This is a genomic window from Pseudomonas sp. Irchel s3h17, from assembly GCF_900187505.1.
GTDB lineage: Bacteria > Pseudomonadota > Gammaproteobacteria > Pseudomonadales > Pseudomonadaceae > Aquipseudomonas.
In genome coordinates, this window is record NZ_FYDL01000006.1 from 227,160 (window position 1) to 284,830 (window position 57,671).

The window sequence follows — 57,671 nt, forward strand, 5'->3', positions numbered from 1 at the left end:
ACCCTAGCAGTTCTGCCAGTAGACAACCCTGGCGACGACGCCGAACCTGAAGGCCCGTGATCATGAGCATCGAGGATTTTGCGCCATGCATTCAGACCGTGCCTTCGTACTCTGCCACTACCGTTACGACCCGTTGGACCGGATTGTCGGCACCTCACCGTCCGGGCAGTCACCGTTACAACGTTTTTACTGCAAGGCCCGACTGGCCACGGAAATCCAAGGGCTGCTGCGGCACACGATTGTTCAGCACGACGACCAGTTGCTGGCGCAACAGCAGCGCAACGGGGAGCACGTGGAGGCCACATTACTGGCCACCGATCTGCAACGTTCGGTGCTGCATGCATCCAGCCCCGGTGGACGTCATCCCATCGCTTACTCACCCTATGGTCATCACCCCGCCGACAGCGGATTGCTGAGCGTGCTGGGGTTCCATGGTGAACGGCGGGATCCGGTAACCGGGCACTATGTGCTGGGCAATGGTTATCGGGCGTTTAATCCGGTGTTGATGCGATTTAATAGCCCAGACAGTTGGAGTCCGTTCGGGATGGGTGGGCTGAATGCGTATGCATACTGTATGGGAAACCCTCATAGACAGGATCCAACAGGGCACATGGCACTGCCCTTGCCCTTGTTCATGCGCAGGAACCCATCATCCGCAGCGGTACTACAAGTAGCCGGCGCCAGGAGTTCAGGCTCACTTGCAATTTCAAAAAAAATTATTGTCACAAAAAATATACCCGCCCCCTCCACCGAACCTAGAGCAATGACATCTTCCAACTATCAAACGCCAGTCTCGGGCCCCAATGAGTTTATACCACCGAACAGAATCCAACAGGCAGTAGTAGGCCATAGAGCTACAACCCAACAAGCAGTAGTAGGCTATAGAACTATAGCCCTATCGCCAGTAGTAGGCTATGACTCTATAACCCTATCGCCAGTAGTAAGCTATAGAGCTATAGACCTATCGCCAGTAGGCCATAGAGCTACAATAGTGCCTGCTCTTCAACCCCAATATGCGACGACTGCCTATGCATCTAAGTCTACGCCTACAGCGCTGAATGTCTCCGTACGCCATCAGTAATGGTCAGATCGCCTCTGCCTCCCAGCCCGCGCCCTAGCAGTTCTGCCAGTAGACAACCCTGGCGACGACGCCGAACCTGAAGGCCCGTGATCATGAGCATCGAGGATTTTGCGCCATGCATTCAGACCGTGCCTTCGTACTCTGCCACTACCGTTACGACCCGTTGGACCGGCTCGTCGGCACCTCACCGTCCGGGCAGTCTCCGTTACAACGTTTCTACTGCAAGACCCGACTGGCCACGGAAATCCAAGGGCTGCTGCGGCACACGATTGTTCAGCACGACGACCAGTTGCTGGCGCAACAGCAGCGCAACGGGGAGCACATGGAGGCCACATTACTGGCCACCGATCAGCAACGTTCGGTGCTGCATGCACTCAGTGCCGGTGCACGTCACCCCATCGCTTACTCACCCTATGGTCATCACCCCGCCGACAGCGGATTGCTGAGCGTGCTGGGGTTCCATGGTGAACGGCGGGATCCGGTAACCGGACACTATGTGCTGGGCAATGGTTATCGGGCGTTTAATCCGGTGTTGATGCGGTTTAACTGTCCAGACAGTTGGAGTCCGTTTGGCAAGGGAGGCTTGAACGCTTATGCCTACTGTTTTGCAGACCCCGTCAATCTTGATGATCGAGATGGGCACGGTCCCGGTTTTATTGCCAAATGGCTCGCGAAACTTGGTATTGAGCCAAGAGGCAGCCTGATGGCACGCTCTCAAAGTCAGATGCAGCTGCTTAATCGATCGGAAAGCACGCTATCCAGAACTTCGTCTGTGAGCCGTGATTCTATAGTCTCTATAGCAAAAGAAACTGCCGAAACCCGCCCCTCCACACCACCACCGACTTTACCCCCGAAACCGACGTCAAGCATGGGAAACAGCCAAACGACCCATCGTCACGTGACACTCTCGACATATCAAAAGAGCCTCGAACAAAACAAAGCAGCTTTCACCAGAGAAATGCACTTGAGCAATGGTAGAAAGAGCTATGCCGAGAAGAGCAAAACACTCATTGCGTCAGTTGATCGTGCAAAGGAACTCACCGCACGACCGGCACCGACCGGACAACTCAGCCTCTATTCCGATAAAACCATGCACAGCTTTGAGGAAGTGCTTTCAAACGTCGATGAGTTGACCGACGCGTGGCGCATAACAAATGACCATCAGTATTTACCTAGGAAGTTACGACGTGGGTCGTAATCATTCAGAACCTAGCTGTACGTGGTTGCTTATGTGCCATAACATTCCACGACGCAGGTCGAAGCGGCAGCAACCTAACCGCCTAACCATGTTGCAATACGTGACCTTAAAGATCCTGCGTTTTTCACCATCCACTGCCACCTGAATCGCAGCAACGCAGTCGACCAGACTCAAGCCAAACATCTCGTACCACAATCGAGAGCGGTCCCAGCGGTGTTCTTCAGGCTCTGAGGTCGATATCACCCAAAGGGGTGCTTCTCCCGGGCGCCCAAGTCCCCGCCCCAACCATTAAGACATTACCGCAACTTCAACACCTAACCCAATGATTCAAATAAATTTCGTTGGAAAAATTTAGGTGAACCGGTACACATATTGAAATATTCAATGACGACGAGCGGTCGTTACCGTGTTTAATGCTAACGTAACCCGTTGCGTCCTAAGGCTCTCCAGAATAAGTACTACAAAGCAATCGACCATCAAGCACTGAAGCGATGATCGAGCCACCAGGGATACGAGGGAACGATGTCAAAGGGAATGTCACGCAAGGTCCTGCTGCTGGCCACCACACTGCTGCCTGCCGCTGGCGCGTTGGCGGATAACGCCGAGACCGCGAACAAGAGTAACAACCCGTTGAGCCTGGCCCCCGGCCTCAACCTCCAGGATTACTACACTCCCAGCCTGTACGACACCAACGTCCATACCAATGACGCCTTGTTGCGGGGCGCCCTGCCGATGGCCGCCAACGACGTCATCCCTGTCCCCCAGTTGTTGCGCGTCACCCTGCCGATCAGCACCCGACCCGATCCGCACAACGACTACAGCACGGGCATGGGCGACCTGAACCTGTTCGATATCTTCCTGCTCAAGACCGAAGGCGTACAACTGGGTATCGGCCCGCAACTCACCGCGCCCACCGCGGAACAGGACGAGCTGGGGACCGGCAAATGGCAGGCCGGCCTGGCCGCCGTGGCCATCGACGCCTCGCCACGCGGCCTGCTCGGCGCGCTGGTGCAGTACCAGAGCTCGTTCGCCGGCGATCACGACCGGGAGCACGTTGAAACCGCGACCCTGCAGCCATTCTTCATGCATAACCTGCCCAAGGGCTGGTACTTGCGTTCGACCGGCATCTGGACCTTCGACTTGAAGAACGACACCCATTACATCCCCATCGGTTTCGGTGGGGGCAAGGCGTGGAAGTCCGGCAGCAATATCCTCAATGCCTTCCTCGAACCGCAGTGGACGGTCGCGCGCAAGGGCGACGGCCTGCCGCAGTTCACCCTGTTCGCCGGTATCAACGTCACGTTTGGCAAATAACATCCGCAACGTGCTTAGCCATAGGACTGTGCAATGACGCTTGTAAAACCGACCCGCCTTTTACTCGCGGGCCTGGCCCTGCTACTGAGCCCTGGCGCCTGGGCCGACTTCAGCGCCAGCCCGGAGCAAGCACGGGGCATTGCCAAGGAGGCCTATCTGTATGGCTTCCCGGTGGTGGAGATGTACAAAACGTTATACGCACAGGCCGTGGACAAGGGCGGGCCGAACTTCAAGGCACCGTTCAACCGCATCGGCAATACCGCCCGGGTGTTCACCCCCAAGGACACGGCGATCATCACGCCTAACTCGGATACCCCCTACTCGTTCGTGTGGATGGACCTGCGCGCCGAACCGCTGGTCCTGACCCTGCCAGAGATCGCCGAGGAGCGTTACTACTCGGTCCAGCTGATCGACCTCTACACCCAGAACTTCGCCTACCTGGGCACCCGCAGCACCGGCAACCGTGGCGGTCACTTCATGGTCGTCGGCCCGGACTGGAAAGGTCAGCAGCCAGTCGATATCGACCGCGTGGTACGCAGCGAGAGCAACATCGCCTATGCGCTGTACCGCACACAGCTGTTCGATGAAAAGGACCTGGAAAAGGTCAGGAAAATCCAGGGCAGCTACAAGGTCCAGACCCTGAGCCAGTACCTCAAGCAACCGGCACCGGCCACCCCGGCGAAGATCAGCTGGCCGAAACCGACCGCCAGCATGACCGACAGCCCGGAACTGTTCCGCTACCTGAACTTCATGCTCGCCTTTGCCCCGGCACAGGACTCCGAGAAAGACCTGCTGGCGCGTTTCGCCACCATCGGCATCGTTGCCGGCCAGCCGTTCGACCTCAAGGCCCTCACCGCCGAACAACGCAAGGCGCTGGAAGACGGCATCAGCGATGCCAAGGCCGAGTTCGCCGCCTTCAAGAAAGACCAGGTGGATACCCATCAGGTCACCAGTGGCGATTTTTTCGGCACCCGCGATCACCTGAACAACAACTACCTGTACCGCTACGCTGGCGCCAACATGGGGATCTTTGGCAACTCCGCCGATGAAGCCGCCTACATGGGGTACTTCGTCGATAACGCCGGCAAGCCGGTGAATGGCGCGAAGCACAGCTACACCCTGCATTTTGCCAAGGACCAGCTGCCACCGGCCGACGCCTTCTGGTCACTGACCCTGTACGACGCCAAGACCAAGCTGCTGGTGGCCAACCACTCCAAACGCTACCTGATCAACTCGCGCATGCTGCCCACGCTCAAGCGCGATGCCGATGGCGGCGTGACGCTCTATCTGCAGCATTCCGAGCCGCTCAAGGATCAACGCAGCAACTGGCTGCCGGCGCCCCACGGCCCGTTCTTCGCCATCTTGCGCCTGTACCTGCCCAAGCCTGAAGTCGCCAACGGCCAGTGGAAGCTGCCAGCGCTGACCCCTATCAACTGATCATCGCGGCCCAGCCGAACCATATAATGCAAGGAGCAACACCATGGGTTCATCGACAACACTGGGGCGCGTCGCCGCCGCCACACTGACGCTGACGCCACTGCTCGGTTTCGCCGACAACGCCCGGGACTGGCAGAACCTGCCAACCGACCTGAACATGGTATTTGGCTACTACAACCGGATCGATTCCAACACCCCGATCGACACCGCGCTGCCGATCGACGGCCTGTCGGTCAACGCGGACCTGTACATCGCCCGTTTCGCCCGCTCGTTCTCCGTGGACGGGCGCAACAGCGCGATCCAGATCCTGCAGCCCTACGCGGACATTTCGGCCTCCTTCGACAACGCCGAGTTCTTCAAGGGCACCAAGCACAACGGCGGCATGGCCGATACCCAGTTCGTCCTGGTACACAACCTGTTTGGCGGCCCGGCCCTGACCCAGGAAGAGTTCGCCAACTGGACCCCGGAAACCTTCGTCACCGGCGCCCTGTGGGTCACCGCGCCGACCGGCGACTACGACAAGGACCGGGTCATCAACATCGGTTCCAACCGCTGGGCCTTCAAGCCGGAAATCGCCTTCGGCACTCCCCTTGGCCCGACCTGGCTGGAGATCAACGGTTATGTGTCGATGTTCACTGACAACGACGACTACCAAGGCGACGGCACCCTTGAGCAAAAAGCCTTGTACGCCGTCGAAGGTCACTACAGCTACACCTTCAACCGCGCCCTCTGGGCTTCGCTGGACGCCACTTACAGCCGGGGCGGCGAAACCCGGATCAATGGCGACTGGCAGGACAACAAACAGGAAAACGGCCTGCTGGGCGCCAGCATGGGCTTCATGCTCTCGCCGCAGTTCGGTGGCCTGATCGCCTACACCGACACCGTTGCCGAACGCACCGGCTCGCCCGACGTGAACACCTGGACCCTGCGCTTGCAGTACGCCTGGTAATCCGCACATTCACGCGGATGATCTTGTTAGCAGGCGCCGGGACTTGCGCCTATGGTTGATCCCGGTGAATCCGACGTTCGTGTTTTAACCCGACCACGCAAAGGACCGCTCCAATGACCGCGCTCACTGACATCAACGCCCTGCAAGCCAGTATTGCCGAGGCGGTACTTGGCCAGGACCAGGTCATTCGCCAGATCATGATCGGCCTGCTGGCCAACGGGCACCTGCTGCTCGAAAGCCTGCCGGGTCTGGCCAAGACCCGCACCGTGAAAGCGCTGGCCAAGCACCTGGACGCGAAGATGAGCCGGATCCAGTTCACCCCGGACCTGCTGCCGTCGGACATCACCGGCGCCGAAGTGCTGCATCAGGTCGACGGACAGAATCAGATCCAGTTCCAGCCTGGCCCGTTGTTCGGCAACCTGATCCTCGCCGACGAAATCAACCGCGCCCCGGCCAAGGTCCAGGCCGCTTTGCTGGAAGCCATGGAAGAGCGGCAGATCACCGTCGCCGGCAACAGCCATGGGTTGCCGGAGCTGTTCATCGTGGTCGCGACCCAGAACCCCATCGAGCAGGAAGGCACCTACCCGTTGCCGGAAGCCCAGATGGACCGCTTCCTGATGAAGGTACTGCTCGATTACCCGAGCACAGACAACGAAAGCCAGGTGCTGCGCCTGTTGCGCGAAGAAGAACAGGCCCTGGGCGCCAGGACCGCTGCGGTGCAAGGCTTTGCCCTGAGCCAGGAGGTGATCTTTGCCGCACGCCGCGAAGTCAGCGCCGTCAGTGTGTCACCGGCCATCGACCGCTACCTGATCGACCTGATCAACGCCACCCGCCATCCCGCCGACTACGATGCCGACCTCGGCCGCTGGATTGCCATCGGCGCCAGCCCCCGGGGCGGAATCGGCCTGGACCGCTGTGCCCGGGCCGACGCCTGGCTGCAAGGGCAAGACTTCGTCACGCCGGACAACGTCCGGGCCGTGGTGCATCCGGTGTTGCGCCATCGCCTGCAATTGAGCTACGACGCGGTGGCCGACGGCGTCACCGCCGACCAGGTACTCGACCGCCTGCTCGACAACGTCGCAATCCCGGCCTGAGGGTTGAGCGATGGATACTCAGGAAATGGACGGCCTGGTGTATGTGTCGCTGGCGCAATTGATGGCGCTGGCGTTCAAGGCCCATGACCTGAGTTTTCTCGCCCGCCACCCACGGGGCAGCATCCTGGCCGGCAATCACGCTTCGCGGTTGCGCGGGCGCGGCTTGAATTTCGATGAGCTGCGCCGCTACCAGCCGGGCGATGATTTGCGTCACCTGGACTGGCGTGCGTCCCTGCGCACCGGCAAACCGGTGGTCCGCACCTATACCGAGGAACGGGACCGCCCGGCGTTGATTCTGGTGGACCAGCGCATGTCGATGTTCTTTGGCTCCCAGCGCAGCTTCAAGTCAGCACTTGCCGCCGAACTTGGCGCCCTGGCCGCCTGGATGGTGTTCAATGCCGGCGACCGGGTCAGTGGCCTGGTGTTCAACGACCAGCGTATCGACAGCGTCGCCCCGCTGCGCAGCCGCAAGCGCGTCGAGGCGCTGTGCAGCCGCATCGTCCTCACGTGTCGCCAGCAAGTCGTCGGCCATACCCGCCCCTCACGCCAGCGCCCCGGCGCTGCTGATCCCCGCCCTGCTGCTGTGTGTCTCCGGGGCCGCGGCGCTGGTGTATCAAGTGCTGTGGATCAAGCAGCTGTCGTTGGTGGTTGGCGTCGAGGTGTATGCCATCACCACTGGCATCAGCGCGTTTTTCGCCGGGTTGGCCCTGGGGGGCTGGCTGTTCGGGCGCCTGGCCGACCGCGTGCAGCGCCCGGTCCTGCTCTACGCCGGGCTGGAAGTGCTGGTGGCGCTGCTGGGTGTCGGGGCCACGCTGGGCATGAGCCTGGCGGCCAGCCCGTTTGCCTGGCTGGAGCAGCATATCGGTGTGGTGGCCTGGGTGTTGCCGTTTGCCCTGGTCGGCATTCCGGCGGTGTTGATGGGCGGGACCTTGCCGGTGCTGGTGCGCGCCCTGGCGGCCGATCCCCGGCACCTGGGCCAGGCTGGCGGCCATCTGTACGCGGCGAACACCGCAGGCGCCATCGCCGGGACCTTGCTCACCGGCTTCGTACTGATTGCCACCCTTGGCGTGCGTGGCAGTGCCATCGCCGCCGCCATGCTCAACCTGCTGGCCGCCGCCGGGGCCCTGTTGTGGTTCCAGCGCCAGCCACTGACGCCCGTCGAGACACCCGTTGACGTCACGCAACACGCCGCCCCCGCACGCCTGGCCTTGTGGCTGTACGCGATCGCCGGCGGTGTCGCGCTGGGCTATGAGGTGGTCTGGTCGCAATCGATCGTGCAGTTCATGAGTACGCGCACCTACGCGTTCACCGTTGTGCTGGCGACCTACTTGTGTGGCCTGTTTCTGGGCAGCGTATGGATGGCCCGGCGCGTTGACCGGGTCCGCGATCCATGGGGGCTGTTCGGCGGGTTGATTGCCGGTGCCGGCCTGCTGGCCTTTCTCGAAGTGGCGCTGCTCGGTCGCTGGTTGATCTACCTGCAAACCCAGGGTGAAGCCGCCGCGCTGGCCCTCGGCGCCAGTGAACTGGGCGCCATGAGCGTACGCTTTGCCGTCGCGGCCCTGAGCATTGTGTTTGTTCCAACCTTGCTGCTGGGGGCCGCCTTCCCCTTGGCATTGCGCCTGAGCGTGGGCCGTGATCGTGTCGGCCAGGACGTCGGTGCCGTCGTGGCCTTCAACACCCTGGGCGGCATTATCGGTGTGATGCTCTGCGGTTTCCTGTTGATTCCCTTGCTCGGCCTGGTACGCACCCTGGGGCTGTTGGCAATCGTCGCCGCCGCCGTCGGTTACGTCGCCGTCAGCCGGGGCCACGCCGTGAAGAAAGGCACGCGCCAGGGCGTGATCGCCCTGGGCCTGTTGTCCTTGGCCGTAGCGTGGCTGACCCCGGTCGACAAGCTCGCCAGCCTGCTGCCCGGCGCGCGCAATGGCGAGCTGGCGTTTTATCAAGAAGGTCGCGGCGGCACAGTGGCGGTGGTCACCCAGGGACAGCGTGAGCGCACATTCCAGCGCTTGTACATTCAGGGCGTGTCGAACACTGGCGATGCCATGCCCTCGCTGCGTTATATGCGTATCCAGGCCCTGCTGCCGCTGCTGATCCACAACGGCGAACCGCGTTCGGCCCTGGTGATTGGCTTCGGCACCGGCATCACCGCCGGCGCGCTGCTGCGTTATCCGGGGCTGGAGCATCGCGTGGTCGCCGAACTGCTGCCCTCGGTGATCCAGGCCGCGCCCTTGTTCAAAGGCAACTTCAATGCCGCCACCGACCCTGCACTGGAGGTACGCCTGCGCGATGGTCGCCAGGCATTGCTGCGCAGCGAACAACGATACGACCTGATCACCCTTGAACCACCGCCACCCTCGGCCGCTGGCGTGGTCAACCTGTATTCGCGCGACTTCTACGAACTGGCTGCCAGGCGCCTGGAAAAAAACGGCCTGGTCGCCCAATGGCTACCGCTGCCCACCCAGAATATCGACGACTCACGCGCGCTGGTGCGTAGCTTCCTCGACGTGTTTCCCCATGCCAACGTGTGGACCAGCGAGTTCCACGAAATGCTGCTGGTGGGTTCTCTGGAACCGATCGAACTGGACGCCGCGCGCATCAGTGAGCGTTTTGCCCAAGAGAGCGTGCGCAGCACTTTGCAGGATGTCGGCGTGAGTTCGGCGCCAGCGTTGTTGGCCACCTGGGTCACCGACCGTGAGGGCTTGGCGCAGTTTGCCGGCCAGGCCCTGCCTGTCACCGACGACCAGCCGCGTATCGAATACGCCCCGTGGGTCCGCGCCAGGGAAATCACCCGCGTGTTGCCGGCCCTGCTGGCGCTGCATCAGCCGCCGCCGCTGCTTCATGCCGATGCCGCGTTTACCGAGCGAATGAATACCCATCAACAACGCCTGATGCAGTTCTATCGCGCCAGCCTGCACGCCTACGACGGCGACCGCGAGGCCTGGGCCAGGGATATTCGTGAGGTGATGCGAGGGGATGGTGCCAACCCGTACTACCGGTGGTTTGTCGGGGAGTGAAGGGATGCCGGACACCTGCTCCGTGGCGAGCGAGCTTGCTCGCGCTGGGCTGTGCAGCAGCCCAAAAACCGGTCACCAAGGTCTTTCTGACAGACCGCAATCGCCTTCTCAGGGCCGCTGCGCAGCCCAGCGGGAGCAAGCTCCCTCGCCACAGAGGCCGCGTTCACGCTGAAGTGGAATGCGTACTGCGAAGCGAGGATGTCGACGGTCATCGCAAAACCCGGGATACCGGACCCGTGGCAAGCTCGCTCGCCACGAGGGCAGTATTCACCCTTGAATGAGCGGCTTTACTGCAGACGTGGACAATGTGGGAGCGGGCTTGCCCGCGAAGCGTTTACTGGACCTTGAGCTTCACGTAAGACTGGTTCAGGTCATGGGCCCAACCGTCCATGACGTTTTTCACATCGTTGGCCGTCATGACTTGCGAATCATTTTCCAGGGACTTGCCGGTGCCCTTGCGCACGACTTCGGCGATGACCTTGTTGCTGCCGCCATCGAGGAACACGGCTTCGGTGGCCAGGTCGGTTTCCTGATCGCGGATACCGGTCGCGGTGCTGACGGCGGCCGCCACCAGGGCAATCGGAATGATTTCGTAGGGCTTCAGGCCTTCGGTGCTGCTACTGACGCCGGTAATGGCCGCACGCACCACGACCACGCCCGGACCTGGCGCGTCGGCCAACGGCAGGGACTTGGCCAGTTCGCGCTTCAGCGCCTGGTCGTAGTAACCGGTGATACCCGACAGCGTGCTCTGCGGGATTTTTTCCGTCGGCTTCGGCTGCGGGTAGAACTGGGTGGGTTCAATGTAAATGCTGGAGTATTTAGTGATGTCGAGCTTAGGGTCGACCCAGCGCATCACGTCCACACCCGAAGGCGACTTGGCCTCCTTGAGCTGACTGTAGTCCTTGAGAAAGCCGGAATAATCCTCGGGCTTGGTAATGGTGCTCGAACACCCCACCATTCCCAGGGAGGCGATGCACAGTGTGCTCATCATGAGGGCAAGCTTCATACTGTAACTCCTGTTATAGGGACGACAACGGTAAAGCGAAATGGACTAACAGGTACAGGCAAAAGTTAAATCATTTGCAGAACCGGACTCAGAAAATTCACCCAAGGCTGCAAGCGCCATCACAACCGTCATTTGACAGACGAGCGCCGTGGGGCAAAGCTGCACCCAGCTAAAAAAGCGCGCCGGTATGGCCAACGCATCTGGACCACGGAAGTCGTAATGCCCACCCATAAAAATAAAGCGCTAAACCCAGCCCCTGATTCGCCCCCGACCCTGACTTCCCGTTACCTGTTCCCGGTGACCGCCGCCGCGCTGTTGCTGGTCATGGCCGGGCTCGGCTGGTTTCTGCTGGCCGGCCAGTCGACACCGACGCCCTATGTGGCGCCCAGCGTCGCCAGTGCCCCTGCAGTGAAGACGCCTCCCGCCCCTGCTCCGCCGGCCACCCTGGTCGACGAACAGCAATGCCAGGGTTGCCACAGTGAACAGGTCAAGGACTGGCAAGGCTCCCACCACCAACTGGCGATGCAGGTGGCCGATGCCGGGACCGTTCTGGCCAACTTCGACAACAGCACGTTCAAGGGTGAAAAAGAGACCACGCGGTTCTTTCGCAAGGACGACGGTTTCTGGGTCAACACCCCCGGGGCCGACGGCCGCAACGCCGACTTCAAGGTGGCCTACACCTTCGGCGTCGCGCCGCTGCAGCAGTACCTGATCGAGGTCGGCGAAGGTCGCCTGCAAGCCTTGGGCGTGGCCTGGGATACCGAGAAAAACCGCTGGTTTCACCTCTACCCGGGCCAGGGTGTGAACTTCAAGAACCCGCTGCACTGGAGCAAGCCGAACCAGAACGCCAACTTCATGTGCGTGGAATGCCACACCACCGGCTACAAGCGTAACTTCAATGCGGCCAGTAACACCTTCGCCAGCCAGTGGAACAGCCTGGGGGTGGGTTGCCAGGCGTGCCACGGCCCGGCGTCGAATCACCTTGAATGGGCCGGCAAGAAAGGTGACCTGATCCATGCAGGCTTTGCCGTGGACCTCAAGGACAAGAACGCCACCACCGAGATCGAAACCTGCGCCCGTTGCCATGCCCGTCGCGCCCCCTTGGGCGACGGCTACACCGTCGGCAAGCGCTTGATGGATGACTACCTGCCCAGCGTACTGACCCGCGAGCTGTACGCGCTGGACGGCAAGATCAAGGATGAAGTGTTCGAGCACGGCTCATTCCTGCAAAGCAAGATGGCCGACAAGGGCGTGCGTTGCAGCAATTGCCACAACCCCCATAGCACCGAACTCAAGGCCCAGGGCAACGGCGTCTGCCTGCAGTGCCACAACACCGCGGGCAAGACCACGGTCGCCGGGGTCGACGGCAAAGGCCTGCAAGCCAAAAACTACGACTCGCCTGAGCACCATCGGCATGTCGCCGGCCAACCGGGATCCCAGTGCGTGGATTGCCACATGCCTGGCAAGTTCTATATGGGCAATGACTTTCGGCATGACCACAGCTTCAGCCTGCCCAACCCTGTACGCGCCAAGCAGTTGGGCACGCCCGACGCCTGCCTGACGTGCCACCAGGGCAAGGCCGGCGACAAGGTTACCGAGCAGTTCAAGCTATGGAATGCCAACCCCGTGGCCCAGGCCCCACGCTATGACGAAAGCCTGTGGCAGGTGCGTACCGGCCAGCCCGGTGCCGCGCAAGCACTGTACGAGCAGTTGCAGCGCAGTAACCTGCCCGCCATTCAACGGGCAACCTTGCTGGCGGAACTGGCGCTGTATCCGAGCGAGCAGGCGTTGAAGCTGGCAAGCAAGGACCTGGGCAACCACGATCCGCAGGTTCGCGAGAGCGCCATTCACGCGGTCAGCGCCTTCCTTCCCCCCGCCGAACGCGTGACGTTGTTCACGCCGTTGCTGGGCGATCCGGTCAAGGCCATCCGCATTGCCGCCGCCCGGGATTTGCTGAGCGTGGCCAACACACTGGGTGTCGCTCAGGCGCAATGGAAGGCCGCCATCGATGAGTACGAGCAGGTGCAATCGAGCCTGGCCGAACGCGCCGAAGCCAACCTCAACCTGGCGATGCTCTACCAGGCCAGCGGACGCAGTGCCGAGGTCGAACCGCAGCTGCGGGCGGCCCTGCAGCGCGATCCGGACTTTTTCCCGGCCCTGGTGACACTGGTGCAATGGCTGGAATCACGCGGGCGCAAGGAGGAGGCGCAGACGTTGCTGGCCGCGAGCCTGAAGGAGCACCCGGATGCCGCACTGCTCCAGCACACGCAAGGCCTGGCACTGATTCGTGCGGGCAAGACTGCCCAGGCCATGCCGGCCCTGCGCAATGCCGCGCGCCTGGAGCCGCTGAATGCACAGTACGGCTATGTGCTGGCCGTGGCCCTGTACGAGGGTGGCAAGATCGATGAGGCGTGCGCCCTGCTGGAAAAGCTGGTCAAACAGCAACCGGCCAACCGCAATGCACGGTTGTCGCTGATCCAGTACTACCTGGACAACGGCCAGGAACCCAAGGCCCAGGTCTTGCTGCAAGGCTGGAAGCAGTTGAATCCGCAGGATCCGGCGCTCAAGTGAGCGCCAAACCCTGTCCCCGTGGCGAGCGAGCTTGCTCGCGCAGGGCTGTGCAACAGCCCCAAAATCGGCCACCGGGTTTTGTCTGAAAGCCTGCAGTCGTCTGGTTGGGGGCGCTTCGCACCCCAGCGGGAGCAAGCTCCCTCGCCACAGAGGCCGCATTTAATCAAGGACAGTCGCGTCGTACGCAGGCCCCGTGGCGAGCGAGCTTGCTCGCGCTGGGCTGTGCAACAGCCCCAAAATCGCTCACCGCGTTTTACCTGAAAGCCCGCAATCGTCTTGTTGGGGGCGCTTCGCGCACCAGCGGGAGCAAGCTCCCTCGCCACAGAAGCAGTGTTCAGTCAAGGAAAGTCGCGTCGTACGCAGGCCCCGTGGCGAGCACAAGCCATGTGATCAAGATGCTACCTCCCACAGGTGCTTCAGCGTCGGCGAAACAACGGCCGTGGCTCGATCACCGAGCGCCCGTACTGCACGCTCATGCCCGCCAGGCCTTTGAGTGCATCGTCGACACACTTGTCTTCGCGTATGGCGAACGCATCAAACCCGCATTGACGCATATGGCTGAGCTGGTCACGCAGCACATCGCCAACCGCCCGCAACTCCCCCGTCCAGCCCAGACGCGTGCGTAACAGGTACGCCTGGCTGTAGGCCCGGCCATCGCGAAAGCTGGGAAACTCCAGCGCGATCATGGGCAACCGGGTCAACCAGGGCTCGAGGCTTTCCACTTCGTCGTCCGGCCCCAACCACACCGCATCCGAGGCGCGACGGTGTTCATGCCATAGCGCCAGGGGCAGGATCAACGGCCCGACTGGCCGTTGCGCATCAATGTCCTTGATCAGGGTCCAGGGATCATCGTCGACCTTGCGGGCAACGCCATCCAACAAGTGCAGCAAGTTGTTCATGCCGCACCCTCCAGAGTCTTGGGGTAGATACGCTCCTTGAATGGCTCCAGCCCGATACGCTGCACAGTGTCGACAAACCGTTCCTCACTTTCCCGATAGCGAACAAAGGTCGCGATGATCTGCTCGATCACCCCGGGCACTTCAGCCGCGCTGAACGACGGGCCGATCACTTTGCCCAGCGCACTGTTTTTGCCCTGGGCGCCCCCCCAGGGTGATCTGGTACCACTCGCTGCCGTTCTTATCGACCCCGAGAATCCCGATGTTGCCGATGTGGTGGTGACCGCAGGCGTTCATGCAGCCGGAGATATTGAGGCTGATATCCCCCAGGTCATGCAGGTAGTCCAGGTCGTCGAAACGGGCCTGGATGCCTTGGGCGATCGGGATCGACTTGGCGTTGGCCAACGCACAGAAATCACCGCCGGGGCAGGCAATGATGTCGGTCAGCAAACCGATGTTCGCGCACCCCAGCCCGGCCTCGCAGGCCAGGCACCACAAGGCGTACAAGTGTGCCTTGGGCACGTCCGGCAGCACGATGTTCTGCTCGTGGGCAATGCGGATTTCACCGAAGCCGAACTGCTCGGACCAGTCGGCCACCGCGTCCATCTGCCGGTCAGTGACGTCACCCGGAGGCGCAGACACGCCGGGCTTGGTCGACAGCACCACACTGGCGTAACCCGGCACTTTATGTGGCTGCACGTTGCGCGCCACCCAACGCGCGAACGCGGGGTTTTCGGCCAGCCGTGTACCGAAATCCAGGTCGGTGTCCGCCAATCGCTCGTAGCTCGGCGGCACGAAGGCGCTCGCGACCCGCTGGTATTCGAGCTCGGTCAACTGCGCCGGACCGTCCTTGAGGTGTTGCCACTCCTGCTCCACTTCCCTGGCGAAGGCGTCGATCCCCAGGGCCTTCACCAGGATCTTGATCCGTGCCTTGTACTTGTTGTCGCGCCGGCCATGACGGTTGTACACCCGCAACACCGCCTCGACGTAGGACAGCAGGTGCTGCCAGGGCAGGCCTTCACGGATCTGCAGGCCGAGGATCGGCGTGCGCCCCAGGCCACCGCCGACGATGACCCGCAGCAGCATCTGCCCGGCGGCATCCGGGTAAAGGTACAGGCCGATGTCATGCATCATGATCGCCGCACGGTCCTGCTCGGCCGAGCAGATGGCAATCTTGAACTTGCGCGGCAGGTACAGGAACTCGGGGTTGATGGTCGACCACTGCCGCAGGATTTCCGCCAGGGGACGCGGGTCGATCAACTCATCCGCCGCCACCCCGGCAAATGCCTCGGTGGTGATGTTACGCACGCAATTGCCAGAGGTCTGGATCGCATGCATTTCGACTTCGGCCAGGCGCTGGAGAATGTCCGGCACCTGCGCCAGTTCGATCCAGTTGAACTGCAGGTTCTGTCGGGTGGTGAAGTGGCCATAGCCGCGATCGTAATCCCGGGCGATGCTGGCCAGCGTGCGCATCTGCCAGGCATTCAGGGTGCCATAGGGAATGGCCACCCGCAGCATGTACGCGTGCTTTTGCAGGTACAGGCCGTTCTGCAGGCGCAAGGGCAAAAACTCTTCCTCACTCAAGGCGCCGGCCATGAACCGTTCGACCTGATCGCGAAACTGCGCAACCCGCTCAAAGACCAGGGCCCGGTCGTAGTCATCGTACTGATACATGTCGCTACCTCATCAGGGTGGTCGGGCTCTACGGCTCGTTTCAGGGTGCATGACTATGGATCAGCAGTTCAGGACGTTACAGATTCAGCTAACCACTAAAAAACCAGATCAGCCCCCAGCCCATTGCCGTAGACAGGGGTAATTTCTGATCCGTATTAATGTGCTTTTTCTGAGCCTGTTTTGTTTCCCCGGGTGTTTCTACAGTTCACACCCTGCCAGACCGGGTGGCCTGGCATGACTTTGCAACCGTGGAAGCAATGACCATGAGTACAGCAACAATCGGACAGGCCTATAACTACAAGGTCGTCCGCCAATTCGTCGTGGCAACAGTGGTATGGGGTGTTATCGGGATGGCGATGGGCGTGTGGATCGCCTCGCAACTGGTGTGGCCGGAGGCGAACCTCGACCTGCCCTGGACCACCTTCGGCCGCTTGCGGCCGCTACACACCAGCCTGGTGATTTTCGGCTTTGCCGGCAGCGCACAGTTTGCCGCCAGCTACTACGCGGTACAACGGACCTGCCAGGTACGGCTGTATTCGGACAAACTGGCGGCGTTCACCTTCTGGGGCTGGCAATCGGTAATCGTCAGCATGTTGATCACCCTGCCGCTGGGCTACACCACCACCAAGGAATACGCCGAGATCGAGTTCACCGGCGCGGTGTGGATGACCGTGGTCTGGGTGGCCTATGCCATCGTGTTCTTCACCACTGTGGTGCAGCGCAAGACCAAACACATCTATGTCGGCAACTGGTTCTTTGGCGCGTTCATCGTGGTCATCGCCATGCTGCACGTGATCAACCACCTGTCGATCCCGGTGGACTGGTTCAAGTCCTACCCGGTGTATTCCGGGGCCACCGACGCCATGGTCCAGTGGTGGTACGGCCACAACGCGGTGGGCTTCTTCCTGACCACCGGCTTCCTGGGGATGATGTACTACTTCGTGCCGAAGCAAGTCGGCCGCCCGGTGTACTCGTATCGCCTGTCGATCGTGCACTTCTGGGCGCTGATCACCCTGTATATCTGGGCCGGCCCCCACCACCTGCACTACACCGCACTGCCGGACTGGGCCCAGTCGCTGGGCATGGCCATGTCGCTGATCCTGCTGGCGCCGAGTTGGGGCGGGATGATCAACGGCATGATGACCCTCTCGGGGGCCTGGCATAAGTTGCGCACCGATCCGATCCTGCGTTTCCTGGTGCTGTCCCTGGCGTTCTACGGCATGTCGACCTTCGAAGGCCCGATGATGGCGATCAAGACCGTCAACGCGTTGTCCCACTACACCGACTGGACCATCGGCCACGTCCATGCCGGCGCCCTGGGTTGGGTGGCGATGATCACGTTCGGCGCGACCTACCACATGATCCCGAAGATCTTCGGCCGCGAACAGATGCACAGCGTGCCACTGATCAACCTGCACTTCTGGCTGGCGACCATCGGCACCGTGCTCTACATCGCCTCGATGTGGGTCAACGGCATCACCCAGGGCCTGATGTGGCGCGCCATCAACGACGACGGCACCCTCACCTACTCCTTCGTCGAAGCGCTGCAGGCCAGCCACCCGGGCTTCATCGTACGGTTTGCCGGTGGTGTGTTCTTCCTCGGCGGCATGCTGCTGATGGCCTACAACACCTGGCGCACCGTGCGGGTTGCCGACGCCACGATGGCCGAGCGCGAAGCGCAGTTTCGCCTGATTGCCTGATTGCCCCACGACGCAAGCCGCACCGGCTTGCGTCACTCACCCAAGGGAACGTTGATCATGATGGAAGTGATGCTGAATCTGGCGGCGGTGGCGTGCCTGTATCTGTCGGTGGAGTACTGCTTGCGGCATCAATCGCCCGAGAGCCTGGACGATGCCAGCCTGATCCCCTTTGCCGACGACCCCGACGTAGCGCGGCGGGTGGAGCAGGCCACTGGCAAGACCATCACCGCGGTCGCGCCCGAGGTGGCGAAACCGGGTTGGGGCAATGTGCAGGTTTGATCCTGTCTAATGTGGGAAATACCGTCCTGATCACAGGGCAGCCCTCGTCAGGCGCGGGATGCTGAACACAGGCCCCGTGGCTTGCTCGCGCTGGGCTGTGCAACAGCCGCAAAATCGCTCACCGCGTTTTACCTGAAAGCCCGCAATCGTCTGGTTGGGGCGCTTCGCACCCAGCGGGAGCAAGCTCCCTCGCCACAGAGGCAGCGTTCAGCCTAGGAAAGTGGTGTCGTACGCAGGTCCCGTGGCGAGCGAGCTTGCTCGCGCTGGGCTGTGCAGCAGCCCCAAAATCGCTCACCGGGTTTTATCTGAAAGCCTGCAGTCGTCTGGTTGGGGGCGCTTCGCACCCAGCGGGAGCAAGCTCCCTCGCCACAGAGGCCGCGTTCAGTCAAGGACAGTGGCGTCGTACGCAGGTCCCGTGGCGAGCGAGCTTGCTCGCGCTGGGCTGTGCAACAGCCCAAAAATCGGTCACCGCGTTTTACCTGAAAGCCCGCAATCGTCTTTCGCAAGCAGGCTCGCTCCCACAGGGTCATGCGCTCATTACAAAGACAGGCCCGGCATCAACCCCCTCAACCCCGTTCACGCGGAATCAGGCTCTGCAACTGCTGGGCCAGGAAATTGGCATCAAAGGCAAAGGTGTCCGGGTCTTTCAAACCGTTGGTCTTGCGCCACTGCCACTCGGTCGATGGCGGCAGGCACACCAGTGACACACTGCCATAACGCGCGGCGGTCAGGCCCACCACCGCCAGTGTGATCAACCCGCCGGCACCCATCACCTCGGGCACGAACTCCACCGGTTTGCCGGCGATCAGAATGCTCAGTTTCTCGGACTTGAAGGCCGAGGTTTCCACCGGCACACTGGCCCCGAACGCGACATAGACCTCCCGGCTCACCTCAAGCAAATTCGGCGTCCTGACCGGTGCCAGCCATTGTTCGATCTGGTCGAACAATTCGCCGATCCGCATGGCCCACACCGCCGACTGGCTTTCAAACACCTGTTTCTTGTGCGCTTCGCTTTCTGCGTAGTGGCGAAGCATTTCACCCAGTTGCTGTACATCGTCCATTGCGCTGTTCCTCGGACAAAACCGTGTTACGAACACTGAGCATGACAGATGCTCGCGGGCGATGTACGACTAATACCTGCTCGACACTACCGAACTGCACGCCCATGCCCGCCGTGGCCTTTGCCTTGGACGACTGAGTCAGGATGCCTTGGGCGAAGGGCGCAAACGTGCCATGCCCAGGGCGTCTACCAGCTGACCGTCACGCACCGCATACTGGCGGAACAGGCCCTCGGTCTCGAAGCCGAACTTGCGATACAGGCCGATCGCCGCATCGTTGTCCGCATACACCGACAACTCCACCCGTTGCACGTTCATCCAGTTGTCCGCGAGGTCCAGCACCGTGGCCAACAACCGAGTACCCAAGCCTTTGCCCTGCCACGCCACCGCGACTCCCATGCCGATGTTGGCGCAATGACTGCGCCGAATGCGCGAGAACTGCTCCAGGCCGATGTTGCCGATCACCTGCCCCTGATGCAGCGCCACCAGTTGCACCACCCGCTCGTTCCTGGACGCCAGGCGTTCGCGCCAGACCTCGGTGGATTGGTAAGGCGTTTGCAACACCTGGCGAGCAACCGCGGGGTCGTTGTACAGCGCAGTAATGCCTTCGATGTGGGCTTCGCTGAAACGCTCGAGGGTAATGACGGGATCGCAGGTCGACATAGCGGGTTCTTCCTTGAAAGAGGTGCTGCGCGGTATCCGTTGCCCGCTGTGATCCAGTGGTCACATGCAGCCTGACCTTCGAGAGTAATCGCAAAATGCCTGCCCTGGCGAGCGTGGCCTGCTCCCGGGTATTGCGCTACCGGTCCTGGCACGTGGACGTTGATCAGGTGCAGCCCCCCGCCTCTGCGAGTAACCTGTCGTCAGCCGCCTCACCCTCACCACCGCAGGAGCCTCGCGGGTATGGAACTTCACGTTGTGATCAATGGCCGCAAGGACCTCGCAGGCCAGCTGTACCAGCAACTGCGCAGCGCCATCGAATCGGGCCGCCTGGCCGCCGGTACGCAACTGCCACCCAGCCGCTTGCTGGCCGAGCAACTGGGGATCTCGCGCAAGACCATCTCCGACACCTATACGCAATTGACCTACGAAAACTACCTGACGGGGATCGTCGGCAAAGGCACCTACGTCAACACCCGGACCTCGCACCTGGCGCGCAAGCAAAGCCACTCGGAACTGGCCAGCCACGAAATCATCGAGCGCTGGCGCAACCTGCCGACGTTCCTGCGTCACCCCGCCCCGGACGCTTCGTTGCCTTATGACTTCATTGGCGGCGCCACCAGCAAGGGCCTGTTCCCCCGGGACGACTGGCGCCGTTGCACCGCCCACGCACTGCGCCAGATCGCCAGCGCCATGGGCTTTTACAGTCAGGCCGAAGGTCTCCCGGTCCTGCGCAGTGCCATCGCCCGGCATATCGCGTTTTCTCGCGGGGTGATTTGCCAAAGCCAGGACGTGGTGGTGTGCAACGGTGCGCAGCAAGCACTGGACCTGATTGCCCGGGTACTGATCCAGCCCGGCAGCCTGGTGGCCATGGAAGACCCTGGCTATCCGCCGGCCCGCTTGCTGTTCGCCTCCCACGGTGCCGAGGTGGTCGGCGTGCCGGTCGATGGCGAAGGTATTCAGGTGGCGTCGATTCCCGAAGGCACCCGGCTGATCTACGTCACACCCTCGCACCAGTTCCCCCTGGGCATGCCCATGAGCCAGGCTCGGCGTGAGGCCTTGCTGGCCAGGGCCCACGCGTTGGGCGCGATCATCATCGAGGATGACTACGACAGCGAGTTCCGCTACGAGGGCCGGCCCACCGACTCCCTGCAGAGCCTGGATCAACACGGGCTCGTCGCCTATGTCGGGACCTTCTCCAAAACCCTGCTGCCCGAGTTGCGCCTGGGTTATGCGATCCTGCCGCCAGCCATCCTCGAGGCGGTGATCCGCGCCAAGCAGTTGACCGACCTGCACACCTCGACCCTGCCGCAATGGGCGTTGGCCAAATTCATCGACGAAGGCTGCCTGCTCAAGCACATTCGCCGCTGCCACACGGTCTACGCTGGGCGTCGCGAGCGAATCCTGGCGCGGGTCGCCGACGACCTTTCGCCCTGGCTTGAGGCCGTGCCGAGCACCGCCGGGTTTCACATGGTGCTGCTGTGCAAAGTCGAGGTGGAGGTGTCGCGACTCATCGAGCAGGCGAAAGACGTCGGGGTCGGGCTCTATGGCCTGGGCGAATTCTATTATCAGCAAGCCCCTCGCGCCGGGCTGTTCATGGGATTTGGCGCGATCGACACCCTGGACATCGATACCGCCCTTGACCGCCTGCGCGACCTTTTGCAGCAAGTCGCCTGAGGTCTATTGGCGTGGGGCTTTTACTGCCAATTGGTCGTTGGCCGCTGCTGTATACGGGCCTATCCTGCACGAACATCACCCCATCCTGAACACGGCCTGTGCAGCTTGAGAAGGGAGCCTGTGCGATGCCCGAGCAAATGATCAATACGGTCCAGGTACAGGCCGCCCCTGGCTGCTCCGATGAACTGGGCCGGCACTTGCAGCAGATCGTCGACACCTTGCGCCAACTCCCCGGTTGCGACACCTACATGGTCGATCGCTGCCCGGAAGATGACGACCGGTGGACTGTCAGTGCCCACTGGCAATCGGAAACCGCCATGCAAACCCACTTCAACTGCCCCGAAGTACAAGGCTTCATCAACCTGCTCGACAGTCGACTGGCCAGCAGCATCGACTTCAACAGCTTTCCGATTGTCTGAACGACAAACGAGCGTGCCCAGGACACTTGCCCAGCGCTCATTGGTCTGCTCGCCTTCGCGACTATTGGCTGTTTGTTGATCCCGGAGACAGGCTTAACGTGAAGCCTGATTCGCCCACTTGATCAACACACCCATAGGTGATGAGCATGAGACCGCTACCGTTACTCGCAAGCACCCTGACCGTCCTGAGCCTGCTGGCATCCACCATGGTATTGGCCCACGAAGCCGGCGCACCGTCAGAAAAAGTCACGGTACTGCAGGACGAGATGCTGCAAAACGTGCCCGGCAAGAAGGCCCTGATGATCGAAGTCGACTACCTGCCCGGCCAGTCGTCCATCGCCCACAAACATGAGGGCACCGCCATGGCCTACGTGGTCGCGGGGGAGATTGTTTCCCAGGTCAAGGGTGGCAAGGCGATCACCTACAAGACCGGTGAGTACTGGTACGAACAGGCAGGTTCAGAGCACCTGGTGTCAAAAAACGCCAGCAGCACCCAGCCGGCCAGGTTGTTGGTGTTCATGGTCCTCTCGCCTGACGAGAAAATACTGATCCCATTGCAGAACTGATCGCTGAATCAGCCTGCATGCCCCACAGGGAACAGCGTGCCCACAACGAATACGAGGCAACACAAGGAATCATAAATAAACGATTAACTACAGCGCCGCCCAACTAACTGGCTTTATTCTGGGCACCCACACAGGGAGTACAACACTTTAAATAAAGGACTATTTATGAACACAGATGAAGAACGCTCATTTATCGCACGACTTACTTGCGGCGGCAGCGCCATTACTTTTCTTCAGGAATTCAAGCCACACAAGCTTTTCAATAGAGAACCAATGCTGGAACAAATTCTTACAGCTCAAAGCGACTATCGTCCGCCCGTATTAGTTCTTGATCCATCCACTAACAAAATGGTTCGCGTTGGTTATACCATCCGAACCAAAAACACCGTGGTCGTACATTTCGAGTGCTATGACGACTATTACAATATGAAAATACTCAGCGCCCCCTATTATCAACAATATATCAGTAGAAACGACGAGGGTTGTCTGCTTGCTCTTCCGCCCGCCGGAGGGAACACCGCGTCATTCAACTTGCTGGATGCTGATCACAACATCATCACCCTCGATGATTTTAGCTCTGACACATCGACTGTTTACTTGAAAGCTCGCCATGCGGGAATAATCAGGAAACAAATAAATGGAGGTACGGACAACTACACCCACCGCTACTCTACTTTTACTGACCGTGCAGGAGACATTGTAAAATTCCAGTTAAACATCCTCGAGAGGCATACAGTCTCACCCAGACTCTCGACACCTTATCCTTGATGTATCAACTAATATTCAAACCAATCGTTATCGCTTTGAACAAAAAAAGCCCCGCCATCTTTCGATGCGGGGCTTTTTCATTCAACGCCTGATCAGGCAGCCGGTTCCAGCTCGGCGGCGACAGCGGCAGGCACCACCGCTTGACCGCTCAACGCCAGGTCCAGCAGTTCGCGGTTGGCCACCGCGTACATGGCGTAGTCAGTGCCGCTGGCGGCACGGATGTCCACCAGCATGGCGCGCCAGCGCTCGACCATGGCCTGGTTCTGCTCCATCCACAGCGCCAGACGGGTTTCCACGTCCTGTTCACCTTCGCCCATTTGCAGGACCGAAATGGTGATCGCACGCTGCTGCCAGTCGATGTCGTCACGGAACGCTTCGCGGGCCAGGGCTTGCCAGTTGTTTTCCACCGACAAGGCACTGATCTGTTGCAGGTACCAGGTCAGGTCCAGCGCGCTGCCTACGGCGAAGTAGGCCTTGGCCACGTCCGCTGGGTTCTGGCCGGTCACGTCGGCCGCCTCGATGATGGGCAGCAGAGTGTACAGGTGCGTGGTACCTGCAACCATGCGTGCCAGCAACTCAGGCACGCCAGCAGCGACGTAAGCCTGATAGCGGGTCTGCCAGCCTTCACGGGTCGGGCCTTCCAGCAGTTCGTCGAGCTTGAGACCCAGCGCGGCCAGGTGCGGACCGAAGTGGGCGACGTCACGGGCAGCATTCTGCTCGTTACGACGGCTGCGCAGGAACCAGCGCGTGGCACGACGGCCCAGGCGCATCAGTTCATCCATCAGCTCCAGCTGGACATCCGCCGAGACCTGGTAATCCAGGGCCTCGATCTGCCGGAACCAGTGCGGGAGGTGGAAGATGTCACGCACGATCACGTACGCACCCGCCACGTTCGCCGGGCTCATGCCGGTGGACTCTTTGAGACGCTGGACGAAGGTGATGCCCATGTGGTTGACCAGATCGTTGGCGATCTGGGTGCTGACGATCTCGCGCTTGAGGCGGTGACGACGCATGGCTTCGGAGAACTTGTTCACCAGCATCGGTGGGAAAGCGGTTTCCATGTCGCGCGTCAGGTAGTCGTCGTCCGGCACCAGGGAGCCCAGCAACTGCTCCTTGAGGTCGATCTTGCTGTAGGAGATCAGCACCGACAGCTCGGCACGGGTCAGGCCATGGCCAGCCGCGACGCGCTCGGTGATCGCCTCTTCCGACGGCAGGAACTCGATGGCACGATCCAGCTTGCCACGGCCTTCCAGGTCGTTCATCAGGCGCTTGTACTCGGCAATCCGCACAAAGGCACGGCGGGCCGCCAGGGACAGGGCCTGGGTCTGCTTGTAGTTGTTGCCGAGCACCAGGCCGCCGACTTCGTCGGTCATGCTGCCGAGCAACTGGTTACGTTGCTTCTCGGTCATGTCACCGGCCTGAACCACTTCGTTCAGCAGGATCTTGATGTTCACTTCGTGGTCGGAGCAGTCCACGCCACCGGCGTTGTCGATGAAGTCGGTGTTGGAGCCGCCGCCATTGAGGCCGAACTCGACACGGCCCAGTTGGGTCATGCCCAGGTTACCGCCCTCGCCCACGACCTTGCAGCGCAGTTCATTACCGTTGACGCGCAGTGCATCGTTGGCCTTGTCGCCGACATCGGCGTGGCTTTCGCTGCTGGCCTTGACGTACGTCCCGATGCCGCCGTTCCACAACAGGTCTACCGGCGCCTTGAGCAAGGCGTTCAGCAGTTCGGTCGGGGTCAGCTTGTCGGCCTGGATGTCGAAGCGCTCTTTCATCTGCGCGGAGATGGCAATGCTCTTCGCGCTACGGGAGAAGATCCCGCCGCCTTCGGACATGATGCTGGTGTCGTAGTCCGACCAGGCCGAACGCGGCAGGTCGAACAGGCGCTGACGCTCGGCGAAGCTGTTGGCTGGCGTAGGGTTCGGGTCGATGAAGATGTGCAGGTGGTTGAAGGCAGCGACCAGTTGCAGCGTGTCGGACATCAACAAGCCGTTACCGAACACGTCACCGGCCATGTCGCCGACGCCGACCACGGTAATGCTGTCTTCCTGGACGTTGATGCCGCGCTCGCGGAAGTGACGTTGCACGCCGACCCACGCGCCCTTGGCGGTGATGCCCATTTTCTTGTGGTCGTAACCGGCCGAACCGCCCGAGGCGAACGCGTCACCCAGCCAGAAGCCGTAGTCGATGGCGATGCCGTTGGCGATGTCGGAGAAGGTTGCAGTGCCCTTGTCCGCGGCGACGACCAGGTACGGGTCATCGTCGTCATGGCGCACGACGTTGACCGGCGGCACCAGGGCGCCGTCCTTCAGGTTGTCGGTGATGTCCAGCAAGCCCGAAATGAAGATGCGGTAGCAGGCGATGCCCTCGGCCGCGATCTCGTCACGGCTGCCGCCCAGCGGCAGGCGACGGGGCAGGAAGCCGCCCTTGGCGCCCACCGGCACGATGACCGAGTTCTTCACTTGCTGGGCTTTTACCAGGCCCAGGACTTCGGTACGGAAGTCTTCTTCACGGTCGGACCAGCGCAGGCCACCACGGGCCACGTTGCCGAAGCGCAGGTGCACGCCTTCAACACGCGGCGAGTACACGAAGATTTCGAACTTCGGCACCGGCTTTGGCAGCTCTGGAATCGCGTGCGGGTTGAACTTGAAGCTGAAGTAGGACTTGTTCTGGCCGTTGGCGTCGGTCTGGTAGAAGTTGGTCCGCAGGGTGGCCTTGATCAGGTCCAGGTAGCGACGCAGGATGCGGTCTTCGTTGAGCACCTGAACGTCGTCCAGGGCGGTCAGGATCGCGTGTTCCAGGCGCTGTTGCTTGTCGTCCAGGTCGTCGCTGGTCAGCTTGCGGGCCAGGTAGAAGCGGGTCTTGAACAACCGGGTCAACTCGCGAGCGATGTCGGTGTGGTTGTTCAGGGTGCTGGCGATGTAACCCAGGTCGAAGCCCAGGCGAATCTGCTTCAGGTAACGGGCGTAGGCACGCAGCAGTGCCACGTCGCGCCATGGCAGGCCGGCCGTCAGCACCAGGCGGTTGAACGCATCGTTTTCGGCGTCGCCGCGAACGATGTGGACAAAGGCGTCCTGCAGCGTGTCGTTGAGCTGCTGGATGTCCAGGTTCAGGCCTTCGGCGGCGGTGAACGCGAAGTCGTGGATCCAGAACTCGCGGCCGCTGTTGTGACGCAGGCGATACGGGAACTCACCCAGCACGCGCAGGCCGAGGTTTTCCAGGATCGGCAGCACGTCGGACAGCGCCAGCGGGGTATCGGCGTGATACAGCTTGCAGTGCAGCAGTTGCTGGCCGGTGCTCTGGGCCAGTGGCTGGTAGAAGCTCATGACCAGCGGGTTGGTCTCGGAGAGGCTCAACAGATGCTGCATGTCGACCACGGCCGAGTGCGCCGCGAAGCGCTCGCGGTAACCGGCCGGGAAGCCTTTCGGGAAGTCGGCCAGCACGTTGGTGCCATGCGCCTCGCCGAAGCTTTCGACGGTCAAGGCAGCATAGTCGTCCTGCCAGCTGCGGCAGGCTTGCACCACTTCTTTTTCCAGCAGCAGCGGGTCGATGTCCAGGCGGTTCTTCGGGTCGACCCGCAGAATCAGTTGCACACGGGCCAGCACCGACTCGGAGAAGAAGGTCCAGAACTCGCAATCGGTGGCTTTCAGGCGATCCATCAGCACTTGCTGGATCTTCTGGCGCACTTCGGTGGAGTAGATGTCACGCGGCACATAGGCCAGGCAGTAGCAGAAGCGGCCGTACGGGTCCTTGCGCAGGAACACGCGAATCTTGTTGCGCTCCTGGATCTGCACGATCGACATCACGGTGCTGAACAGCTCGTCCACCGGGGTCTGGAACAGGTCGTCACGGGGCAGGACTTCCAGCACCTGCGCCAGTTCCTTGCCCAGGTGAGCCTTGGCCTGGAAGCCGGAACGCTGTTCGATTTCCTCGACCTTGCGACGGATGTACGGGATGACCCGCACGCTCTCGCCGTACACCGAGGAGGTGTACAGGCCCATGAAACGGCATTCCTTGATGACGTTGCCGTCGGCATCGATTTCACGGATCGACACGTAGTCAGGGTAAGCCGGACGGTGGACACGGCTTGGGTGCGCGGCCTTGGCGAACGACAACAGGGTCGGTTCGCGCAGGTAGTTCACGGCGTACTCTTCGATACGACGGTCGTCATGAGTCAGGCCGGTACGCAACAGCTTGGTCAGGCCCAGGAACGAGTCCTGGTCATAGACGATATGGCCGCCATCGGCTTCATCACGAACCACGAATTCTTCATAGCCGAGGAAGGTGAAGTGGTTGCCCACCAGCCACTCCAGGAAGCCCTTGATCTCGCCTTTCTGTTCGGCATCGACCGCGAACTGGCTGTTGTCCAGGCCGGTGAGGATTTCCTGGACCTTGGCTTTCATCGGTTCGAAATCGGCGACCGCAACGCGGACTTCACCGAGAACCTGTTCCAGTTCGCGGCTCAACACATTGAGTTCGGCCACGTTGGCGCAGCGGTCGATTTCCAGGTACATCAGCGATTCTTGAAGAATGCCCTCGCCCTGGGTGCCTTTGGGCAGGATTTCCAGCAATTCGCCCTTGGCGCCACGACGCACGCTCAGCACAGTGGTCTGCAGGGTGTGGATGCTGTAGCCGCGACGGTTCAACTCGGTACGGACCGAGTCCACGAGGAATGGCAAGTCGTGGTGCAGCACTTCGACCGCGGTGTGGGTCGACTGCCAGCCGTGGCGCTCGTAATCGGGGTTGTAGACGCGCACTTGCGGTTGCGCATGGTCAAAGCGCTCAAGCAGGCGCCAGGCGGAAAGCGTGCAGCCGGCGAGGTCGGACAACCGGCGCTGCGTCAGTTCATCAAGAGAAATAATGCCGAAGAATTGTTCAGCGAACAGCGCCACTTGTGGCAGTGCCTGTTCACTGATGTGCTGCGCCAGTGCCGCTTGCAGTTGGTGCTGGAAGTCGGCTTTGCTGGCTGCGGTGAAGAACGCCATCTGTGGTACTCCGCTTGGGCTTGTTATTGATGGAAGCGTCGCGTGCAAAACCCCTTGCGGGGCAACCCGTCACCCTGTTCCTGATTCTCGGGCAGAGGAAACAGGACGACAGGTGGGTGAAGCTGGACGAGACACTCAGGTCACATTCACCTTCCAAGGATGGGCATCTGCAAAAACGACTGCCGGCTAAACAGGCAATGCCTTTACAGGTGTCCATCCGTTGCGCAGCTTAACGAGTGCGGCAAGGCCCGTGCTTGCGATGCTGCGACATATTCGGTCATCGGCACGCAGCTCAGGGGTCGCACCTCGAATAACACTAGCAGTCGCAGGGGAAAATGGCGGTTTCACAGCCTGTTTAGCGGTACTTTCGTACCAAAAACGATCGATAGCCCCGACAATGTTCGCGGTACATGCTGTGACACCCAGCCCAGCAAACAGCAGGTGAGCCAGCCTGACCACGCCGATCCCATCCCCATGAGATGTCGCGTCAATCAATCACCTCGTGAATCGCCTGGAATTGACTCACCGTCCCGCAGTCGTAGCACACCGTCTCCAGGGAAACCTTGTCCATCCTGATATCGATGTTGCTGGAGTCGCACTCGCGGCAGAACACCTCCACCGACGGGGACGTGCCCACACCGAACGCCGGGGCTGAAAAAAACCGCGGCACCAGTTCTTCACGCCAGTACACGCCGGGGGATTTCGAGAAGCCGGCCCCGTTATCCTTGAGCACGACGTCGTACAGCAGTCGATGCAACGCCGACTGCGGGACGCGTGGGTCTCGATAGGCCGACTTTCGCCAATTGTCGGCCAGTGCATTCTGGGCGGTGCTCAGCATATTGCCGGGGATAGTGTTGGACGCGTGGTTTCGCCCCTTGGAGTTGCCGGTGGCATAGAAATGCGCCGCATTTTTTACCGCGACCCGGGCAAAGTAATAAATCTGGCTGACCGAGAAGTCTTGCAGCAGCTGACCGACGACTGATTCGGCTCGGTTTTCAGCGCCAAACACAAAGTTCACTTCACTGGCCTGCACTCGGATGTAGGCCAGGGATTCCTCTCGGGCCAGGTTAAACATCAAGCTGTACAACTCACTCTTCCAGGCGAGTTGGACACTTCCCGACAGGTCCTTGTAAAGCGCTCGATACAGTGCATCACGCGTACTGCACTGACCGGCTTCAAGCGCAACATTGGGTTGCCAGCGCACCGCCAGGTAGTTGCGGATCCTGCAGCCTGCCGCGCGCTCGAAGGCGTGGATGTCCGACTCAGGATCGACCCGCAACACCCCGGTTTCGTGAAACTTTTTCAGCAAGTCTTCACTGATTGCTTCGCTGGGCGCCAAGGACTCACTGCGCGTAAAGGCATCCAGCGGCGCAATACTGTCAGCGCCGGGCTTGCCCCCTTCAAGTACCGCCAGCAGTGTCAGCTTCTGGACGAAACCCAGGCTGGCGTAAGCCACCGGCTCACTGCGCGCGCCGTACTGGCCCATGAGTTCATCACGGTCGCGCTGTACCTGGGCCGCCAGTGCCTGCTGCCTGACCTTGTAGCAGGTCGTGCAATTACAGGCCATGTGTCGGCCGTATGGCCCCTGCGGGTAAATCCGATGTTCACAACGCACACACTGGAAAGGGGAGCGCAGGGACTCAGGTGTTCCCCGCGCATGCCTTTTGACCCACATCGGCAGGTCACAGTAAGGACACTTGAGTTCTTTGCTGAGCAACGGCGGCAACACTTTCAGCAAACTTCGCACCGCCACCGGTATTTTATATTCGGTCATCAGGTCACTGGTTTTTTCACCCGCCAGATAACGCTGGTAAAGGACCTCGATTTCCTGCTCGGACAGATGTTTTACTTCACCCAGCGGCTCAAAATATTCGTTCATCAACCTGACTCCCTCTTCACTCATCGTTCGTTGCATTCCGTTGCATTCGGAACGACAACATAAGTTACAAACAGAGGAAAAAACAATAAACAAGCCGATTTATTCTTATTATTCCTACGCCCAATAAGCGCCCTACAACACCTTAGGAAAGTTCATCGAAAGATTCACACTTTCACTTAAGGAAACATCCTACTCAATTAACAAAGCTGATATCCGGACAACACCCGATTCAAGGGGCACACCAGCGCAATACCGGGTGCCCACGCAACACAACCCTGCAAAAAAACACCGGTGCTGGCAAAATCGTCCTTTGCCTGCCCACACCGCGCACCGCGCCAGGACTGCTCACATGCAACTGACCACCGCCCACCTGATCGCCAACCCATGCGATGACGAAGAAGACAACCTGGCCATGCTGTGCTGCCACAGCAATCAGGGCGACATGTTCCTGATGACCCGCTACCCGGACGAGGACGAACTGGAAATCACCCTCGATGGCGAGCCCTCCACGCTCGACGGCGTCAAGGTCACCCTGAGCCCTACCCGCCTGCTGATCGAAATCGCCGCGGCCGACGTCGATGCGCTCAACGGTGCCGACCACCTGGAAATCCTCCACGGCACGGCGCAGGCCGACCTGGCCGAGGTCGAAGAAACCCTGCGCAACATCCTCAAGGGCACCGGCACCTACATCAGCGAACTGTGAGCCGACAGCTGATTTCTTGACAAGAAATCAGCACCAAGGCATTGTCTGACAACCTGACTTGCGAGCCATCCCCGCCATGCTTCAACTTCAGCGCCCCGACTCCCTGGTTGAACGGGTAGTCAACGCCATCCGCGAAGAAATCGATTCCGGCCGCCTGACCGCCGAATCGCGGTTGCCCACCGAGCAGCAATTGACCGAACAGTTGAACGTCAGCCGTTCGGTGGTGCGCGAGGCCGTGGCGCAACTCAAGGCCGATGGCATCCTGATCAGCCGCCGAGGGCTTGGCTCGTACATTTCCCAGAATCCCAATGGCACGGTGTTTCGCTTTCCCAGCAAGAAGGGACGCACGCCGGATCTGGTACAGATGTTCGAAATGCGCCTGTGGACCGAGACCCAGGCCGCATCCATCGCCGCCCAGCGCCGTGACGAGGCCGACTTGTTGCGCATGCGCACCGCCTTGCAGGAGATGCACGACAAGCGCAGCGACTTTGCCGCCGCCGCCCTGGCCGATGTCGAGTTCCACCGCGCCATCGCCGACGCCAGCAAGAATGACTACTTCGTCGCTTTCCACGATTTTCTGCGCGGGCAATTGGCCGAAGCGCGACGCACCGCCTGGGAAAACTCCGCGGCGCATTCGGTTGGCGGCTCCGCTGATGCCAGTCGCGAACACCAGGCCCTGTACGAAGCGATCGCCGCCGGTGACCGGACCCAAGCCGCGACCTGTGCCGAGGCGCATCTACGCGCTGCGGCCAAGCGCTTGAACATAGACCTTCCCAGCATCGACTGAAACACCCTGAACCCGCTGTACCCGGGGCGCTGCGCGGCAGCGTCTTTCGTTTGAATGACTTTGTCTGACAACCTGATAAGCAGACTCTCTGACAAGAAAGCCAAGGTGACACCTGCATGATCTATGACTATTGCATCATCGGCGGCGGCATCGTCGGCCTCGCCACCGCCATGGCGCTCCTCGAGCGTCAGCCTGGCGCTTCGTTGCTGATCCTGGAAAAAGAAGCCAGCCTGGCCCGGCACCAGACCGGGCACAACAGTGGCGTGATCCACGCCGGCATCTACTACGCCCCGGGCAGCCTCAAGGCCGAACTGTGCAAGCGTGGCGCCCAGGCGACCAAGGCGTTCTGCACCGAACACCAGATCAAGTTCGACGTCTGTGGCAAGTTGCTGGTGGCCTCCACCCCGCTGGAAGTCGAGCGCATGCACGCGCTGTACGAGCGTTCGCAGCAGAACGGGCTGAACGTCGAGCGCCTGGATGCTGCCGAACTGCAGCGCCGTGAGCCGAACATCGTCGGCCTCGGCGGGCTGTTTCTCGATGCTACCGGGATCGTCGACTACAAGGAGGTCTGCCAGGCCATGGCGCGGGTGATCGAGGCCGCGGGCGGCGAGATCTGCCTGCAGACCACCGTCACCGCCATTCGGGAATCCGCCGACAAGGTCACCATCAGCAGCCAGGACAAGGTCTGGCAGGCCCGGCAACTGGTGGCCTGCGCGGGCTTGCAGTCCGATCGCCTGGCGACGCTGGCCGGGGTCAGGATCGATCATCAGATCATTCCGTTTCGCGGCGAGTATTACCGCCTGCCCGCCTCCAGGAACGCCATCGTCAACCACCTGATCTACCCGATTCCCGACCCGGAGTTGCCCTTCCTGGGCGTACACCTGACGCGGATGATCGACGGCAGCGTCACGGTCGGGCCGAACGCCGTGCTGGGACTGGGCCGCGAAAACTACCGCAAGTTCTCGATCAACTGGCGCGACGTGACCGAGTACGCCCGCTTCCCGGGGTTCTGGAAAACCCTCTGGAACAACCTCGGATCCGGCACCACGGAAATGAAGAATTCGCTGTTCAAGCGCGGCTACCTGGAACAGTGCCGCAAGTATTGCCCATCGCTGGAAGTCGAGGACTTGCTGCCCTACGAAGCCGGTATCCGGGCTCAGGCGGTCATGCGCGACGGCACCCTGGTGCACGATTTCCTGTTCGCCGAAACCCCACGCATGGTGCATGTCTGCAATGCCCCTTCCCCGGCCGCGACCTCGGCCATCCCCATCGGCCAGATGATTGCCGAGAAGATTCTCAACGCCCGCTGAACCCTGCTTCAACAATAACTACAAAGACCAAGAAGGAAATCACCGATGTCGGTACATCAAGCGGCCCCGACCGCCCATGAAACCCCGGAACAAAAGCGCAAGCGCCTGCGTAAAGTGGCGGCCGCCACCATCTTCGGCTCGATGCTGGAGTGGTATGACTTCTATCTGTACGCCACCATGGCGGCGATCGTGTTCTCGAAGATCTTCTTCGATCCCGGCAACCCCAAGGTGGCGGCATTGCTGGCCTTCTCCACCTTCGCCATCGGTTTCATTGCCCGTCCTTTCGGCGGCATTCTGTTCGGCTACCTCGGCGACCGCTTCGGGCGCAAACAGGTGCTGGTCATCACGTTCTGCATGATGGGGGTGTGCACCACCCTGATCGGCCTGATTCCCAGTTATGCCTCGATCGGCATCTGGGCACCGATCATCCTGGTGCTGGTGCGGATCATTCAGGGCCTGGGCGCGGGCGCCGAACTGTCCGGGGCCGCTGTCACCTCGTATGAACATGCCAGCGAAGGCAAGCGCGGCAGCCAGGGTGCCTGGCCGGCACTGGGCCTGAACCTGGGGCTGTTGCTGTCGTCGCTGACCGTCTACCTGCTGACCATGAACGGCAATGAGTTCCTGCTTTCCGGTGGCTGGCGCATCCCGTTCATCTGCAGCATCGTGCTGGTGGGCGTGGGGCTTTGGGTACGTCGCAGCATTCCGGAAACCCCGCAGTTCAAGGAACTCGACGAAAGCGCGGCCAAGGCGCAGGTCTCGCCGCTCAAGTTGCTGTTCCGGAATGACCTCAAGGGCCTGGTAGTCGTGCTCTTCGTGGCCATCGGCTACAACGCCCTGAGCTACATTTTCAAGACGTTCTCCCTGGCTTACCTGACCCAGTTCAAGGGCGTCGAAGCCCATGTCACCTCGCTGTCGGTGACCATTGCCAGCCTGGTGGCGATCATCGCCGTGCCTCTTTTCGGCTGGCTCTGCGACAAGTGGAGCAGCAAGAAGGTGCTGATGCTGGGTGGCTTGTGCTCGGTGCTGTTCGCCTATCCTTTCCTGGCCCTGCTCAACACCGGCGAGCCGATGATGATCTACCTGGCGATCGCGGTGGGCACCGGGATCCTCGCACCCATGATGTTCGCACCCCAGGGTTCCTTCCTCAGTCGCCAGTTCCCGACCCAGACCCGCTCCTCGGGCTTTGGCACCGGCCGCGAGATCGGCACCGCCATTGCCGGTGGCCTGGCACCGCTGGGCGGCCTGGCGCTGGTCGCCAATTCGGCGACCCACTCCACCGACGGCGTAGCCGTGATTCTGGTGGTCGCGGGCGTGCTGGTCGTGGTCTTTGCCCTGTTTGACCAAGGACGCAAGCACTCCAGCTTCAAGAACTGACCCACCTGTCCTGCCCTTGTCCGGCCGCCCAGTGCAGCGACAAGGGCAGGCCTGTTTCCTGCCCACGCGCAGGTTTACGCACAAATACCGGTTATTTACAGGTTTTTCCAAGGTGCCGTTAGTCGCCAGGGGGCCGGATAGATTAAAGTATCAGCCCCCGCCCGGGCGCTTTTGACAAGCGTCCCCGGCCTTCTTCCAGGAACATTCAACGATGGAACACCGTGAGGCGCTTCTGGCGCTGCGATCCTTTCTCTCAACGCAGATTCTCGGCCAGGAAAAACTCATCGAGCGCTTGCTCATTGCCCTGCTTGCCGACGGCCACATGCTGGTCGAGGGCGCACCGGGCCTGGCCAAGACCAAGGCCATCAAAGAGCTTGCCGAAGGGATCGAGGCGCAGTTCCATCGTATCCAGTTCACCCCCGACCTGTTGCCCGCCGACATCACCGGCACGGAAATCTATCGCCCTGAAACCGGCAGCTTCGTGTTCCAGCAAGGACCGATCTTCCATAACCTGGTACTGGCCGACGAAATCAACCGCGCGCCGGCCAAGGTCCAGTCGGCCTTGCTCGAAGCCATGGGCGAGCGGCAAGTCAGTGTCGGGCGCAGCACCTATGAGCTGTCGCCGCTGTTCCTGGTGATGGCCACGCAGAACCCCATCGAGCAGGAAGGCACCTATCCGCTGCCCGAAGCCCAGCTTGACCGGTTCCTGATGCACGTGAAAATCGGCTTCCCCGATGCCGCCGTCGAACGCCGGATTCTGCAACAAGCCCGCGGCGAAGCACTGAACGGCGAATCCAAGCCGGAGCGTCGGGTGACCCAGCAAACGATCTTCGCCGCCCGCAAGGAAATCCTCGGGCTGTACATGGCCGATGCCGTGGAGGAGTACCTCGTGCAACTGGTGATGGCCACGCGCACGCCCGGAAAATTCGACCCGGAAATGTCCGAGTGGATCGCCTACGGCGCCAGCCCACGGGGCTCCATTGCCCTGGATCGCTGCGCCCGCGCCCACGCCTGGCTGGCCGGCCGTGACTTCGTCAGCCCGGAAGACATTCAGGCGGTGCTCTTTGACGTGCTGCGCCACCGGATCATCCTGTCGTTCGAAGCCGAGGCCGCCGGTATCGACCAGGACCGCGTGGTCCAGCGCATTCTCGATGTCGTAGCCGTCGCTTGACGCCGATGACCACAGCCTCCGCGCCCGAACCGGGCATCCGCGTCAGCCTGTCGGAGCTGATCGAGATGCGCCATCGCGTGCGCGAAGTGCAGTTGTTTTCCACACCAAGCCAGCGCAGCCCGCTGATTGGCCTGCACCACTCCAAGCTGCGCGGACGTGGGGTGGACTTCGACCAGGTACGGGTCTACCAGGCCGGCGACGATGTGCGCACCATCGACTGGCGCGTCACCGCACGCACCCAGGAACCCCACACCAAGCTGTTCCACGAAGAGCGCGAGCGGCCGATCTTCATCATGGTCGAGCAGAGCCGGCGCTTGTTCTTTGGCTCGGGGCTGATGTTCAAGTCGGTCCTGGCCGCGCAAGCCGCGAGCCTGATCGGCTGGGCGGCCCTGGGACATAACGACCGGGTCGGCGGGCTGGTGTACGGCGACAACCAGCACTACGAAATCAAACCCCGGCGCAGCAAGCAAAGCCTGCTGCAGTTGCTCAACCGCCTGGTGCGCGTCAACCAGTCGCTCGGCACCGACGGTGAGCCCGCCGGCGATGACTTGGGCATGGCCCTGCGGCGCGCCCGTGAAGTGCTGCGCCCCGGCAGCCTGGTCATCGTGATCTGCGACGAGCGTGCCCTGTCGGACGGGGCCGAGCAGCAACTGAGCCTGTTGTCGCGCCACTGCGACCTGCTGTTGCTTCCCTTGTCCGACCCGCTGGACCACGCCCTGCCCGCTGCCGGCCTGCTGCGCTTTGCCGAGCGCGGCGCCCAGCTTGAACTCGATACGCTGAACTTCGAGTTGCGCCAGAGCTATCGCGCCCAGGCCGAAGCCCGCATCGCCCGCTGGGAGCTGCTGGCGCAAAAACTGCGGGTCCTGTTGATGCCCCTGAGCACCCAGAGCGAAATGGTCGAACAACTGCGCGGATACCTGAACCCGCAACGTCCGGGGAAAAGCCAATGAGCGACCTTGCGCAACTGCAACCGTTGATGACGCCACCACCGATCCCCTTCTGGCCTCCGGCGCCAGGCTGGTGGTTGCTGATGATTCTGTTGCCCGCGCTCGGGTTCGGCCTATGGAAACTGCGCCATTGGCTTCCCGTGAAACGCCACGTCGTGCGTGCCGAGATTCCGCTGGACCCCCTGCGTGTCGCGGCGTTGGCCGAGTTGGCGCAAATGCCCAAGCCCTACGACGGCGCACCGGCCGGTGCCTGGCTGCAGCAGCTCAACGGGCTGCTCAAGCGCCTGTGCCGCAATGACTACCCCTACAGCCAGAGCCACACCCTCAACGGGCGCAAATGGCTGGCCTTTCTCGACAACCGTTGCCCGGCCGCCGGCCTGACCCGCTGGATGATTCTGGTGGAGGGCGCCTACAAGCCCGAATGCAAACTGGATGACAAGGCCATCGCCGGCTTGACCCAGGCTGTCGACACCTGGATTCGCAAACATGTTTGAGTTCGCCTGGCCGTGGATCTTCGCCCTGTTGCCGCTGCCGTGGTTGATGCGCGTTGTACTGCCGGCCGCCGACAGCGGCGAACCCTCGCTCAAGGTCAGCTTCCTGAGCGACCTCGAAGGCCTGGCCCGGCGTCGCGCCCGGGCCAATCTGCCCGCCTGGCGTCAACAGGCGCCGTTCATCCTGCTCTGGTTGTTGCTGCTGACCGCCACTGCTCGCCCGCAATGGCTGGGCGAGCCGCTGCCGATCGCCGCCAGCGGGCGCGACCTGCTGGTGGCCGTCGATGTCTCGGGCTCCATGGACTTTCCCGACATGCACTGGCAAGGCGAAGAGGTCAGTCGCCTGTCGCTGGTCCAGCACCTGCTGGGGGATTTTCTGGAGCAACGCGATGGCGACCGGATCGGCCTGATCCTGTTCGGCAGCCAGGCTTATCTGCAGGCGCCCTTGACCTTCGACCGACGTACCGTGCGGGTCTGGCTCGACGAAGCGCGGATCGGCATCGCCGGCAAGAACACCGCCATCGGTGATGCCATCGGCCTGGCGCTCAAACGCCTGCGCCAGCGTCCGGCGCAGAGTCGCGTGTTGATCCTGGTCACGGACGGCGCCAACAACGGCGGCGAAATCGACCCGCTCACGGCGGCGCGCCTGGCCGCCGAGGAAGGCGTGAAGATCTACCCCATCGGCATTGGCGCCGACCCGGAAGAAGCCGGCACCCTGGGTTTCCTGGGTGTCAATCCAAGCCTGGACCTCGACGAACCCACACTCAAGGCGATCGCCGAGGTCACCGGTGGGCGCTACTTCCGCGCCCGTGACGCGCCAGAGCTGGAAGCAATCAAGCACACCCTCGATCAACTGGAACCGGTCAACCAGCAACCGACCCAGGCTCGCCCGGCCCAGGCGCTGTACAACTGGCCGCTGGCCGCGGCCTTGCTGATGAGCCTGTTGCTGGTGGTCCGCGAGCGCTGGCCGGATAACCCGCTGCAACGGTTTTTCACCAAGGAGCATTTTCTGCAACAGCACCCTGACTGGCGCCAGCGGCTCCAGCGCCTGCGCCTGCGGAGGCGTCGATGATCGAGCTCTGGCCGCACTGGTTTCGTCCCTGGTGGCTGCTGTTGTTGCCCGTGCTCGGCTGGTTGCTGTGGCAACTGTGGCACCGACAGAAGCGCGCGGGCCGCTGGCAGATGATCCTGCCTCCAGCCTTCCATGCCACCCTGCTCAGCGGCGGCAACGGCCGCGAAAGCAAGTCGCCGTGGATTGCCCTGGGCCTGGCCTGGGTGCTGGCGGTAGTGGCCTTGCTGGGACCCAGCTGGCAACGGCTTGAGCAGGCCGCACAGAAACCCGCCGACCCGTTGGTGGTGCTGCTGGAGTTGACCCCGCAAATGCTCGCCACCGACGTAGCGCCCACACGCCTTGAACAGGCGCGACGCAAGCTGCTCGACCTGTTGCAGTCCCGCAGCGATGCGCAAACGGCAATCGTGGTGTTTTCAGGCAGCGCCCACATCCTGGTGCCACTGTCGGATGACCTGAGCACCAGCCGCAACCTGCTTGAGGCGCTCAAGCCATCGATCATGCCCGAAACCGGTCATCGCGCCGACCTGGCCGTGGCCAAGGCCCTGACACTATTGGAGCGCGGCGCCCTTGGCCAGGGGCGGATCCTGCTGATCGGCTCATCCCTGGGCGAACAGGAACGCCTGGGCATTCGCCAGGCCTTGCGTGGCCGCGCGCCGCAGTGGCTGATGCTGGGGATCGGCACCGCACAAGGCGCACCAGTCACCGCCGAAGACGGCAGCTTTCTCAAGGACGAACAGGGTGCGATTCTGGTGCCTCGCCTCGACAGCCCGGGCCTGAAAGCCTTTGCCAATGAACTGGACGGACGTTACCGGCAAGCGCGGGTAGACGACAGCGACCTGCGCGGCCTGGGCCTGCTGGATGCGCCCCACAGCCTGCGCGAGGATGGCCAGACCTTGCGCCTGGATACCTGGGCCGACCAGGGCTATTGGTTGCTGCTGCCGCTGTTGCTGCTGGCCGCCTGCGCCGGGCGGCGGGGCTGGTTGCTGTGTCTGCCGCTGCTGTTGCTGCTGCCGCAACCGAGCTACGCCTTTGGTTTCAGTGATCTCTGGTTGCGCCCGGACCAACAGGGCCTGAACCTGCTCAAGCAACAACAGCCCGCCGAAGCCGCCAGGCATTTCCAGGACCCGCAATGGCAAGGTGTGGCGCTCTATGAGGCCGGTGAGTACCCCGCGGCGGCCGAGCGCTTCGCCCAGGGCAACGACGCTCGCGCACACTACAATCGCGGTAACGCACTGGCCAGGAGCGGCGAGCTGGAAGCGGCGCTGGATGCCTACGAGCAAGCCCTGGAGCAGCAACCGGACCTGCGCCCGGCCCTGACCAACAAGGCGCTGGTGCAAGCCCTGATCAAACAAAGCGCACCGGTGCCTCCAGAGGCGCCGGAGAATTCCGCGGACGGGCAACCGGCACAGACCGAATCGACGCCGCCACCTAGTGCTACAAGCGAGCCGGCGCCGGGTGTCGAGCAACAGTCCGCCGCGCCAACCCCGCCCGCCTCCGACATCGCCGAGGGCGAGGCCGCAGCGACCACCGACAAGCCGCCGCAACCGGGCGATAATGAAGTGCCGGGCAGCGAACTGGGGGACGAACAAACCACCACGCCGCCTCTGCGCAGCGCCGACGCCAACTTCGACGGCGAGCACCGCGAGGCCCTTGAACAATGGCTGCGAAAAATCCCGGATGAACCGGGTGAACTGCTCAGGCGCAAGTTCTGGTACGAACAGCAACAACATCAGGATCAGGGAAAAACTCGATGACCCGCTTCACCGCACTAATGCTCGGCCTGTTTCTCTGGCCCCTGGGCGCCCAGGCTGCCGGCTTGGTCGCCAGCGTCGATCGCAGCCACCTGAGCTCCGGAGAGACGGTCGAGCTGACCCTGGAATCCAGCGACGTCACCCAGTTCGGCAAACCCGACCTGAGTGCCCTCGAGCCCCTGTTCGAGGTGCGTGGCACCCGGCAGGTCAACCAGCTCAATACCCTCAATGGCGAAAACCACGCCACCACCCGCTGGATCATCACCCTGCTGCCCAGACAGAATGGCACCGTGGTGATTGCGCCGTTGCAACTGGGCGAGTTCAGCAGCGAACCCATCGAATTGCAGGTGATGCCTAGCCAGACCCAGGACACGCCCGACAAGCTGGCACCGGTGTTCATCGAATCCAGCCTTGATCAGGACGCCGTGTACGTGCAGGCCCAGGCGATCCTGACCCTGCGCATCTACCATTCGGTGTCGCTGTACGATGACAGCAGCGTCACGCCCTTGCAGATTCCCGATGCCCGTATCGAACCCCTGGGCGAATCGCGGACCTATGAAAAGGTCATCAACGACCTGCGTCATGGCGTGATCGAATTGCGCTACGGGATTTACCCGCAACACAGTGGCGAGCTGACGATTCCGGCACAGATTTTCAGCGCCACCCTGGTCGATGCCCAACCCGCCCAGGACGCCACGGGCCAAGGCCCGAAGTCGGGCAAGCTGATGCGCGTGAGCTCCAGCGAAACGACGTTGACGGTCAAGGCCAAACCCATTGAGTACCCGCTGGATACACCCTGGCTCCCGGCCCGCGGCCTGAGCCTTGGCGAAAGCTGGAACCCGGAGCCCGATCACAGCCAGGTCGGCGATTCACTGACGCGCAGCCTGACCCTCAAGGTCGAAGGCCTTGCCAGCTCGCAGCTTCCACCCTTGCCGGCGACTGACGTCAGCGGCTTGCGGCGTTATCCCGACCAGCCTCAACTGAGCAATCAGACCAGCGACCGCGGGCTGATCGGCAGCCGCGAGGACCGCGAAGCGCTGGTGCCGACCCACAGCGGCACAATCGACTTGCCGGCCGTGGAAGTGGTCTGGTGGAACACCCTTGAGGACCGCCTGGAACGCAGCAGCTTGCCGCCACGCACCCTCAACATCGTCAATAATCCCAGCCTGATGGTCGACACGCCGGCAGGCAACGCTCCGGTCTCGACCGCCGTCGACGCCGAGACGCTGTGGTACTGGAAACTCAGTACCCTGATCCTCGCCTGCACCACCTTGCTCGGCTTCGGCCTGTGGTGGCGTGCGCGCTGGCAACCGGCGATTCTGCGCGCAGCCCAGACCGGTCCCAGCCCGCGCACCCTGCTTGACGATATCAAGCGTGCCAGCCAGGCCAACGACCCACAGGCCACCCGCCAGGCGCTGGATGCCTGGGCCCGCCAGCAACCGGAAACCCTGGCCGACATGGCCGCGCGCTTCGTGCCGCTGTCCGATGCCCTGGACGGCCTGAACGGCGCGCTCTACAGCGAAACCGGACAGTACTGGCAAGGTGAAGACCTGTGGCGCGCCATACGTGCCATCCCGGCCTCCGAACGAGTCCAGGCCCCGGTCGGCGACAGCAGCCTGCCGCCGCTGTACCCCAAGTAACCCCGGACACCCCGTGCAGCGGCCGGCAAGCCGACTGCTGCACGGCCGACTTTTCACTTATCGATTGAGCGGAGTTTGCCTTGCGTCTGTTTCACACCTCCGACTGGCACCTTGGGCAAAACCTGCATGGCCAGGAACGCGACTTCGAACACGCATGCTTCCTTGAGTGGCTGCTGCGGCAACTGGCGCAGGCACAGCCCGACGTACTGCTGATTGCCGGCGATATCTTCGACACGGTGAACCCACCGGTCAAAGCCCAGGAACGCCTGTATGACTTCATCGTCAGCGCTCACGAGCAACAACCGACGCTGACCATCGTGATGATTGCCGGTAACCACGACTCCGGCTCGCGCATCGAGTTGCCCGCGCCGCTGATGCGTCGCTTGCGCACCCACGCGTTGGGCCGGGTCTTGTGGCTGGATGACGGGCAACTGGACGCTGAACGCCTGCTGATTCCACTGCCCGACGCCTCAGGCGACATCGCCGGCTGGTGCCTGGCGCTGCCGTTCCTGCGGCCCGCCGAAGTCACCGGGGCCCACCTGGGCGATGACTACCTGCGCGGCATCGGCCAGGTGCATGAATGGCTGATCGAGGCCGCCAATGCCAAGCGCCAGCCGGGCCAGGCACTGATCGCCATCAGCCATGCACACATGGCCGGCGGCTCGGTGTCCGAGGACTCCGAGCGCAGCCTGATCATCGGCAACGCCGAAGCGTTGCCCGCCAGCCTGTTCGGCCCGAGCATCAGCTACGTCGCCCTGGGCCACCTGCACAAGCCGCAGAAGGTCAATGGCGAGGAGCGCATTCGCTACTGCGGCTCACCGATTCCGCTGTCGTTTTCCGAGATCAACTACCCCCACCAGATTCTCGACATCACCCTGGAGGGCGAGACACTGGTCAGCGTCGAGCCGCGCCTGATCCCCCGGGCCGTGGAACTGCAACGTCTCGGCCCGGCGCCGCTGAGTGAAATTCTCGCGCAACTGGCGCAACTAGCGGACATCGACCTGCTGGCCGACATCCAGCGCCAGCCCTGGCTCGAAGTTCGGGTACGCCTGGACGAACCGCAACCGGACCTGCGCCAGCAAATCGAAACCGCGCTGCAAGGCAAGGCCGTGCGCCTGGTACGCATCGCCGCCGAATACGCAGGTGCCGGCGGGCGGGACGCCAGCGACGACAGCGGCCAGTTGATTGAACTGGATCAATTGACCCCACAGGAACTGTTCAGCCGCGCCTGGCTGGACAACTACGGCAGTGCGGTCGACGAACAGACCCTCAACGACTTTGCCCGGTTGCTGCAAGACGTTCAGCAGGAGTGCGAACAGCCATGAAGATCCTCGCGATCCGCCTGAAGAACCTCGCCTCCCTGGCAGGCCCCTTCGAGATCGACTTCACCGCCGAACCGCTGGCCAGTGCCGGCCTGTTCGCCATCACCGGACCCACCGGCGCCGGCAAAAGCACCCTGCTCGATGCCTTGTGCCTGGCGCTGTTTGGCGCGGTACCGCGGCTGAACAACACCGGGCGTGACGCCAAGGTGCCGGATGCCGACGGCGAGATTGCCACGGGCGACCCGCGCACCCTGCTGCGACGCGGCACCGGCGAGGGCTATGCCGAGGTGGATTTCCACGGAATCGACGGCCGCCGCTATCGCGCACGCTGGGAAGCCAATCGCGCCCGGGAAAAGGCCAACGGCAAACTGCAGGCCAGCCGCCAGAGCCTGCGCGACCTGGACACCGACCAACTGCTGGCCAGCCAGAAAGGCGAATACAAGAGCCAGCTCGAAGCCGTGCTGGGCCTGAATTTCGAACAGTTCACCCGTGCGGTGATGCTGGCCCAGAGCGAGTTCAGCGCCTTCCTCAAGGCCGATGACAACGACCGCAGCGAGCTGCTGGAAAAGCTCACCGACACCGCGCTCTATACCCGCCTGGGCAAGCGTGCGTTCGACAAGGCCAAGGAAACCCGCGAAGCCCACAAGCTCCTGCAAGACCAGGCCAGCGGCATCACGCCACTGGAACCCGAAGCGCGCGCCGAACTCGACCAACGCTTCAACGACGCCCGACAACAGCTCAGCACCCAACAAGCCCAACTCAAGCAGCTGGAGCAACAAAACACCTGGCTCAAGGAACTGCAGTCGTTGCAGGACCAGCAACAGGCGGGTGCCGAGCAGCTACAGCGGGCACAACAGTCATGGGCGGCACAGGCCAGCGAGCGCCTGGACCTGACGCGCCTGGAACACCTGGCGCCACAGCGTCACCTGTTCGCCCGACACGCCGAACTCACGGCGCAACTGAGCCCGCTGGCGATGCTGATCCAGCAACACCATCAACAGCACAACGAACGGCAACAGCAGCAGACGCAGCTGGAACAGGGCCTGGAGGCGGCCAGAACCGCACTGACCCAGGCCCAGGACCAACACAGCAACAACGCCCCGCTGCTGCGTCAGGCCTTCGAAGAACAGAGCAACCTGGCGCGCCTGAACCAGGCCATCAGCACGGCGACCGAACTCAAGCACAACGCCGAACAGGCCAGCCTTGAAGGTCAACAGACCATCACCGGGCTGCAGGATCAGCAACAACGGGTGGCCGAACGCCTGGCGAACATGGCCACGCAGCTGGAGCACAGCCTGCACCTGGCACCGGTCAGCGATGCCTGGAGCGTTCATCGCGAACGCTTGCAACAACTGATGCTGGTGGGCAATCGCCTGAAACACGGCCAGGCCGAACTGCTAGGGCTTGAGCAACGGGCAGCGGACAGCGCCAGGCAACTGGACGAGCAGCGCAAACAGCTGGAGTTGCTGTACCGCGAGGCCGGGGCGGAACCCGAGGCGGTGGCCGAGCAGATACAGATCCTCGGCAGCCTGTTGCAAGACAACCGCAAACAGCAACGCGCCATCGAAGAACTGGCACGGTTGTGGGCCAGCCAGCAGGACCTCGACCATCGCGGCCAAGCCCTGCAACAACGCCTGCACAGCGTGCACGGCGAGCGCGAGCATCTGACCCGCGAAGGCGTGCAGGCCAGGGCCGAGCTGACGCTGGCCGAGCAGACCTTGAAGGTCACGCAGGAGTTACTGGAACGTCAGCGCCTGGCGCGCAGTGCCAGCGTCGAAGAATTGCGCGGACAGTTGCAGGACGATCAGCCCTGCCCGGTCTGTGGCAGCGTCGAGCATCCTTATCATCAGCCCGAAGCCTTGCTGCAAAGCCTGGGTCGGCACGATGAAAGCGAACAGGCCAACGCGCAGCAAGCCGTAGACTTGCTCAAGGAAAAACTCGCCGACCTGCGTACCGAAGTGGGCGGGCGGATTGCCCAGCAAAAAGAGCTGCTGCAACAACAGGAACAGCTCGCCACTCAACTGTACAGCCTGACGCCCATCCTTGAAGCCCATCCGCTGGCCGCATCCTTGCTGGCCCAGGACGCAGGCAAGCGCGACGCCTGGCCGACGCAACAAAACGCGCAGCTGACACAGAACATCGCCCAGGATGAACAACGGCAAAACGCCCTGCTCACCCTGCAGCAAGACGCCGCACGCCTGGCGCAACAACTGCAGGTCGCCGAACAGGCCAGCCAGCAGGCGGCCCAGCAGCTGACGATCCAGCAGCGCGAACTCGGCAACGACAGCCAACGCCTGGAAGAAGAACTCAAGGCCTTCAGCGCCCTGCTCCCGGCCCCCACCCTTGAAGGCTTGCGCAATGAGCCCGGCGCGACTTTCATGCAGCTCGACCAGCACGTTGCCCAACGCCTGGAGCACCTGGCGCTGCAACGCGAAGAGCTCGGCGAGCAGCAACAACGTCAACAAACCCTCGAGAAAGAACAGGACCGCCAGCTCACGCGCGGCCAACAACTGGAAGCGGCGCAACAGCAATTCAACGCACTCGCCGAGCAGCAACACAGCGCCGGACAGACGCTGGCGCACCTGCTGGGTGAGCAACCAAGCGCCGAACACTGGCAACAGCAGCTCGACCTTGGCGTTGAACAGGCGCGCCAGGCGCAAGCCTCAGCCAACCAGCAATTGCAGGAAGTGCGCAACCAACTGATCCAACTGGCTACCGAACTGAAAGCCGAGCAACAACGTCAGCAGGCACTGCAAGCGCAAAGCCTGGAGTCGGGAAGCAAGATCGCCGACTGGCGCGCCCTGCATCCGGAACTGGACGACGCGGGCCTGGAACACCTGCTGGCGTTCAGCGACGAACAGGTCAGCCAGTTGCGCCAACAGCTGCAACTGAGCGAGAAAGCCGTCGAGCAAGCCGGGGTGTTGGTGCAGGAGCGTGAAAAACGCCTGCAAGACCATCAGGCCCAGCACAATGGCAACCTTGCGCACGAGCAGTTGGCCCAGGCACTGCTTGAGCTTCAGGCCCAGGCCGGGATCAGCGAACAGCTGTGCGCCGAACTGCGCGCGCAGCAAGCCGAGGATCAACGGCGCCAGGAGGCCAATCAGGCGCTGGCGCAACGCATCAATGAGGCCTACAGCGAGTGGCAACGCTGGGCTCGACTCAATGCCCTGATCGGCTCGGCCACCGGTGATACGTTCCGCAAGATTGCCCAGGCCTACAACCTCGACCTGCTGGTACATCACGCCAACGCCCAGTTGCGCCAGCTGGTGCGACGCTACCGGCTCAAGCGCGGTGGCAGCATGCTCGGCCTGCTGGTGATGGACACCGAGATGGGCGACGAGCTGCGCTCGGTGCACTCACTGTCCGGTGGCGAAACCTTCCTCGTCTCGCTGGCGCTGGCGCTAGGCCTGGCGTCGATGGCCTCGAGCACGCTGAAAATCGAGTCGTTGTTCATCGATGAAGGCTTCGGCAGCCTCGACCCCGAGTCCCTGCAACTGGCGATGGACGCCCTCGACGGCTTGCAGGCGCAAGGCCGCAAAGTCGCGGTGATCTCCCACGTCCAGGAGATGCACGAACGGATTCCGGTGCAGATCCAGGTGCGCCGCCAAGGCAATGGACTCAGTACCCTGGAGGTCAAATGAGCACGCCGACGCTCTACTCCTTCCGCCGCTGCCCCTACGCCATGCGTGCGCGCATGGCCCTGCGTTACAGCGCCGTGGAGGTGCACATCGTCGAGGTCAGCCTCAAGGCCAAGCCGCCGCAGATGCTCGCACTGTCGAGCAAGGGCACGGTGCCGGTGTTGAGCCTGGATGGCCGGGTGATCGACGAGAGCCTGGAGATCATGCGCTGGGCACTGGACCAGCATGATCCCCAGGACTGGTTGCTCAAGGACAACCCGGCCGCGCAACAACTGGCAGCGGCGCTGATCGAAGAAAACGATCAGGTGTTCAAGCTGCATCTCAATCGCTACAAGTATGCCGAGCGTTACCCGGAGCACTCGATGGAGCACTACCGCACCGAGGGCGAGGGGTTCTTGCGCACGCTCGACGGGTTGCTGCAACAGCAGCGGTTTTTGCTGGCCGACCATTTGAGCCTGGCGGACGTCGCGCTGGCGCCGTTCATACGCCAGTTCGCCCATGTCGACCGTGACTGGTTTGCGCAGACGCCGTATCGGTATCTGCAGGCGTGGCTGGAGGGGATCCTGGCGTCAGCCTTGTTCAGCGCCGTGATGGCTAAAAACCCGGGGTAACCCACGCCAACCTTTGTAGGAGGTAGGAGCGAGCGCGCTCGCGAAGGTCGTCAACGATAACGTGTGCAGCCTGACACCCCATGGCGCTCTCAGGTTCATCGCGAGCACGCTCGCTCCTACAACGCGGCATTGAGGGTTAAGCCAGGGCGCTACACATTTTCAACGACTGACAATTCACCTGAAACGGCCCCGGAATCGGCGACCTGGATCTGCAGGGAGGATTCCCCGCCAACAATCCCTGCGCCTTGGCCGTTTCGATGTTGCGGGCGATGTTGTGATTGCACTCGATGGCCCGCGCCAGCGAGCCCGCCGAGGCCTGGCCGACGCCGAGCAGTGCAGCGCCATGGGTCAAGAATGCCAGGAAGGCCACGACCCAGAGCTTGCGGCCTCTCATAGCACCAGCGCTTGCGCAACGTCGGTTGAATCAAGGCTTGCACTGTGGGTGCGATGCTCGAACTGGATAGAGGGGTATGCGACCTCTACCGGCGCCTGAATGTCCCGTTGCGATTGAGTCGACAGGCTGACGACCAGGACCATGGCCACGTACACACCGATGGCAACGTAGGCGCCGTGCTTGGCAGAAGTAAGAAGGGTGCTGGCCATGGGGTTCTCCGTGGGCATGTTTCAGTGCCCACAGAATCAATCAATCAAGCAGCTATGAATAGTGACCTTTATCCATAGTAGCTATCAGTTAAATTGATCGATCAACTCACTTACGTCAGTCGTGCAACAGGCTCATCAAGCGTTGGCGTGACGCTTCAGGCTCGTCTTCGACAGACTGTGCCGCGGAGAGAATCGGGGTCGAGTAGAGAAACAGCAGAACCACAGCCAGACGCATTGCCATGTCGTCGATCCTTGGGAAAGATTGAGTCAATTTATTAGCGTCAAATTTAAACACATAGCCATGTGCCATTACTCGATTTTTTTACATCAGGTGCGCGATTTGTCGCAAATGCGTGATGCAGGCGCGACATCACTTTCGTCCGGGGACGGATCCAGTGACTTCGCGCCTGCATCCCGTTGGCCGGGGTTGGATGTTCAGTGTTGGATCTTGTGATCCAGCGCGGCGTAGAAGTTGGCGCTCTGTTGCAGGTACTTCTGGGTATAGGTGTGGGAGCCGGATTTTTTCGAGCTGATCTCCACGCTGGCACTGGCCGGCAGTGCAACGCTGGCGGAGATGGCGGACGCGGCGATCACGGAGAAGAGATTGAAGTTCATGGCGGTAACCCTCGTATTCAGTTGGCGTGCTTGCCTGTGTAGGCCGTGAAGCAAACGTACGCCCAAGGGTTATCGCGCTTGAAATCTTTTGCAGCAGTAGCGGATATCACTGCGATTAATAGAACCGTAGAGGCCCCGGCAGGCGGGGCCTGCGGTTTATTGTTGGCGGAAGAAGCGGATATCGCTGGGGGCGTCGAACGGCACTTTTTGCACGGTTTTGCCCAACAGCCCAGTGTTCACATCCCGTTCAATGACGACGACCTGGTTGCTCTTCTGGTTGGCTACCAGCACAAATCTGCCGCTCGGATCGAGGCTGAACTCACGAGGGTGATCGCCGTCTGCCGCGCGCCGTTGCAGCGCCTTGAGCTCACCGCTGAGCGGGTCGATGGCAAACACCAGCAATTCATTGGCAGTGCCACGGTTGCTGACATACAGGAACTTACCGTCCGTTGATGCATGCAGCGCCGCGGCGGCTTTCCTGGCAGCCGGTTGCCCCGCCGCCAGATCCACCAGCTGGCGCTGGGTCAACTGGCCGGCCTGATAGTCGAACACCGCCACTTGCGCACTCATTTCCAGGGTCAGGTATGCGTGCTTGCCATCACCGCTGAACAACAGATGACGAGGCCCGCTACCCGCCGGCAACGACACCGAGGCCGGTGTGGCGGCAATCAGCGGTCGCTGCGGATTGGCCTTGGGGTCGTAGCGGTAGACAAACACCTTGTCGGCCCCCAGGTCACTGGAGAACACGTACTGACCGTCAGGCGACGACACCGTCGAGTGAACGTGAGCCGACATCTGCCGCTCGGGATTGACCCGGCTCGCGGGATGGCTGCTCAGTTGCACGACCGGCTCCAACCGGCCTTCGGCGTTGACCGGCAATACCGCCAGGCTGCCGCCCGGGTCTTCGGCCACCGAGTAGTTGCTGACGAACAGATACTGGCCGTCCGCACTCAGGCTTGAATGGGTCGGCTCGTTGCCCAGGCTCTGCACCTGGTTGATCAGGCTCAGTCGACGGGTCTTGGGCTCAATCGAAAAACTACTGACCCGCCCTACCGGATCGGCTTGCCCCGGTCCGTTTTCGTTGACCACGAACAGCTGGCGCTGGTCGCTGGACACTGTCAGCCACGATGGGTTGGCACTCTTGACCACCTGCAGGGGGGTGGCATTGAGCTGGCCGCTCTGGCTGTCGAACTGCAGTCGGTAGATACCCTGGCTCTGGCCCTGGGTGTAGCTGCCGAGCAACAGGTCATGCAACTCGGCGGGCGCCGCCTGCACGCCCATCGCCCCCAGGCTGCCGGCCATCAACAAGGGCCAGACGTTACGCATCCTCACGCTCGTCGTCTTCGTCGTTGGCACCGCTGAACGCGCTCAGGCACACCAGGCGGTGTTCGCCGGAATCACCGGTGATGGTCCAGCTTTGCAAGGTGGCATCGAATACCGCCGCCTGCACCTGGGCCAGGTTGAACACCCAACGCTTGGCCGCGCGGCCGTCCATGCATTCGATGTGCAACTGGTCGTCCTCGTCCAGCGAGAAGTCAAAGGCGTGCAGGCCATCGATTTCCAGCATGTCACAGGTTTCGAGGGCGTTGAGCAAGGTCTCGGTAGCAGCAGTCATCACAATCCATCATCAGTGGCAAAGACGCTGATGATAGGCCAATCCCCCGCGTCTTTCCCCTCTTGCATGCGTCAGCGGTAACGGACTACCGCACTTGCCCCGGACAGCCTTGCGATCCTTTGGGACGAAATCACACCTCCCACACCACAGAACGGAATCTGATATGCCGATCATTCCATCGACACCTGAGCCGGGCACCCGCCAGGCACTCACCCTGTTCCCCAACCGCGGCAACGTCCTTGCCCACGCCGTTGCCCGCCAGTTTGCCAGCCGACCGACCTTGCGCCAGGTGGTCGCGCAGGTCTTGCACGAGCGCATCCTGAAGCAGTACCCGCCCCTGTCCCTGGACCTGAGCGAGGCCAAACTCGCCACGCCCAATCAACACGGTGGCTGGGACCTCAAGCTATTGACGGATGTCGCCCTCGATTACCTGGCCAACGACACACCACTGAACTTTACCGTTAGCGTCGATGAGCGCCGTTGCTTCCTGACCCAGCAGGTGCCCAGGCGCCTGACCTATGAGGCCAATGGCAGCAAAGAGCCGGACATGGCGCTTATCGAGCGCGTGGTGGCGGACCTGGCCGGCACCCTGAGCATCGAGTACCAGGACGCACTCACGGTCTACTGGAATCTGCCAGGCGACACCGGCGTCAGCCGCTGGCAATGGCTGGGCGACCTGCTGGCCAGCAACCTGAGCAACGCTGCGAGTCTACTGGCGCCACAGCACCGGCCATCGCGGAGGGTCCTTGATGCGTTGACTCGCCACCCGGATCGTCGCGACCGCGAGGCGCTGCCTCATCCTGACGGCTTCGTGCATGCCTACTGCCTTGAAACCAGTGTAATCCGTGACGGTGCGACCATCCGCCTGCTGGCTCCCGACCTGCTCGTGGTACAGGCCAACCACATCCTGCTGTGCAAGGTCTCGGGCAGTATCGAGTCTTATCCGTCCATGGAAGCGTTCACCCAGGACTGGGGCGCGCACCTCGCACGCCAGGTACGGGCGGACCGCATCATCGTCAAACGTTACGAACCCGACGGCAATATTTTCGATACCCAGGCCGCGTTACTGCTCAATCACCAACTGGACGAACTCGACGCCATCCGCTTGCCGGCCAGCCAGGGCGAGCCGGCGTTGCAAAGGCTGTTCACGGCCGCCACCAACCCGGCCCCCTACTTTATCGACGCCCCGGTGCCCGATCAGCAACACCGTGCCAAGATCGAATCGACACTGCCGCAATGGCTGCTCCATGCCAGTCCCCGCGACCGCTTTGCCTATCGCCTGGAGACGGTGGAGTTGGCGCGTCTGCAGCGGACAACGGCGGGCGCCTCGTTTCTCGACGGCATCGAGAGCTTGCAGGCCTTCACCACCCGCACCTTGCGCGAGCTCATGCGCCAGGACCACCCCGACGCCACCTGCGAGCCGGACGATCTGGAATTGACCTTCCACGTGCCAGTCGGCGACCTGGGTAGCGGCTATCTCGTCCCGGTGTCCATGAGCCTGACCGAGTTGGCTATCAAGAACCTCGCCAGCGCGCCCCACGGTCGCCTGAGCGTTCGCGACAAGACTGGAAAACCCTTGCCCGGGTGGCTGACCGCTGACTACCTTCTGGGTGAAAAGGGCCTGTTCAGCAGCACCGTAGGCCTGATTGGCCGAGCCAACATCGGCGAACGCTATCCGCAGAAAATCAACGAGCTGTTGCTCGCCAATAACGCCGAGTCGCAACGACGCGAAGCCTTGTTCGGCGAGGAGCTGAAGGTACGCCTGCCCCTGCAGGCCCTGGAACACAGTATCCGTGCGCAACAGGGCTTTACGTTCCAGGGTTACCGCCACCTCAAGGCCTTGATGCACACCCGTGCCGCCGACCGCGTGGTTGACGATCAGGACATCGTGATTCGTCCTCTGGCGTTCACCCGCCAGCCCGGCGCGCCGGCAGATACCGTCAACAACATGTTCATCGTCGAACCGCGCGATACCGGGATCGGCCCGCATATTCTCTATCGACCGCTGTATCAGGATGGCTTGCGCCAGTTCCCGACACGTGCCGCGCTGCTACAGGCGATCACCCTACCTGGAGCGCTACAGGACAGCGTCCTCAGCTGGTTGCCAGACAAAGCCCGGCCGGTCTACAGCCACAATGGCTTTGCCAGCCCGCATATCCTGCGCTTCGGCCAGGGCGACGACACCGTTGTGTGGACGGCTCCCGCCCCCGCACAATTGGCGGGGGACAACAACGGCAGCGAGGTTCCGGACTCTCTGACGCAGTGGCTGGCCAGCGGCCGGTTGACCCAGTACCTGTACGGCAGCAATGCCCGGACCCTGGTGGATCTGGCCGACCGGGAGTCGGTGTCCAATGCCGAAAGCCGCTGGGCGATCCTGATGGAGGGTGGCTGGCTGTTGTTCAATGCCGTGCTCATGCCCCTGCTGCGCGGGCCCGCCATGGTGGTCGGCTGGATGCTGCAGTTGACCCTGAGCCTCAAACAGGACATTGCCGGGCTGGACAGTGATGACTCAACCACTCGAGAGCTGGCCTGGGTCGATCTGCTGCTCAACATCGGGCTGATGGTGTTGCACAGCGCGTCACGGGAACATCCGGCCATTGAACCCGCAACACTTGAGCCCGTTGCTGAACTGCCGCTGGTCCTGGCCTCGTTGCGTCGACCGGCAACCGATACCGAGGCTCGGCCAACGGCAACCATCGAACAGGGATCGGTCGGCCTACCTTCAGAGCCTCCCGCCGGCGACCACACCCTGGTCGACTTTATCCAGTCAAACGCCCGAGACGCGTCCAGCCGTCGACTGCTCGACGCCCTGCAAGCGCTCAGTGTCGCTTGGCCGGTGCCACCCCCCACCCCCGTGGAAATCGGTCTCTTCAAAGGCCTGTATCGCATTGACAACCGCTGGCACGCCGCGGTGGCCGGGTTACTGTTCCGTGTCAGCATCGTTCCCGGGTTTGCCGAGGTGTTCATCATCCATCCGGAAAAACCCTTGCACCCGGGATTCAAGCTCAGGACCGATGGGCAGGGCCATTGGACCCTGGACCAGGGACTGAAACTGCAAGGAGGTGGACGGGACCAGCGCAAATCAGCCAAAGAGCTGGCGATAGCGAACAAACGTACGCTGGCATTGGCTGAACTCAACCGGATCGAAGACGCGCTGAACGCCCAAGTCGATCAGGCCAACCCGTTGCTCAGGGAGGTGGCGGTCGCCAGTCTGGTGAGCACACGCGTACGCAATCAGCTGAAAGACCTGCTAAGCAACCTGGGCAATGCACCTGACGACGAGGCCCTGATCGCCGAGCACGCGGCCAAAATGGTCCAGGGCGCCAGGGCCAGGCTGAATCTCCAGGTGGTCCTGGAAAAATCCCGGGCCGTTGTCGATCGGGTGATCGAAATACGTCGCGACCTGATAAAAGCCTACCCGCAGATGAAGGAAGCCGATGGCAAGTTTGATGCCGAGACCAAATCCATCGCGCAATACCTGCAGATCCTGGCCGCCTACGAGGTTCGAGCCCTTGAGCAGGCAAGCGTCTACGTGGCGTCCTTTACTTCCGAACGGGGTCAACCGCTGGCAGACATGTATGAAGCGATCCACGACGAAGCGTCGGCCAGGGTTGTCCATGAACTCGTGGAGACCAACTTCGCCGCCGCCGAACACTATGCGCAGGCCGTCATGGCCTTCGAAGCCGCGCTGGAAGAAATGACCCAGCACTGCAAGACCGGCCCGGCACAGCGCGTCAAATTCCTCGATGCAAACCCCAAGCGTAAAAACTACACACGACTCAGTACGACCCTGGAGACACTCGATGCTCTCGTCGAACTGAGCCTCGAACCCATCCCCCAGGCGACCACACCGCAGGAGGAGTACTTCCTGACACTCCACGTAAACCGCAAGACCTCGTTGTATGCCATGAAGGACTCCCACCTGGAGTTGCTCAGCAGCGAAGGGTTCAGCGTCTCGGAGCGCAAGGAGGTGCTGGCTAACCTGATCGAGCATTACAACCAGTACATTCAGACCAGCCGCGCACTGGTGGAGCTGGATTCCAACAGAGTCCACCCACGCTACATGCCTTTGTTGATCGAACGCCTGGATTGGGTGCGCAGCAGCGCCGAGGCCGAATTGGCGGCGGTCTTGCGCGAAGACGAGCACCTGACCCCGCCCGCAACTGTCGTCACTTCCCCGCCCACCGCACCCCGCTCCAGACGCGTCTTCAAATCCCGGGACAAGGGCGCCCTGGTGGGCGACCTGCTGCCTCCGGAGGCTGGGAGCACGTTCCCGACCATCGTCACCCGAAACCCCATCACCGAGGAGATCAGCGCGCGCTTCATGGAGCATCCCGACGAAGGCTGGGTGGAAATCGTCGAGGCAAAACCAACGCCACCGGCACCAAAGCCTCAAGCACGAGCCCTGGCGACCCTGCGCGCGGAAGGCAACCGGCTGATCGATGAAGTCCCCGCCATCGAGAAATCCATCGAGTTCCAGAAAAGGAAACTCGTCGATCCACAACGACGCGATGAACTCAATCCCCGTGACTGGAACGACATGCTCAGCCAACAGGCACAGCGGATCGAAGCGGTGGCCAGCGAAATCGAAAGCAACCACGGGGACAAACATGGCGCGATGCAGAGCGTTCAGCGCTTGCGCCAGGAAGCCCTCGACATCAGGAGCAAAGCCCAACGACATTGCAGCGACGGCTACAAGGCCCAACGCCCCCGCGCAGAAAATATCGACTACCTGCGAGCCCACGGCGCGGTGGATATCGGCCTGGTCCACGGCCCGCAACCCACTGCCGCACAGGACTACGTCACGGAGTTCGCCATACGCGAGAAGAACTCGCTCACGGTGTTGTGGTACGCCCACTTCCACTACAGCAGCACCACCAGCGCACCCGAAGCCTACACAGCCGCACACCTCAAACGTCCAGAGCATCGGTTTATAACGTTCAAGGACCTGCTGGCCCAGGCTGGAACGGACAACCGGAAAATCGTCAGGGACCTCTACAGCCCGATCTCCCCACCCCTGGATCGGCGACTGTTCCTGGACCTGCTGCCGGTCTGAGACCCAACAACCTTGATCAACGCGTGATCGGCAACCACCTGGAGGAGCGCGGACCCGCACGGTGGGTACCCTGGACCACAAAGCAGAAGACCGCAGCCTTGGCTGCGGTCTTCTGTGTCCTTGGAGCGCTGGATCAGTGAGCGAACAGCGAGTTGCCCTTCTGCCCGGCCAGTTTCTCCGGCTTGATCAGGAAACGCGCCAGCGCTGGCAGCAGCCACAGTGCGCCGAACATGTTCCACAGCAGCATGAAGGTCAGCATCAGGCCCATGTCGGCCTGGAACTTGATCGCCGAGAAGATCCAGGTGCACACGCCGATGGCCAGGCACAGGCCGGTGAACAGCACCGCTTTACCCGTGGACTTGAGGGTCTGGTAGTAGGCCTCTTGCAGCGGCAGGCCAGCACGCAGGAAGCTTTCCAGGCGGCTGTAGATGTAGATGCCGTAGTCCACGCCAATCCCCACCCCGAGCGCCACCACCGGCAAGGTCGCGACTTTCACGCCGATGCCCATGAAGGCCATCAGGGCGTTGCCCAGCACCGAGGTCAGGACCAGCGGCAACACAATGCACAAGGTCGCGGCCCAGGAGCGGAAGGTGATCATGCACATGGTGGCCACGCAGATGTACACCAGGATCAGGATGGTCAGTTCCGATTCCTTGATCACTTCGTTGGTGGCCGCTTCGATCCCGGCGTTACCCGCCGCGAGGATGAACTCCAGGCCGTCCTTGTTGTTTTCCTGGGCGAACTCCTGCACCGCATGCACCGCACGGTCGAGGGTCTCGGCCTTGTGATCGTTGAGGAACACCAGCACCGGCGCCAGCGAGCAACTGTTGTTGTACAGGCCATCGGCCCGGGCAATGGAGTTGTTCAGCACATCAGGGTTGCGCGACAGGGTTTCCCATTTCAGGTTGCCCTCGTTCATGCCCTTGATCATCTGCTTGGACACCGTGACCAGCGAGATCGCCGACTGCACGCCCTCGGTGTTCTGCATCTTCCACATCAGCTCGTCGATCGGCGCCATGGCTTCGTAGCGCGAGCAGCCTTCGGACTTGGTCTTGACCATCACCACCAGCACATCGGAGCTGGTGGAGTAGTTGCTGATGATGAAGTTGTTGTCCTGGTTGTAGCGCGAGTCCGGACGCAGCTCCGGCGCCCCCTGGTCGAGGTCACCGATCTTCAGGTTCTTGCTGTACCAGAGGCCGCCACCAAAGGCGACCAGCGCGATGAGGATCGAGACCGGCGCGACTTTCGAGCTGGCAAAATTCGACAGCAGGCGCCAGAACGGGTGTTCACGGGTCGCGTCTTTTTTGCTGCGCTCGATCGCGCGCTTGCTGATGCCGACATAGGAAATCGCCACGGGCAGCAGGATCAGGTTGGTGAACACGATCACGGCCACGCCGATGGACGCGCCAATGGCCAGTTCGCGGATCACCCCGATGTCGATGATCAGCAACGTGATGAAACCCACCGCGTCCGCCAGGATCGCGATCATGCCCGGCAGGAACAACTGACGGAATGTGCGTCGGGCAGCCGTCAGGGCGTTGTCCGCCTCGCTGGACTGCAGGGCGATACCGTTGATCTTCTGCACGCCGTGGGAAATGCCGATGGCGAAAATCAGGAACGGCACCAGCATCGAATACGGGTCCAGGCCGAAGCCGAATGCGTGCATCAGGCCCAGTTGCCAGATCACCGCCACCAGGGTCGTACTCAACACCGCCACCGTACTGCGCAGGCAGTTGGTGAACCACAGCAGCAGGATCAGGGTGATGACGAAGGCCACACCGAAGAACATCACCACCATGATCAGGCCATCGATCAGGTCACCGACTTTCTTGGCGAATCCGACGATGTGGATCTGGACGTTGGGGTTCTGTTGTTCGAACTTGTTGCGGATCTTGTCTTCAAGCTCGTGGGAGAATTTCTGGTAGTCCAGGGCCAGCAGCTTGCCCTGGTCTTCCGGGTCCGGGTAGGACTCCAGCAACGGAATGTCGATGATGCTCGACTTGAAGTCGTTGGACACCAGGCGCCCGACCTGGCCGGACTTGAGCACGTTGTTGCGCAACAGGTCGAGGCTGTCGGCCGAGCCGTTGTAGCTCTGGGGGATCACTTCGCCGCCGGCAAAGCCTTCCTCGGTCACTTCGGTCCAGCGTACGCTCGGGCTCCACAGCGACTTGAGGCCCGAACGGTCGACCCCGGAAATGTAGAACACCTCGTCGTGGATCTGACGCAGGGTCTCCATGTATTCCTTGGAGAAGATGTCACCGTTGGTGGCCTCCACGGAAATACGCACCGTGTTGCCCAGGTTCGCCAGGTCGTTGCGGTGTTCCATCATCTTTTCAATGAAGGGGTGCTGCAGCGGGATCATTTTCTCGAAGCTGGTGGACGGTCGGATCAGCGTCGCCTGCCAGAACAGGAAGATACTCACCGCCAGGCAGATGAAGATCACGGCCGGGCGATTGTTGAAAATCAGGCGCTCGAGAAACGTCGCCTTGTCTTGATGATGACTGCTCATGGAAATCCTCGCCTTCTTGTTATTTGCCCGGCTTACTGGCTCAGCTCGGCGCCATTTGGCGAAGTGACGCGAACGCCGCCCTGTCCTGCCAGAATCAGATTGCCGTTGCCCGCCGCGGTGACGGCCGAAACGGAAATGCGATCCGGTCGGTTGAACACGCTGAAGGTCTGTCCGTCGTCGCTGCTGCGCACCACGCTGCCGCCGTTCCCGACGATCACGATGGAGCCG

At 61.9% G+C, this 57,671-nt stretch carries 42 protein-coding genes and 2 pseudogenes (1 of these 44 only partly in view); 29 read left to right on the forward strand and 15 right to left on the reverse strand.

The window, feature by feature from the left end:
* The first annotated feature begins 85 nt into the window (after nucleotides 1–85).
* The 8 genes and pseudogenes from CKW25_RS27390 (at nucleotide 86) to CKW25_RS10705 (ending at nucleotide 10,087) form a co-directional block, all read left to right on the forward strand.
* A complete protein-coding gene (locus tag CKW25_RS27390; RefSeq protein WP_095079142.1) occupies nucleotides 86–1,081 on the forward strand; it encodes an RHS repeat-associated core domain-containing protein in 996 nt (331 codons plus the stop codon).
* 115 nt (nucleotides 1,082–1,196) lie between these two features.
* Complete coding sequence (locus tag CKW25_RS26810; protein ID WP_095079143.1) at nucleotides 1,197–2,279, forward strand: RHS repeat-associated core domain-containing protein; 1,083 nt, start codon at nucleotides 1,197–1,199, stop codon at nucleotides 2,277–2,279.
* 534 nt (nucleotides 2,280–2,813) lie between these two features.
* Nucleotides 2,814–3,593, forward strand: coding sequence for a hypothetical protein (locus tag CKW25_RS10680; protein WP_095079144.1), 780 nt, complete (start codon nucleotides 2,814–2,816; stop codon nucleotides 3,591–3,593).
* A 33-nt stretch (nucleotides 3,594–3,626) separates the two neighbouring features.
* Nucleotides 3,627–5,030 (forward strand): DUF1254 domain-containing protein, encoded by a 1,404-nt coding sequence (locus tag CKW25_RS10685; RefSeq protein WP_095079145.1) that lies wholly within the window; start codon nucleotides 3,627–3,629, stop codon nucleotides 5,028–5,030.
* A gap of 43 nt (nucleotides 5,031–5,073) precedes the next feature.
* Complete coding sequence (locus tag CKW25_RS10690; protein WP_095079146.1) at nucleotides 5,074–5,979, forward strand: transporter; 906 nt, start codon at nucleotides 5,074–5,076, stop codon at nucleotides 5,977–5,979.
* 113 nt (nucleotides 5,980–6,092) lie between these two features.
* Nucleotides 6,093–7,073, forward strand: a complete 981-nt coding sequence (locus CKW25_RS10695; protein WP_095079147.1) for a MoxR family ATPase — start codon at nucleotides 6,093–6,095, stop codon at nucleotides 7,071–7,073.
* A gap of 10 nt (nucleotides 7,074–7,083) precedes the next feature.
* Nucleotides 7,084–7,572 (forward strand): annotated as a pseudogene (locus CKW25_RS10700) (DUF58 domain-containing protein); the annotation flags it as partial.
* A 31-nt stretch (nucleotides 7,573–7,603) separates the two neighbouring features.
* Nucleotides 7,604–10,087 carry a fused MFS/spermidine synthase gene (locus CKW25_RS10705; RefSeq protein ID WP_095079241.1) on the forward strand — a complete coding sequence of 828 codons (2,484 nt, stop codon included), beginning with the start codon at nucleotides 7,604–7,606 and terminating at the stop codon, nucleotides 10,085–10,087.
* 334 nt (nucleotides 10,088–10,421) lie between these two features.
* Here CKW25_RS10705 and CKW25_RS10710 read toward each other — a convergent pair whose 3' ends face one another.
* Nucleotides 10,422–11,093, reverse strand: a complete 672-nt coding sequence (locus CKW25_RS10710) for a DUF3313 domain-containing protein (RefSeq protein WP_095079148.1) — start codon at nucleotides 11,091–11,093, stop codon at nucleotides 10,422–10,424.
* 219 nt (nucleotides 11,094–11,312) lie between these two features.
* Here CKW25_RS10710 and CKW25_RS10715 point away from each other — a divergent pair, with 219 nt between their 5' ends.
* Nucleotides 11,313–13,664: a tetratricopeptide repeat protein gene (locus CKW25_RS10715; protein WP_095079149.1), complete on the forward strand. Its 2,352-nt coding sequence runs from the start codon at nucleotides 11,313–11,315 to the stop codon at nucleotides 13,662–13,664.
* Nucleotides 13,665–14,080: 416 nt separating this feature from the next.
* On the opposite strand, the gene CKW25_RS10720 is transcribed toward CKW25_RS10715, so the two are convergent.
* Both CKW25_RS10720 and CKW25_RS10725 read right to left on the reverse strand, forming a co-directional pair.
* Entirely contained in the window at nucleotides 14,081–14,563 is a 483-nt protein-coding gene (locus CKW25_RS10720) for a DUF934 domain-containing protein (protein ID WP_095079150.1), read from the reverse strand.
* Nucleotides 14,560–16,234 (reverse strand): annotated as a pseudogene (locus CKW25_RS10725) (nitrite/sulfite reductase). Before CKW25_RS10725 ends, CKW25_RS10720 begins: the two are co-directional and overlap by 4 nt.
* A gap of 263 nt (nucleotides 16,235–16,497) precedes the next feature.
* Between CKW25_RS10725 and ccoN the strand changes: the two are divergent.
* Nucleotides 16,498–17,934, forward strand: coding sequence for a cytochrome-c oxidase, cbb3-type subunit I (ccoN, locus tag CKW25_RS10735; RefSeq protein ID WP_095079151.1), 1,437 nt, complete (start codon nucleotides 16,498–16,500; stop codon nucleotides 17,932–17,934).
* 57 nt (nucleotides 17,935–17,991) lie between these two features.
* Complete coding sequence (locus CKW25_RS10740) at nucleotides 17,992–18,213, forward strand: CcoQ/FixQ family Cbb3-type cytochrome c oxidase assembly chaperone (RefSeq protein WP_095079152.1); 222 nt, start codon at nucleotides 17,992–17,994, stop codon at nucleotides 18,211–18,213.
* Between the two features lie 566 nt (nucleotides 18,214–18,779).
* On the opposite strand, the gene CKW25_RS10745 is transcribed toward CKW25_RS10740, so the two are convergent.
* Both CKW25_RS10745 and CKW25_RS10750 read right to left on the reverse strand, forming a co-directional pair.
* Nucleotides 18,780–19,274, reverse strand: a complete 495-nt coding sequence (locus CKW25_RS10745) for a hypothetical protein (RefSeq protein ID WP_095079153.1) — start codon at nucleotides 19,272–19,274, stop codon at nucleotides 18,780–18,782.
* Between the two features lie 138 nt (nucleotides 19,275–19,412).
* Nucleotides 19,413–19,934 carry a GNAT family N-acetyltransferase gene (locus CKW25_RS10750; RefSeq protein ID WP_095079154.1) on the reverse strand — a complete coding sequence of 174 codons (522 nt, stop codon included), beginning with the start codon at nucleotides 19,932–19,934 and terminating at the stop codon, nucleotides 19,413–19,415.
* 240 nt (nucleotides 19,935–20,174) lie between these two features.
* Here CKW25_RS10750 and CKW25_RS10755 point away from each other — a divergent pair, with 240 nt between their 5' ends.
* From CKW25_RS10755 to CKW25_RS10770, 4 genes are all read left to right on the forward strand, one after another.
* On the forward strand, nucleotides 20,175–21,608 hold the full coding sequence (locus CKW25_RS10755) for a PLP-dependent aminotransferase family protein (RefSeq protein ID WP_095079155.1): 1,434 nt from the start codon (nucleotides 20,175–20,177) through the stop codon (nucleotides 21,606–21,608).
* 125 nt (nucleotides 21,609–21,733) lie between these two features.
* Nucleotides 21,734–22,027, forward strand: coding sequence for a putative quinol monooxygenase (locus CKW25_RS10760; RefSeq protein ID WP_095079156.1), 294 nt, complete (start codon nucleotides 21,734–21,736; stop codon nucleotides 22,025–22,027).
* A 206-nt stretch (nucleotides 22,028–22,233) separates the two neighbouring features.
* Nucleotides 22,234–22,593, forward strand: coding sequence for a cupin domain-containing protein (locus CKW25_RS10765; RefSeq protein ID WP_256577959.1), 360 nt, complete (start codon nucleotides 22,234–22,236; stop codon nucleotides 22,591–22,593).
* Between the two features lie 165 nt (nucleotides 22,594–22,758).
* Nucleotides 22,759–23,361, forward strand: a complete 603-nt coding sequence (locus CKW25_RS10770; protein WP_095079158.1) for a hypothetical protein — start codon at nucleotides 22,759–22,761, stop codon at nucleotides 23,359–23,361.
* A 92-nt stretch (nucleotides 23,362–23,453) separates the two neighbouring features.
* On the opposite strand, the gene CKW25_RS10775 is transcribed toward CKW25_RS10770, so the two are convergent.
* Both CKW25_RS10775 and CKW25_RS10785 read right to left on the reverse strand, forming a co-directional pair.
* Nucleotides 23,454–28,349 (reverse strand): NAD-glutamate dehydrogenase, encoded by a 4,896-nt coding sequence (locus CKW25_RS10775; RefSeq protein WP_095079159.1) that lies wholly within the window; start codon nucleotides 28,347–28,349, stop codon nucleotides 23,454–23,456.
* A gap of 487 nt (nucleotides 28,350–28,836) precedes the next feature.
* On the reverse strand, nucleotides 28,837–30,321 hold the full coding sequence (locus CKW25_RS10785; protein WP_256577956.1) for a hypothetical protein: 1,485 nt from the start codon (nucleotides 30,319–30,321) through the stop codon (nucleotides 28,837–28,839).
* Between the two features lie 256 nt (nucleotides 30,322–30,577).
* On the opposite strand from CKW25_RS10785, the gene CKW25_RS10790 reads away from it, so the two are divergent.
* The 13 genes from CKW25_RS10790 to CKW25_RS10850 all read left to right on the forward strand — a co-directional run bounded on the left by CKW25_RS10790 (nucleotide 30,578) and on the right by CKW25_RS10850 (nucleotide 47,045).
* A complete protein-coding gene (locus CKW25_RS10790; protein ID WP_095079162.1) occupies nucleotides 30,578–30,931 on the forward strand; it encodes a hypothetical protein in 354 nt (117 codons plus the stop codon).
* 76 nt (nucleotides 30,932–31,007) lie between these two features.
* Nucleotides 31,008–31,718, forward strand: a complete 711-nt coding sequence (locus CKW25_RS10795) for a FadR/GntR family transcriptional regulator (protein WP_095079163.1) — start codon at nucleotides 31,008–31,010, stop codon at nucleotides 31,716–31,718.
* A gap of 116 nt (nucleotides 31,719–31,834) precedes the next feature.
* Entirely contained in the window at nucleotides 31,835–33,028 is a 1,194-nt protein-coding gene (gene lhgO / locus CKW25_RS10800) for an L-2-hydroxyglutarate oxidase (RefSeq protein ID WP_095079164.1), read from the forward strand.
* 45 nt (nucleotides 33,029–33,073) lie between these two features.
* Nucleotides 33,074–34,402: an MFS transporter gene (locus CKW25_RS10805; protein WP_095079165.1), complete on the forward strand. Its 1,329-nt coding sequence runs from the start codon at nucleotides 33,074–33,076 to the stop codon at nucleotides 34,400–34,402.
* 211 nt (nucleotides 34,403–34,613) lie between these two features.
* Complete coding sequence (locus CKW25_RS10810; protein WP_095079166.1) at nucleotides 34,614–35,573, forward strand: MoxR family ATPase; 960 nt, start codon at nucleotides 34,614–34,616, stop codon at nucleotides 35,571–35,573.
* 5 nt (nucleotides 35,574–35,578) lie between these two features.
* A complete protein-coding gene (locus CKW25_RS10815; RefSeq protein ID WP_095079167.1) occupies nucleotides 35,579–36,523 on the forward strand; it encodes a DUF58 domain-containing protein in 945 nt (314 codons plus the stop codon).
* Nucleotides 36,520–37,014 carry a DUF4381 domain-containing protein gene (locus tag CKW25_RS10820; protein WP_095079168.1) on the forward strand — a complete coding sequence of 165 codons (495 nt, stop codon included), beginning with the start codon at nucleotides 36,520–36,522 and terminating at the stop codon, nucleotides 37,012–37,014. The genes CKW25_RS10815 and CKW25_RS10820 overlap by 4 nt, the downstream gene beginning before the upstream one ends.
* Entirely contained in the window at nucleotides 37,007–38,083 is a 1,077-nt protein-coding gene (locus tag CKW25_RS10825; RefSeq protein ID WP_095079169.1) for a VWA domain-containing protein, read from the forward strand. Before CKW25_RS10820 ends, CKW25_RS10825 begins: the two co-directional genes overlap by 8 nt.
* Nucleotides 38,080–39,837, forward strand: coding sequence for a VWA domain-containing protein (locus CKW25_RS10830; RefSeq protein ID WP_095079170.1), 1,758 nt, complete (start codon nucleotides 38,080–38,082; stop codon nucleotides 39,835–39,837). The genes CKW25_RS10825 and CKW25_RS10830 overlap by 4 nt, the downstream gene beginning before the upstream one ends.
* Nucleotides 39,834–41,474 (forward strand): BatD family protein, encoded by a 1,641-nt coding sequence (locus tag CKW25_RS10835; RefSeq protein WP_095079171.1) that lies wholly within the window; start codon nucleotides 39,834–39,836, stop codon nucleotides 41,472–41,474. The genes CKW25_RS10830 and CKW25_RS10835 overlap by 4 nt, the downstream gene beginning before the upstream one ends.
* Before the next feature lie 80 nt (nucleotides 41,475–41,554).
* Nucleotides 41,555–42,799, forward strand: coding sequence for an exonuclease SbcCD subunit D C-terminal domain-containing protein (locus CKW25_RS10840; protein ID WP_095079172.1), 1,245 nt, complete (start codon nucleotides 41,555–41,557; stop codon nucleotides 42,797–42,799).
* A complete protein-coding gene (locus CKW25_RS10845; protein WP_095079173.1) occupies nucleotides 42,796–46,437 on the forward strand; it encodes an SbcC/MukB-like Walker B domain-containing protein in 3,642 nt (1,213 codons plus the stop codon). Before CKW25_RS10840 ends, CKW25_RS10845 begins: the two co-directional genes overlap by 4 nt.
* The gene (locus CKW25_RS10850) at nucleotides 46,434–47,045 is read left to right on the forward strand and encodes a glutathione S-transferase (protein WP_095079174.1); all 612 of its coding nucleotides are present in this window, start codon (nucleotides 46,434–46,436) and stop codon (nucleotides 47,043–47,045) included. Before CKW25_RS10845 ends, CKW25_RS10850 begins: the two co-directional genes overlap by 4 nt.
* Before the next feature lie 136 nt (nucleotides 47,046–47,181).
* On the opposite strand, the gene CKW25_RS27005 is transcribed toward CKW25_RS10850, so the two are convergent.
* From CKW25_RS27005 to CKW25_RS10875, 6 genes are all read right to left on the reverse strand, one after another.
* Nucleotides 47,182–47,439 (reverse strand): hypothetical protein, encoded by a 258-nt coding sequence (locus CKW25_RS27005; RefSeq protein WP_095079175.1) that lies wholly within the window; start codon nucleotides 47,437–47,439, stop codon nucleotides 47,182–47,184.
* Nucleotides 47,436–47,648, reverse strand: a complete 213-nt coding sequence (locus CKW25_RS10860; RefSeq protein ID WP_095079176.1) for a hypothetical protein — start codon at nucleotides 47,646–47,648, stop codon at nucleotides 47,436–47,438. Before CKW25_RS10860 ends, CKW25_RS27005 begins: the two co-directional genes overlap by 4 nt.
* Before the next feature lie 115 nt (nucleotides 47,649–47,763).
* Nucleotides 47,764–47,889 (reverse strand): hypothetical protein, encoded by a 126-nt coding sequence (locus CKW25_RS27010; RefSeq protein WP_256577957.1) that lies wholly within the window; start codon nucleotides 47,887–47,889, stop codon nucleotides 47,764–47,766.
* A gap of 194 nt (nucleotides 47,890–48,083) precedes the next feature.
* Entirely contained in the window at nucleotides 48,084–48,263 is a 180-nt protein-coding gene (locus CKW25_RS10865; RefSeq protein ID WP_095079177.1) for a hypothetical protein, read from the reverse strand.
* A 156-nt stretch (nucleotides 48,264–48,419) separates the two neighbouring features.
* Entirely contained in the window at nucleotides 48,420–49,589 is a 1,170-nt protein-coding gene (locus CKW25_RS10870; RefSeq protein WP_095079178.1) for a lactonase family protein, read from the reverse strand.
* Entirely contained in the window at nucleotides 49,582–49,878 is a 297-nt protein-coding gene (locus tag CKW25_RS10875) for a DUF5629 family protein (protein ID WP_095079179.1), read from the reverse strand. The genes CKW25_RS10870 and CKW25_RS10875 overlap by 8 nt, the downstream gene beginning before the upstream one ends.
* 163 nt (nucleotides 49,879–50,041) lie before the next feature.
* On the opposite strand from CKW25_RS10875, the gene CKW25_RS10880 reads away from it, so the two are divergent.
* Entirely contained in the window at nucleotides 50,042–54,934 is a 4,893-nt protein-coding gene (locus CKW25_RS10880) for a dermonecrotic toxin domain-containing protein (RefSeq protein WP_095079180.1), read from the forward strand.
* Nucleotides 54,935–55,067: 133 nt separating this feature from the next.
* Here the strand turns inward: CKW25_RS10880 and CKW25_RS10885 are convergent, their stop codons facing one another.
* Together CKW25_RS10885 and CKW25_RS10890 are read right to left on the reverse strand one after the other, a co-directional pair.
* Nucleotides 55,068–57,443 carry an RND family transporter gene (locus tag CKW25_RS10885; protein ID WP_095079181.1) on the reverse strand — a complete coding sequence of 792 codons (2,376 nt, stop codon included), beginning with the start codon at nucleotides 57,441–57,443 and terminating at the stop codon, nucleotides 55,068–55,070.
* A gap of 32 nt (nucleotides 57,444–57,475) precedes the next feature.
* Nucleotides 57,476–57,671, reverse strand: partial view of a YCF48-related protein gene (locus CKW25_RS10890; protein ID WP_095079182.1) — the 3' end only. 857 nt of this gene lie beyond the right edge of the window; the window shows 196 of its 1,053 coding nt (coding positions 858–1,053); its start codon lies beyond the right edge, outside the window — the gene reads right to left on this strand; the stop codon is at nucleotides 57,476–57,478.

Coding starts and splice junctions, on each gene's coding strand:
- CKW25_RS10875 (WP_095079179.1), bottom strand. CDS start 49,878: ATGACTGCTGCTACCGAGACCTTGCTCAACGCCCTCGAAACCTGTGAC.
- CKW25_RS10835 (WP_095079171.1), top strand. CDS start 39,834: ATGACCCGCTTCACCGCACTAATGCTCGGCCTGTTTCTCTGGCCCCTG.
- CKW25_RS10790 (WP_095079162.1), top strand. CDS start 30,578: ATGCAACTGACCACCGCCCACCTGATCGCCAACCCATGCGATGACGAA.
- CKW25_RS10810 (WP_095079166.1), top strand. CDS start 34,614: ATGGAACACCGTGAGGCGCTTCTGGCGCTGCGATCCTTTCTCTCAACG.
- CKW25_RS10775 (WP_095079159.1), bottom strand. CDS start 28,349: ATGGCGTTCTTCACCGCAGCCAGCAAAGCCGACTTCCAGCACCAACTG.
- CKW25_RS10865 (WP_095079177.1), bottom strand. CDS start 48,263: ATGAACTTCAATCTCTTCTCCGTGATCGCCGCGTCCGCCATCTCCGCC.
- CKW25_RS10680 (WP_095079144.1), top strand. CDS start 2,814: ATGTCACGCAAGGTCCTGCTGCTGGCCACCACACTGCTGCCTGCCGCT.
- CKW25_RS10710 (WP_095079148.1), bottom strand. CDS start 11,093: ATGAAGCTTGCCCTCATGATGAGCACACTGTGCATCGCCTCCCTGGGA.
- CKW25_RS10685 (WP_095079145.1), top strand. CDS start 3,627: ATGACGCTTGTAAAACCGACCCGCCTTTTACTCGCGGGCCTGGCCCTG.
- CKW25_RS10805 (WP_095079165.1), top strand. CDS start 33,074: ATGTCGGTACATCAAGCGGCCCCGACCGCCCATGAAACCCCGGAACAA.
- CKW25_RS10750 (WP_095079154.1), bottom strand. CDS start 19,934: ATGTCGACCTGCGATCCCGTCATTACCCTCGAGCGTTTCAGCGAAGCC.
- CKW25_RS27010 (WP_256577957.1), bottom strand. CDS start 47,889: ATGGCAATGCGTCTGGCTGTGGTTCTGCTGTTTCTCTACTCGACCCCG.
- CKW25_RS10770 (WP_095079158.1), top strand. CDS start 22,759: ATGAACACAGATGAAGAACGCTCATTTATCGCACGACTTACTTGCGGC.
- CKW25_RS10720 (WP_095079150.1), bottom strand. CDS start 14,563: ATGAACAACTTGCTGCACTTGTTGGATGGCGTTGCCCGCAAGGTCGAC.
- CKW25_RS26810 (WP_095079143.1), top strand. CDS start 1,197: ATGCATTCAGACCGTGCCTTCGTACTCTGCCACTACCGTTACGACCCG.
- CKW25_RS10765 (WP_256577959.1), top strand. CDS start 22,234: ATGGTATTGGCCCACGAAGCCGGCGCACCGTCAGAAAAAGTCACGGTA.
- CKW25_RS10715 (WP_095079149.1), top strand. CDS start 11,313: ATGCCCACCCATAAAAATAAAGCGCTAAACCCAGCCCCTGATTCGCCC.
- CKW25_RS10870 (WP_095079178.1), bottom strand. CDS start 49,589: ATGCGTAACGTCTGGCCCTTGTTGATGGCCGGCAGCCTGGGGGCGATG.
- CKW25_RS10755 (WP_095079155.1), top strand. CDS start 20,175: ATGGAACTTCACGTTGTGATCAATGGCCGCAAGGACCTCGCAGGCCAG.
- CKW25_RS10745 (WP_095079153.1), bottom strand. CDS start 19,274: ATGGACGATGTACAGCAACTGGGTGAAATGCTTCGCCACTACGCAGAA.
- CKW25_RS10740 (WP_095079152.1), top strand. CDS start 17,992: ATGATGGAAGTGATGCTGAATCTGGCGGCGGTGGCGTGCCTGTATCTG.
- CKW25_RS27005 (WP_095079175.1), bottom strand. CDS start 47,439: ATGAGAGGCCGCAAGCTCTGGGTCGTGGCCTTCCTGGCATTCTTGACC.
- CKW25_RS10845 (WP_095079173.1), top strand. CDS start 42,796: ATGAAGATCCTCGCGATCCGCCTGAAGAACCTCGCCTCCCTGGCAGGC.
- ccoN (WP_095079151.1), top strand. CDS start 16,498: ATGAGTACAGCAACAATCGGACAGGCCTATAACTACAAGGTCGTCCGC.
- CKW25_RS10850 (WP_095079174.1), top strand. CDS start 46,434: ATGAGCACGCCGACGCTCTACTCCTTCCGCCGCTGCCCCTACGCCATG.
- CKW25_RS10885 (WP_095079181.1), bottom strand. CDS start 57,443: ATGAGCAGTCATCATCAAGACAAGGCGACGTTTCTCGAGCGCCTGATT.
- CKW25_RS10880 (WP_095079180.1), top strand. CDS start 50,042: ATGCCGATCATTCCATCGACACCTGAGCCGGGCACCCGCCAGGCACTC.
- CKW25_RS10860 (WP_095079176.1), bottom strand. CDS start 47,648: ATGGCCAGCACCCTTCTTACTTCTGCCAAGCACGGCGCCTACGTTGCC.
- CKW25_RS10795 (WP_095079163.1), top strand. CDS start 31,008: ATGCTTCAACTTCAGCGCCCCGACTCCCTGGTTGAACGGGTAGTCAAC.
- lhgO (WP_095079164.1), top strand. CDS start 31,835: ATGATCTATGACTATTGCATCATCGGCGGCGGCATCGTCGGCCTCGCC.
- CKW25_RS10825 (WP_095079169.1), top strand. CDS start 37,007: ATGTTTGAGTTCGCCTGGCCGTGGATCTTCGCCCTGTTGCCGCTGCCG.
- CKW25_RS10820 (WP_095079168.1), top strand. CDS start 36,520: ATGAGCGACCTTGCGCAACTGCAACCGTTGATGACGCCACCACCGATC.
- CKW25_RS10830 (WP_095079170.1), top strand. CDS start 38,080: ATGATCGAGCTCTGGCCGCACTGGTTTCGTCCCTGGTGGCTGCTGTTG.
- CKW25_RS10690 (WP_095079146.1), top strand. CDS start 5,074: ATGGGTTCATCGACAACACTGGGGCGCGTCGCCGCCGCCACACTGACG.
- CKW25_RS10760 (WP_095079156.1), top strand. CDS start 21,734: ATGCCCGAGCAAATGATCAATACGGTCCAGGTACAGGCCGCCCCTGGC.
- CKW25_RS10815 (WP_095079167.1), top strand. CDS start 35,579: ATGACCACAGCCTCCGCGCCCGAACCGGGCATCCGCGTCAGCCTGTCG.
- CKW25_RS27390 (WP_095079142.1), top strand. CDS start 86: ATGCATTCAGACCGTGCCTTCGTACTCTGCCACTACCGTTACGACCCG.
- CKW25_RS10695 (WP_095079147.1), top strand. CDS start 6,093: ATGACCGCGCTCACTGACATCAACGCCCTGCAAGCCAGTATTGCCGAG.